Origin of the sequence: Acinetobacter sp. EKM10A, from assembly GCF_011075215.1 — a bacterium.
Lineage (GTDB): Bacteria > Pseudomonadota > Gammaproteobacteria > Pseudomonadales > Moraxellaceae > Acinetobacter > Acinetobacter baumannii.
Genome location: NZ_JAALLK010000012.1, coordinates 55,362 through 111,044, shown reverse-complemented (window position 1 = coordinate 111,044; position 55,683 = coordinate 55,362). Strand labels below are relative to the sequence as shown.

General features: G+C 42.0%; 49 protein-coding genes (1 of these 49 cut by a window edge). 5 read left to right on the top strand and 44 right to left on the bottom strand.

What is annotated here, in order from left to right:
• Positions 1 to 60: 60 nt before the first annotated feature.
• From G9371_RS14635 to G9371_RS14540, 20 genes are all read right to left on the bottom strand, one after another.
• The gene (locus G9371_RS14635) at positions 61 to 441 is read right to left on the bottom strand and encodes a hypothetical protein (RefSeq protein ID WP_000030999.1); all 381 of its coding nucleotides are present in this window, start codon (positions 439 to 441) and stop codon (positions 61 to 63) included.
• A gap of 73 nt (positions 442 to 514) precedes the next feature.
• Positions 515 to 1,117, bottom strand: coding sequence for a hypothetical protein (locus tag G9371_RS14630; RefSeq protein WP_000692605.1), 603 nt, complete (start codon positions 1,115 to 1,117; stop codon positions 515 to 517).
• 131 nt (positions 1,118 to 1,248) lie between these two features.
• Positions 1,249 to 2,085, bottom strand: coding sequence for a hypothetical protein (locus G9371_RS14625; RefSeq protein ID WP_029423761.1), 837 nt, complete (start codon positions 2,083 to 2,085; stop codon positions 1,249 to 1,251).
• Positions 2,086 to 2,177: 92 nt separating this feature from the next.
• The gene (locus G9371_RS14620) at positions 2,178 to 4,118 is read right to left on the bottom strand and encodes an AAA family ATPase (RefSeq protein ID WP_000698012.1); all 1,941 of its coding nucleotides are present in this window, start codon (positions 4,116 to 4,118) and stop codon (positions 2,178 to 2,180) included.
• Positions 4,118 to 5,233, bottom strand: coding sequence for a metallophosphoesterase (locus G9371_RS14615; protein ID WP_002017393.1), 1,116 nt, complete (start codon positions 5,231 to 5,233; stop codon positions 4,118 to 4,120). The genes G9371_RS14620 and G9371_RS14615 overlap by 1 nt, the downstream gene beginning before the upstream one ends.
• A gap of 342 nt (positions 5,234 to 5,575) precedes the next feature.
• Complete coding sequence (locus G9371_RS14610; RefSeq protein WP_000234226.1) at positions 5,576 to 5,956, bottom strand: hypothetical protein; 381 nt, start codon at positions 5,954 to 5,956, stop codon at positions 5,576 to 5,578.
• Positions 5,956 to 6,417 carry a hypothetical protein gene (locus G9371_RS14605; RefSeq protein WP_000095727.1) on the bottom strand — a complete coding sequence of 154 codons (462 nt, stop codon included), beginning with the start codon at positions 6,415 to 6,417 and terminating at the stop codon, positions 5,956 to 5,958. Before G9371_RS14605 ends, G9371_RS14610 begins: the two co-directional genes overlap by 1 nt.
• On the bottom strand, positions 6,414 to 6,773 hold the full coding sequence (locus G9371_RS14600; RefSeq protein ID WP_000680035.1) for a hypothetical protein: 360 nt from the start codon (positions 6,771 to 6,773) through the stop codon (positions 6,414 to 6,416). Before G9371_RS14600 ends, G9371_RS14605 begins: the two co-directional genes overlap by 4 nt.
• A gap of 87 nt (positions 6,774 to 6,860) precedes the next feature.
• The gene (locus G9371_RS14595; RefSeq protein ID WP_000433629.1) at positions 6,861 to 9,059 is read right to left on the bottom strand and encodes a recombinase RecA; all 2,199 of its coding nucleotides are present in this window, start codon (positions 9,057 to 9,059) and stop codon (positions 6,861 to 6,863) included.
• 2 nt (positions 9,060 to 9,061) lie between these two features.
• Positions 9,062 to 10,099 carry a 5'-3' exonuclease H3TH domain-containing protein gene (locus G9371_RS14590; RefSeq protein ID WP_000429229.1) on the bottom strand — a complete coding sequence of 346 codons (1,038 nt, stop codon included), beginning with the start codon at positions 10,097 to 10,099 and terminating at the stop codon, positions 9,062 to 9,064.
• 62 nt (positions 10,100 to 10,161) lie between these two features.
• Positions 10,162 to 11,022, bottom strand: coding sequence for a hypothetical protein (locus tag G9371_RS14585; protein ID WP_001099771.1), 861 nt, complete (start codon positions 11,020 to 11,022; stop codon positions 10,162 to 10,164).
• Positions 11,023 to 11,164: 142 nt separating this feature from the next.
• A complete protein-coding gene (locus G9371_RS14580; protein WP_000034357.1) occupies positions 11,165 to 12,253 on the bottom strand; it encodes a hypothetical protein in 1,089 nt (362 codons plus the stop codon).
• A gap of 89 nt (positions 12,254 to 12,342) precedes the next feature.
• Complete coding sequence (locus tag G9371_RS14575) at positions 12,343 to 13,608, bottom strand: uracil-DNA glycosylase family protein (protein WP_000695256.1); 1,266 nt, start codon at positions 13,606 to 13,608, stop codon at positions 12,343 to 12,345.
• On the bottom strand, positions 13,605 to 14,180 hold the full coding sequence (locus tag G9371_RS14570; RefSeq protein WP_000432853.1) for an NUMOD4 domain-containing protein: 576 nt from the start codon (positions 14,178 to 14,180) through the stop codon (positions 13,605 to 13,607). Before G9371_RS14570 ends, G9371_RS14575 begins: the two co-directional genes overlap by 4 nt.
• Before the next feature lie 48 nt (positions 14,181 to 14,228).
• Complete coding sequence (gene dnaE / locus G9371_RS14565; protein ID WP_000931856.1) at positions 14,229 to 16,586, bottom strand: DNA polymerase III subunit alpha; 2,358 nt, start codon at positions 16,584 to 16,586, stop codon at positions 14,229 to 14,231.
• Between the two features lie 45 nt (positions 16,587 to 16,631).
• Complete coding sequence (locus G9371_RS14560; RefSeq protein WP_000840050.1) at positions 16,632 to 17,312, bottom strand: hypothetical protein; 681 nt, start codon at positions 17,310 to 17,312, stop codon at positions 16,632 to 16,634.
• 50 nt (positions 17,313 to 17,362) lie between these two features.
• A complete protein-coding gene (locus tag G9371_RS14555) occupies positions 17,363 to 18,028 on the bottom strand; it encodes a sigma-70 family RNA polymerase sigma factor (RefSeq protein ID WP_029423762.1) in 666 nt (221 codons plus the stop codon).
• 24 nt (positions 18,029 to 18,052) lie between these two features.
• Entirely contained in the window at positions 18,053 to 19,297 is a 1,245-nt protein-coding gene (locus G9371_RS14550) for an AAA family ATPase (protein WP_000063932.1), read from the bottom strand.
• Between the two features lie 144 nt (positions 19,298 to 19,441).
• Positions 19,442 to 21,364, bottom strand: a complete 1,923-nt coding sequence (locus tag G9371_RS14545) for a cobaltochelatase CobT-related protein (protein ID WP_001005716.1) — start codon at positions 21,362 to 21,364, stop codon at positions 19,442 to 19,444.
• A 240-nt stretch (positions 21,365 to 21,604) separates the two neighbouring features.
• On the bottom strand, positions 21,605 to 21,799 hold the full coding sequence (locus G9371_RS14540) for a hypothetical protein (protein ID WP_000047261.1): 195 nt from the start codon (positions 21,797 to 21,799) through the stop codon (positions 21,605 to 21,607).
• A 421-nt stretch (positions 21,800 to 22,220) separates the two neighbouring features.
• Here G9371_RS14540 and G9371_RS14535 point away from each other — a divergent pair, with 421 nt between their 5' ends.
• Together G9371_RS14535 and G9371_RS14530 are read left to right on the top strand one after the other, a co-directional pair.
• Entirely contained in the window at positions 22,221 to 22,640 is a 420-nt protein-coding gene (locus G9371_RS14535; protein ID WP_000833465.1) for a helix-turn-helix domain-containing protein, read from the top strand.
• 339 nt (positions 22,641 to 22,979) lie between these two features.
• Entirely contained in the window at positions 22,980 to 23,564 is a 585-nt protein-coding gene (locus G9371_RS14530; RefSeq protein ID WP_000124734.1) for a tyrosine-type recombinase/integrase, read from the top strand.
• A 4-nt stretch (positions 23,565 to 23,568) separates the two neighbouring features.
• Here G9371_RS14530 and G9371_RS14525 read toward each other — a convergent pair whose 3' ends face one another.
• Positions 23,569 to 23,976, bottom strand: coding sequence for a hypothetical protein (locus G9371_RS14525; protein ID WP_001180910.1), 408 nt, complete (start codon positions 23,974 to 23,976; stop codon positions 23,569 to 23,571).
• A gap of 202 nt (positions 23,977 to 24,178) precedes the next feature.
• On the opposite strand from G9371_RS14525, the gene G9371_RS14520 reads away from it, so the two are divergent.
• Complete coding sequence (locus tag G9371_RS14520) at positions 24,179 to 24,856, top strand: AAA family ATPase (protein ID WP_000770709.1); 678 nt, start codon at positions 24,179 to 24,181, stop codon at positions 24,854 to 24,856.
• Entirely contained in the window at positions 24,853 to 25,281 is a 429-nt protein-coding gene (locus G9371_RS14515) for a hypothetical protein (protein ID WP_000016664.1), read from the top strand. Before G9371_RS14520 ends, G9371_RS14515 begins: the two co-directional genes overlap by 4 nt.
• Here G9371_RS14515 and G9371_RS14510 read toward each other — a convergent pair.
• The 14 genes from G9371_RS14510 to G9371_RS14445 all read right to left on the bottom strand — a co-directional run bounded on the left by G9371_RS14510 (position 25,269) and on the right by G9371_RS14445 (position 37,651).
• The gene (locus tag G9371_RS14510) at positions 25,269 to 25,889 is read right to left on the bottom strand and encodes a hypothetical protein (protein WP_000925127.1); all 621 of its coding nucleotides are present in this window, start codon (positions 25,887 to 25,889) and stop codon (positions 25,269 to 25,271) included. The two genes, G9371_RS14515 and G9371_RS14510, sit on opposite strands and share 13 nt — an antisense overlap.
• Before the next feature lie 72 nt (positions 25,890 to 25,961).
• Positions 25,962 to 26,534, bottom strand: a complete 573-nt coding sequence (locus G9371_RS14505; protein ID WP_000497826.1) for a guanylate kinase — start codon at positions 26,532 to 26,534, stop codon at positions 25,962 to 25,964.
• Between the two features lie 39 nt (positions 26,535 to 26,573).
• Positions 26,574 to 28,277, bottom strand: a complete 1,704-nt coding sequence (locus G9371_RS14500; protein WP_001083510.1) for a DNA ligase — start codon at positions 28,275 to 28,277, stop codon at positions 26,574 to 26,576.
• 12 nt (positions 28,278 to 28,289) lie between these two features.
• The gene (locus tag G9371_RS14495; protein WP_000063348.1) at positions 28,290 to 28,799 is read right to left on the bottom strand and encodes a hypothetical protein; all 510 of its coding nucleotides are present in this window, start codon (positions 28,797 to 28,799) and stop codon (positions 28,290 to 28,292) included.
• Positions 28,796 to 29,404, bottom strand: coding sequence for a hypothetical protein (locus G9371_RS14490; RefSeq protein WP_000256859.1), 609 nt, complete (start codon positions 29,402 to 29,404; stop codon positions 28,796 to 28,798). The genes G9371_RS14495 and G9371_RS14490 overlap by 4 nt, the downstream gene beginning before the upstream one ends.
• Entirely contained in the window at positions 29,398 to 29,889 is a 492-nt protein-coding gene (locus tag G9371_RS14485) for a hypothetical protein (RefSeq protein ID WP_001082443.1), read from the bottom strand. The genes G9371_RS14490 and G9371_RS14485 overlap by 7 nt, the downstream gene beginning before the upstream one ends.
• Positions 29,889 to 30,428 carry a hypothetical protein gene (locus G9371_RS14480; protein ID WP_225481293.1) on the bottom strand — a complete coding sequence of 180 codons (540 nt, stop codon included), beginning with the start codon at positions 30,426 to 30,428 and terminating at the stop codon, positions 29,889 to 29,891. Before G9371_RS14480 ends, G9371_RS14485 begins: the two co-directional genes overlap by 1 nt.
• A gap of 78 nt (positions 30,429 to 30,506) precedes the next feature.
• Positions 30,507 to 31,601 (bottom strand): DNA primase, encoded by a 1,095-nt coding sequence (locus G9371_RS14475; RefSeq protein WP_001283392.1) that lies wholly within the window; start codon positions 31,599 to 31,601, stop codon positions 30,507 to 30,509.
• Positions 31,602 to 31,688: 87 nt separating this feature from the next.
• Positions 31,689 to 33,092, bottom strand: coding sequence for a DnaB-like helicase C-terminal domain-containing protein (locus tag G9371_RS14470; RefSeq protein WP_000102028.1), 1,404 nt, complete (start codon positions 33,090 to 33,092; stop codon positions 31,689 to 31,691).
• A 36-nt stretch (positions 33,093 to 33,128) separates the two neighbouring features.
• Positions 33,129 to 33,560 (bottom strand): hypothetical protein, encoded by a 432-nt coding sequence (locus tag G9371_RS14465; RefSeq protein ID WP_000005905.1) that lies wholly within the window; start codon positions 33,558 to 33,560, stop codon positions 33,129 to 33,131.
• Between the two features lie 87 nt (positions 33,561 to 33,647).
• Complete coding sequence (locus G9371_RS14460; RefSeq protein ID WP_000084436.1) at positions 33,648 to 34,379, bottom strand: hypothetical protein; 732 nt, start codon at positions 34,377 to 34,379, stop codon at positions 33,648 to 33,650.
• Positions 34,380 to 34,495: 116 nt separating this feature from the next.
• Positions 34,496 to 35,617, bottom strand: coding sequence for a replication initiation protein RepM (gene repM, locus G9371_RS14455; RefSeq protein ID WP_000818857.1), 1,122 nt, complete (start codon positions 35,615 to 35,617; stop codon positions 34,496 to 34,498).
• A 1,003-nt stretch (positions 35,618 to 36,620) separates the two neighbouring features.
• On the bottom strand, positions 36,621 to 37,259 hold the full coding sequence (locus G9371_RS14450; protein WP_000097415.1) for a lysozyme: 639 nt from the start codon (positions 37,257 to 37,259) through the stop codon (positions 36,621 to 36,623).
• Positions 37,259 to 37,651 (bottom strand): hypothetical protein, encoded by a 393-nt coding sequence (locus G9371_RS14445; protein ID WP_000138816.1) that lies wholly within the window; start codon positions 37,649 to 37,651, stop codon positions 37,259 to 37,261. Before G9371_RS14445 ends, G9371_RS14450 begins: the two co-directional genes overlap by 1 nt.
• A 114-nt stretch (positions 37,652 to 37,765) precedes the next feature.
• On the opposite strand from G9371_RS14445, the gene G9371_RS14440 reads away from it, so the two are divergent.
• A complete protein-coding gene (locus G9371_RS14440) occupies positions 37,766 to 37,978 on the top strand; it encodes a hypothetical protein (RefSeq protein ID WP_223829155.1) in 213 nt (70 codons plus the stop codon).
• A 132-nt stretch (positions 37,979 to 38,110) separates the two neighbouring features.
• Here G9371_RS14440 and G9371_RS14435 read toward each other — a convergent pair whose 3' ends face one another.
• From G9371_RS14435 to G9371_RS14395, 9 genes are all read right to left on the bottom strand, one after another.
• Positions 38,111 to 38,362: a hypothetical protein gene (locus G9371_RS14435; RefSeq protein ID WP_000281052.1), complete on the bottom strand. Its 252-nt coding sequence runs from the start codon at positions 38,360 to 38,362 to the stop codon at positions 38,111 to 38,113.
• A 9-nt stretch (positions 38,363 to 38,371) separates the two neighbouring features.
• Positions 38,372 to 39,106: a hypothetical protein gene (locus G9371_RS14430; protein ID WP_001121317.1), complete on the bottom strand. Its 735-nt coding sequence runs from the start codon at positions 39,104 to 39,106 to the stop codon at positions 38,372 to 38,374.
• Positions 39,107 to 39,119: 13 nt separating this feature from the next.
• The gene (locus tag G9371_RS14425; RefSeq protein ID WP_001262280.1) at positions 39,120 to 39,434 is read right to left on the bottom strand and encodes a hypothetical protein; all 315 of its coding nucleotides are present in this window, start codon (positions 39,432 to 39,434) and stop codon (positions 39,120 to 39,122) included.
• On the bottom strand, positions 39,435 to 50,618 hold the full coding sequence (locus tag G9371_RS14420; protein WP_000992032.1) for a phage tail protein: 11,184 nt from the start codon (positions 50,616 to 50,618) through the stop codon (positions 39,435 to 39,437). It lies immediately after the preceding gene.
• Positions 50,619 to 50,641: 23 nt separating this feature from the next.
• A complete protein-coding gene (locus G9371_RS14415; protein WP_000959558.1) occupies positions 50,642 to 51,220 on the bottom strand; it encodes a tail assembly protein in 579 nt (192 codons plus the stop codon).
• Entirely contained in the window at positions 51,214 to 51,963 is a 750-nt protein-coding gene (locus G9371_RS14410; RefSeq protein WP_000567460.1) for a C40 family peptidase, read from the bottom strand. The genes G9371_RS14415 and G9371_RS14410 overlap by 7 nt, the downstream gene beginning before the upstream one ends.
• Positions 51,960 to 52,655, bottom strand: a complete 696-nt coding sequence (locus G9371_RS14405) for a phage minor tail protein L (protein WP_000504046.1) — start codon at positions 52,653 to 52,655, stop codon at positions 51,960 to 51,962. The genes G9371_RS14410 and G9371_RS14405 overlap by 4 nt, the downstream gene beginning before the upstream one ends.
• The gene (locus G9371_RS14400; RefSeq protein ID WP_000394499.1) at positions 52,655 to 52,981 is read right to left on the bottom strand and encodes a phage tail protein; all 327 of its coding nucleotides are present in this window, start codon (positions 52,979 to 52,981) and stop codon (positions 52,655 to 52,657) included. The genes G9371_RS14405 and G9371_RS14400 overlap by 1 nt, the downstream gene beginning before the upstream one ends.
• 72 nt (positions 52,982 to 53,053) lie before the next feature.
• Positions 53,054 to 55,683, bottom strand: partial view of a tail length tape measure protein gene (locus tag G9371_RS14395; protein WP_000896671.1) — the 3' portion only. The gene runs 2,959 nt beyond the window's last position; 2,630 of the gene's 5,589 nt are visible here — the last part of the coding sequence; its start codon lies off the right edge, out of view; it ends in the stop codon at positions 53,054 to 53,056.

Sequence of the window (55,683 nt, the reverse complement as noted above, 5' to 3'; positions counted from 1 at the left end):
AAAAGGTTCTGTCGCGCCATTTCGCTTGGTTACGTTCATATCGTTTCCTTAGTTAGTGAATTACCACTCAACGATGCCGTTTAGTGGGGTTTTTGGTTTAGAAGATTTCTCTTCTTTTGGTTCTAAATTCGTGTCTTGCTTTGCTTGTGGTTTTTTCGCAATGTCTGAGTGATCAGTGTATTCATTTGCATAAAACTTATTGATTACACGCTTCTTCATTGCGTCAGCCACCTTGTTGATCTCTGCTTCTATCCTCGCTTTCTCTGCGGCTTTTCTGATAGTTAGCAAAATATCTTCGCGCGATGAGTCTTTGAATTGTTCACGCTGTATTTCGGTATTAATTCGGCGAGCATGTTCAGCAACCTTGTTCCAGTTTATGCCCTGCATTGCTTCCTTCGTAGCTCTCGCCATCCCCTCTAAACTAGAAAAATCTTTGCTCATGTGAACCTCGAAAGATCATAAGCGCTTACTCATGCAATTATAGTAAGCGCTTACTAATAATTAAATGCAAAATTTAAATTTTTTCTGCACGAGTAGCTAAAAATGCATTCCGCATCATGCCAGCAGAAAATCTAAATTCATCGGTATTAATGCCAGCCTTGATCGCAAATGTCGCGTCAGCCAAATGCTCATTACTTTCTTTCAATACCATTTCCCCATTTCGCTTGTGCATTAGCCACTTGGCTTCTGGATGTTCTGTAAAGGCAGCTTCAATCATTTCGTGCTTGGTGGCTGTTTTAATGCCCGTACCGGCGAGTTTTACTTCAAACGGGGTTAATTGAATCATCGGCACTGGACAAGCTGACAAAATACCGATGCAAATTCCATAAGAAGACATGGCTCTTGCGGTTTGTGATCCAGTTGGTATCTCTACGAAAGCAAATGTCACCTTATGTTTGTTGATCATATGCATCATGCCGTCATGCAGGATTTTGGCACGTCTTAGATCATCCGAGTTCTTACGTACAGTCTTTTTGGTTTCCTTGCTGCTTTCGGTTTGGGCCAACATCATGTCCTTAATTTCGAAAGGATAGTCATCGTTTGAAATGTCGATTTCAGCAACGACTAATCCGAAGTTTCTTAAAGATGGATCGATTCCGATGGCTTTAATTTTCATACAAACTCCCAAGTCTGATATGTTCCGACGTTTTCGAATAAATTAATTAAATAAATAATTAAAATATTCTCGGTTAAAGATATTTATATATTCGTTAGTGACGGAATTACCCATGTCACCCAAGTTGCGGCTTACCATGATTCAATACCACGGTTTGCATACGCTCTTTTAAATTCCTCTCTGCGTTTTATCTCGGCGTATTTGTCCATGATCAGGTTAATTGACACGATGGCATTGACGAGATCATTGGAGTCCGTATCAATCTTCCGCAGAATTAGTTCCTGGTAATCTTCCGAATCTAGGATGTAATCATCTTCGGTTTCTCGATAGGAAAAGAACCGGACTAGGAATTCCAAGACTGCACGCTGAACGTTGGCTGAATTATTTGATTGTGTTTGCGGTAGCGGGTCTAAAAAATGATGGGTAATGTTCCTATCCGTTAAATCGAGTTGCACGGTAGCTGTTGGCGCATATACATTTGGTTCAGCTAAAAATCTGATGATTAACGCATTGTTGTCGGCATTGACCCGTAAATCCCACAACAGCATATTTTCCCCGCCTATTGCCGTCATGGGCACATGATCTTTGATATAAGCGCTGTGCGAATTAAGGACGCGCTCACCGTCAAAGATCATCGGTCGAGGAACTGAAAAAATCAGGTTATATGGATCCGTCTCTGCTGATAGGGCATCAGAAATGTAATGCATGAAATTACTGTGTCTGTTGCCCGTAGAGTCGATTTCGCGTGTAATTTTTACCTTGTCATAAATCTCTTTGATGTAATGTTCGGCTTGTTCAGCAAACTCGTTGAGGACGACAAAAATCTCGCCTTCCATTTCCTCCTTCAGCAAAGCGTCTTGTCTGATTTCTTCTTCGATGGAATCTTCCAGCATTTGCAAATCTTCATCTGAAAATTCACTCTCAAGCATTTGCTCGAATGCATCTAATTGCTCATCTTTTTGCGTCATGTTGCGCCTCTTGAATTAAATGACTCAAATGTACGTTTGACTATGAAAAGGCGCTAAAAACTACGTATTTGTAGCTTCTAGCGCTTTATGCCTTATGCTGCCTTGAGGTTGTCTCCTGAAACCGTTGAAGTACCTTCTTTCTTGGTCACTTCGATGACCAAATCTACCCAGTCCTTTAACCCGCTCTGATGAGAAATGATCAGCACTGTTCCGCGCTCACGAGCCTTTCTGTCCAGCACGACCATAAGTCGTTCTAATCCACTTTCATCGAGCGCATAATCAATTTCATCGGCAATCCATAGATTGATTGGCTTGGTTGCACGGCTCATCACTAAATCTTGAAGGGCAAGAGCTGTAGCCAGACGAACCTTACGTTTTTCTCCGCCTGATAATTTCTTGAATGAAGAACCGCCTGAATCATTTGCAACCGTGATGCTGAATTTCTCCTTCAGCTCACCTTTGGCCGTAGCAGATAGCGTTGACCAAGTTGCATGAATGTTGCCGTCAGACAATGCGCCCAAGTATTCGGATGTGCGGCTATTCAGGAATGGAGTGACGGTATCGAGAATGTGAGCGCGTACACCAGCAGGACCGAAAATATTCACCGCCATATTTGCAAGCTCAACTTTCTCAAGTGCTGAATCTGCGGCTTTCTGCTTGTCTTCTCTGGCTTTAAGGTATTTAACCTTTTTGTCATTCAAGTCTTTTAACTGAGCGACAAATGGACTGACTTCATTAAGCTTCTCGCGAGATTCCGCCTTGATGCGCGCCACAGCCTCTTCTGCGATTTTCTTGCGTTCTTCCGCTAATGACTGGGCTTGTGCATCCTGTTTTAGTTTTTCCAGTTTCGCTTGAAGAGTCGGTAACTGCTTTAACTGATCCTCAAGCTCTGAAATCTCAGCCTCAAGATTTTTCCTTTGTTCATCAATCTCCCTAGCTTTCAGGATGATTTCATTGTTTTGTTTAATTTTGCTTTTAACCAGTGTTTCGCGGGCCTGAATGGCGTCATGCAAATCTTCTGCACAATATTGCTTGCCACATTCATTGCACGGCGTTCCCACTAGTGATTGAGAGTTAGCAATTTCAGCTTTTAACTTTTCGATGTTCTGTTTTTCGACTTTGGCCAAATGGACGCGTGCATTGAAGTCCACGTAAATTTTGCGAAGCTCAAGGCTTTTGGCTGTGTGCTGTTTCTGGATTTCCTTTAACTGTTCAATTTGCTCGTTGATTTGTTCAATTTCTTTGGCAGGGGATTCTAGGTCGAGCTGAGCCTCACATTCACGAATGGTCGCAAGATGCGGTAAGCAAAGTTTAAGATGCTCTTTGGCTCGGTCTTTTTTGGTAATTTCAAAATCTAAAGACTGTTTCTCGACCGTAAGCAGAGATGCCTCAACATTGGCAATGTGAGCGTCAATCAAACTAACCTTATGCAGCGCTTCGCTATGCTCAAGCTTGGCTTCGTTCAAGTTTTTTCGAGCAATGGCATGAGCTGCTTCTAGCACTTCAATCCCAGCAGCTTCCTCGATTAACATTTTTAAGGTCTTATCTGTCATCGATGGAAGGTCAGGCATTCGTTCTTGCCCTGCATAGACGGCTGATGTGAATACGTCTGCTGAGCATCCGACAATGGCATTCACGAGAAGCTGAGTTTCCTTGTCGGTCCCTTTGGTCAGGTTGGTTTCAACGCCAGCTTTATCAACGCTTGAGACAATTAATGCATTCTTGAATTTTTTGCTTTTGCGATAACGAGTAATGTTGTAAAGCTTGCCATCATCTTCGATCTGTAAAGATACACAGCAGTCTTTTTTGGCTGTTTCATTTACAACGTCATCCCCTGTAACATCACGCGCCGTCGTACCGTATAACGCCCAGCAGATACCGTCGACCAGTGATGATTTACCAGCGCCATTTGAATTTGCTGATGTATCGTCATCATTCTTGCCTGTAATTAACAATAAACCGCGATCATCAAGCTCCAAACAAGCTTCTGAAAGGGTTAAGAAATTCTGGAAAGTGGCTTTTAGAATTTTCATTATTCAACGACCTCCATGCGTGCCTTTTCTAAGATTGAGAGACATAATTTGGAAAGGTCGTCTGCCTTGCTCCCAATACCCATTTTGTTCACGAAATCATTGATGGACACTTCGAGAGAAGCACCTGCCTTGATCGAACTCACTTCCTCGCGTTCAACTTCTACGATTTTCTTTTGGGACAGAATCACAACGCCTTTTGCATTGTTATCCATGAGAAATTGACGGATTGTTTCAATGTCAGATTGCTTTGCGCTTGAATTGACCGTACAGCGAACGTAGTTACCAGAAGCCTTGAGTGCCATATCGACTTCGCTCATGCTTCCATCAATCTCGACAAATTGCGGAGCATGAGAGCATCGCCAAGTAACCTTTGAATCGTTCACCAGTAGAAAACCGGCATCGGAATTAACATCCGACCAACTGTTGTGCGTAAGCGCCCCAACTGAGTAAACGCCGTTGCCAAAATCTTTGTGATGATGGTAGTGACCTGCAAATACTCGTTTAAAGCCTTGTGAACCTAACCATGTGGCACTTAAACCATGCGACGGAATGCCAGCAATTACACCATCTACAGGTGCGTGAATCATTAAGGTCCAATCGCTTACGGTTTCAATTGTTCGTAATGGTGAACGAGAAGGCATAGAGTTGATTTGAAGTTTTACTCTTTCAATTTCACTTTTTAGTTCGTTGACATCTTGGAACCACGGAATCATGGCAACGCGTTCATCTAAAAACAAAGACGTCTCGTTGATAATTTCGCAGCCAATGCCTTCTAAAGCTGTAACAGCCGAACCATTACGGTTGGCTTCGCGAAACTCTAAATCGTGGTTGCCTGCAAGAATGCGAACTTTGATTCCCAGCAGTTGTTGAATTACCTTGTAAGTGGCAATAGTGGGATTTAATACTGAAGGACTAATTGAACCGCGCACATGGAATAAATCTCCAGTGTGATACAGGTGCGTTCCACCCATTGCCTTGACTTCTTCTGCCGCTCGCATCGTTTCATTCAGAATGATTTGAAGGCGACTGTTTACATTTTCTGGTGTTGTTTCGCTAAATGCGGACCAGTTGTGGTTATGTGTGTCGGATATGACAGCGTATGGAAAATTGCTCATAAGATACCTTTAATAATAAGCGCTTATTAATAATTACGGACGAACCCCACGCATGATTTTACGAATGCCAGCCACCCAGTTTTTCTCCGCTCTCCAGCATGAAGGGGAGTGTGGTATTGGGTATGAGTAATGTGTATTCGGATCTACTATTACGTTATGGGGACTATTACGCTTTGGTCTTAATGTCCAGCCGTATTGATCTATGAGTTCGTTCGCTAATTTATTAATAACCTTGTTTTTAGACAATTGACGCATAGTAGCTCCAAAGAAGTAGATACTTAAAGATACTGTACGTCAATTGTAGATAAATAAGTAAGGGCTTACTAATAATCAATAGGATTTTTAGCGAATTTTGATTGATTTTGCAATATATTTTGTAGTGTGGGTTGAATTGAAAAGGAAGGCTTCAGTGCGAAGCGTCCGTTGAAATTCCCCTCTAAAGCTAGAAGGAGCGGAATGTTCACCGTACCAGTCTGCGGATCTGGCTATGTAATATAAAAACTTCTTGCCCATCCGATGTGTAACGCCAATATATTTACAGCCTCTGCGCTTTGCTTCCATTAGAGCCATAGAGGGCATTCGCCAAGAACTGTTTTTTATATCCAGCAGTTTCGTCTTCTCACCACGCGCCAAAAGCAAATACATCACGTATTTGCCATCGACGCTGTAAAACGTACCAATTCTTTTGCCATTCACTGTATGCGGTTGACGTTCAATGACCATTACCAAGACCCCAGCACATCCCCATAGAATTTTTGTCGTTCCTGAATACGAAGCTGTTCTTGCAGTTCCTTTTCTTGAGCCAATCTACGTTCAATCTCTACAGCCATTTTCTTTTCACGATCTTCTTGTTTCTTTTTAGCGTTATATTCATGTAATTCGAGTTTTAAGCGGTCTTTTTTGAATCGAATGTAATATCTCTTTAAGGAGTCGTAATTTGTATAGATGTACAGATCAAGACACATATGCACTTCTTTATGAAATGCATTTACAGCTTGATCTGTAGCTAAACCACATTTAATTCTATTCTTGATTGTATTATCTCGAAAACGTATTAATTCAATGATAGCGGTAGGGTGGTTTTCCTCCAGAATTTGCTCAATGGTTTTATCTTTAAAAAGAGGGTTCTCTTGGTATTTACCCGGAAGGAGTGAATTTAGTTTAAATATATTTTTGGAACTCATTCAATTTTCCTCAAATAAATAACAGTCGCTTTTTTACGTGGTGAGTTGAGGACTTGCGGTCCATACATCTTTTGCATGGTCTTGTATAAACGCTCTGCGCTGCGTCCGTCGTCTTGCCCTAACTCGTTATGATTGTTGTGTGCGTGGAGTAGCATCAGCTCTCCAATTTGACCGACAATCACATCCTCTACACATGCTTTGCTGAATATCAGTTTATCTTTTGATGATTGGATATAAACTTCATCGCCTTTGGCCAACCGTTTGGACCATGAAGTACCCAATCTGAAGGTGTTATAAAGTTCGTTATCTAATCCCACAAAAGGTGGTGCGAAATCTAATGCATATTCATGTTTCATGATGGCTAACTGCCTCTATACTTATAGGTTGAACCAAAAGTATAGAGGCGTATTTGTTAGCTGTTAATCAGTTAATTGCGGCAATTACTAACACGCATCGTCACTGTACAAAGCTTCCATTTCATCTTCATTGCTCATCAACGGTGTGACCTCAATGTCATCAGCGCTTGGTGAAATCTTAGGGATTAATGCGCGGAGCTGCTGCAATCCGGTTGGATCTGCTTTCAGTTTGTCGCAAAGCGATTTCAGGTGATATTTCTTACCGTCAGTCCATTCAATGTAAGCGCCCGACTGTTTCAAAATGCCTTTAGCTTTTAAGAACTCAACTAAGTTGTAGTGGCGGTCAAAGAACGCTACGCCATTCTTGTCAAACCACATACGCATAGTGGTTTCTTGGAACGGTTTTGTGAGTTTGGTTTTCACAATTTTAGTTGCAATATCCTGCCCCACAAACTGCTTTTTACCGTTGACCGTTTCCATTAACTTGGTACGGCCAAGAGCAATTCGTACTGATGCGTAATATTCAAAAGAAGAACCGCCTGGTGTGCAGTTATGCACCAAGAAACCGTTGTGCGTATTGCCTGCCAAGAAGTTGTGATTATCCTCAACGGTAATGTCATACATTACCGAGCCTTTATTTTTACTTCCCAAGCGCATTTCTGTCACTTCTGCATAATGCACAACTGATTCATCAACAGGAGCGTCTAATTCGAGCGCTACATAGCGTCCGCGATACTCAATCGGTAACTTGTACTGCATACAGTCTGGCACGTACTGAGCGATCAATTCAGCGATCTTGGCAGTACCTTTTACATCAAAGTCAATACGACCCTGACCGTAACGAATATCATAAGTTAAGCCAAATGATTGATACAGCGATTGACCGATTGCGTCTAATTCATCCTCACAGCCACGCAGTCGCTTAAAGGACAGGTTCAGTGTCTTGCTGCTCTCCTTGTAATTACCATCGTCCATCACTGCAATGGCTAATTGCATAGGTGTCCAGCCATCTTTGAACAGTGTGTGAGGACAGCGGCACAAGTCGTAAAACTTCATCAACTCATGGGTGTAACAGGACTCGTAGCGATGCCCTTTATTGCCCTTGCTAATAGTGATTTCGCGCTTGACGAAGTTTAGGTGGCGTGACAGCAGATCAACCTTCCACTGTGCGTATTCAGGGTTTTCATTGTCCTGAATGATCAGTGCGGCTGTCTGACGTTGCGACGACACGCGCGCCATGTGACTGTCAAAACCGATCAACCCCTTTAAGAACTCAAGCGCTGTTCCTGCAAAGGTGCGTTTGGTGCGAGTAATCACATAGTCGCCTACACGAACGTCGCTAAAATTAATCCAACCTTTGTCTTTCACTTGGACTTTGTGATCATTTGTGCCCGATACCGCAACCATGCCATTGCGCGTTTCAGGACATACAGCGCGGATGTGATACCACTCTTTGTCAGTTCCTTTGATTGAGCCATTGTTGTGCCAACCGATGATGCGTTTTGGCTCAAGCTGACCCGATACTTCATTCCAAGACCATACTTCCTTGCTGATTTTGCCATCAACAATTTGCTTCATGGTTGCGGACGTACCATCGACGAATGGCACCTGAACTTCCGCTCTCAGACAGGTTGGATCACCGAACATCACTCCAATTTTCGTACGCTGTTGGTTCAAATATAAGAACGTTGCATTGTACTTTTCAGCCGTCTGAGCAATTACTTTCAATGACGTACTGGAAGCACGAGCCAGAGCGGTGTTATCGCTCATATTGAATGTGTCGATTTCACGCTTTTTGCCCTTATTGTCATAGTAAACAGATTGAGGAATTGCCGATGCAACCGAGTCAAACACGCAAATGATTGGCGCATCGTCTGGAATTGTTGCTGAATTGCGGATCAACTCAACTGCACGCATTGCTAAAACATTGCCTTCTTCCCAAGTTTCAGGCTTTTTATAAATCCAGAATGGACGCTCCGTCTTTAAGCCTAGATTCTTCGCAAGGTTAATATCAAAGGAACGTTCCCAGTCAAAGAACATGGCAATACCGCCAGCTTCTTGGGCGCGAATCATTAAGTCAGTCGCCTCTGCGGTTTTACCTGATGACGGTGGACCATACATTTCAACAATGCGACCATAAGGAATACCGCCGTCATAGCGTCCAGAAATCGCAAAGTTTAACTCTGGATCGCCAGTATCAAGCCAGTTAGTCACTGTTTGCGTTTCTTCGTTGTCGCCAATTAATTTTTCTAAGTCGTCAGCTAATGCAGATAAATTTGGTTCCATAATCATTGTCCGTTATAAAAAGGTTTCATGAAATTCGGTACGTTTTTGAGAATCGAGCCAAAAGCTAACTCGCCGCATAACTCGGTAAAGTCATCCGGATTGATTTCGCCTTGGATGATTTCGAGGTGTTCTTTTTGAAGAGGGGCAGGACGTAGCAATTGCATAAGTTCTAGGTTTCTCAAGAACAGTCTGCGCCCTTGACCTACATATGCATCCATGTGTGCTTTCAGCGCTTTATTTCGCGCCTTTTCGTTTTGCTCATCCGTTAGTGAGCTGTCTTCCACATAGATGAATTGGCTTTCCCATTCCTCTTTTGTGTATGGGGAATTGCCTGCATAAAGTGATCGCAAAGCTTTTGAAGGTGGCTTTAATCCAGCGTCGCATAGTTTCCAGAACTCATTTACTGAACCGTATTCAGCAAGAATCTTGATTGCGGTCGCTTCACCAATTCCCCCAACACCGCTGATGCAGTCCGAAGAATCGCCTTGTAATGCTTTGCCTTGAAGAAATGCCACAGGTGATTTGAAGCCTGTTTTCTCATAAAAATTAGCCCAATGAATGAAACGGCTTTCATCACGAGGGTCACGCCACGAAACGTTTGGCTTAACTAGCTGTAACCAGTCACGGTCACCGGTAATCAATAAAATACGATTGTTGGGATCGCTTGCGAAACGTTGTACAAGAATGCCAGCAAGATCATCTGCTTCATGTATCGCGCTAGTCATTTGCTTAATGCCCAACGCTTTTAAAGCACGTTTAATAAAAGGGCACTGCGCTTTGTAAGCGTCATGCTCTTGTTGCATTCTTGGATCAGATTTGCGATTGCTCTTGTATGAAGGTTCACGCTCAAAACGCCATTCAGCACGACCGTCCCATAAAACAACCATGCCTGCATGCGGATAGCGTTGTCTTAACTCGCGCATTGTCTTGATAAAGCTAAACACCGCCTGAGTCTGCATTGAGCCTGAATAGAGCTTGATAGCGTGCTGCGCTGCGTAACCGATTGAATTGGCGTCAACGAGAATAATTAGATTTTCCACGTTAATCTCCCCAAAAAGAAAGCCGCAGCTATAGCGGCTTTCTTTCAAGTCATTGATTAGGATTAGCTTGCTTCTTGGTGCGCATCATCTAAGAGCGCTTCCAATTCATCACCCAAATCAATTTCAGTTACATCCAAAGATGAGGTGGTGACATCTTTGTATGAAACATCTGTCACATCACTAGCCAAGGCTGATGATGTGCCAATGGTTCGTTCAGCAGGGACGTGTGTCGGCTCTGCAGGGGCATAAAGTCCAGCAGCGCGTCTAATTGCACCCAACGCAAGGCGTTTTCTCTCTTCGTTTGCTTGTTTGACATAATCGTCAAGGTCAATCATACGTTTGAAAACTTCTGGATCAACGTGAACCTTTTTGGAACCCGGTAATACGTTGTATTTCGTATTAAGACCTGTACCTTCACGGTTGATGGTAACAACTTGATGATCCACAAAAATTGCTTCACCCCAATCGTCCATCATGTCCAGAATTGAGCTAAGTGTTAATTTGCCGACTTGAAGAGCTTTAGGCTGACCGTCATGCTTGCCTGAATCATCAACTTCAAGAACATTGAGCAAATACACAGTTGATGCTTTCGCGTCTTCCAATGTTTTGATCTGTTCGTCAGTTGCATTGGCACCAATTAAACGACCTGCTTCTGCAATGGCATCGCAGATAGGACAGTCTTCATCAAAAGTTTTAGACATACATACATGAACGGTCGTTTCTGGCTTTCCGTCCGTGACTTTTGAATAATCCTTAATGAAGTGCTGTGAGAAGGGTTTGTAGAACTCTTCGTTACGTTCTTGGTTCCAGTCTCCCAGTAAAACGTAATTGTTTTTACCCGGCTTTGGTTTGATGGTAGATTCACGGCTTTTGAGGGCGTCTTTGTTCTTCTTTGCGTTTGCTAAAAGTTTTGCTACGTTCATTGCTTAATGTCCTACTGTCAAAAGGTTTAAATGCTCAATTGCTAGAAGTTCATGCTTTGCACTCAAAATGCCTAATTACTTAGAACTAGAAAAATTTTGAGTGCATTTCATTATAGTAAGCGCTTACTAATAATTTCAGGAATTAAGAAAGATTTCGATTTTTTTTCATGGCATGTTGAGCGGCTTCTCTACCTTGGCTAAAGGTCTGGATATGCTGTTCCTGATATTCATTCATGCGGAGCTGGCCCTGACGTTCCTGACGGCTATAGGCACCCCGTTGAATCAGCATGTCGTTACGGTCGCGTAACGCATAGACGAATCCTTTATGAATATCGGCATACATTTCCGCTTCGATATACAGCTCCTTGGCTTTAATCCAGCGGGAATCTTTACGGACGGCGTTTTCTACCGCCTTTTCGGTGACCTTCTCACCGTTAGCCAAGAAGTGTTTGCGATAAGCCTCATAGAGCAGGGCTTCAAGACTTTCAAACTTCAACTTGACCTTTGCTGCCTGCGCTACAGCACGCGCTGCACGCTCATTCTGATACGCCGCAAGCGATGCTTGAGTTCTCATTGCTACATCAAGCGTGGCGTCTGTAAATTGAATGTCCCTGTTGAATGCTTCTACATCAGGGGCATATTTCAATGAGACGAAGCGCTCAATTTCTTTTTCAGATTTAACCTGTTTATCAGACTGTTTAGGCTCAAAGTTCGGAATGTCCTTCGATTGAAGTTCCACATCATTTGGCAGCTCTTCGCATACTGTGTCCACCGATTCTTCGACCGGCGGGAGGATAGGGCGTTCTTCCGGTTGTGGCATTGGGGTTTGCTCTGCTTCCACTTCCTTCAGCATGTCCTCAACTGATACTGAATCATTAACGATTTCGTGCGGTGTGGCTTCTGGCACTTTAGGCTCAAACGCTTCTTGCAGATCTAGTTCCTGTTCTGCATCAAGCTGTGCCTCTCGCTGCTGTTGATTGATCTGCTCCTGAATCTCTTCGGGTGTTACCTGCGCGGCTCCCTCAATGGATGCTTCAAGTTCAGCGGCAAGCAATTCTTCGTCTTCCAGCAGCTCTTCATCCAATTGAATATCGTCCGCGCTTACAGTTTCAGTCTTAGCCTTTTTCTTTTGCTCTTCCTCTTCAATCAAAAGGTTTTGTTCGTCCAGTTCTGCAAACAACTCGTTTAGCGTTTCGTCGTCGAAGTTATCAACAGTTTCAATTTTTGACATGTTTAATTACTCTCTTAAAAAGTTTATTTAGCGTAATAAGTTGCATTTGGATGTAAACGCAGAGCATAAACATCCAACTGATTAAGAAATTAAGAAATAATGTCAGCAACCTCCTTGAATGCTTTTACAAGTCCTTCCAGCTTTGTAGGGTCAAAATGGCATTGCTGTGGGTTAAGTCCGCAAACAATGGTTGCGTCTAATTTAGGGTTGTAGAAAGTCATGCCTACGAGATCGCTAGGGGATACCTTAACGTCAGGTAATAAGTAGCGAATTGACTGACTTCCAAGGGCAACAATGACTGGCGGTTTAAGAAGCTCGATTTCTTTGGCCAAATGAGGACTACATCCATTGATTTGACCTGTCGTTAAGAACTTGTCTTGTTTTTTGGCTTTGACGAGCGTTGTGTAATAACCGTCCGCAACAGCTAATTCATTTTCTTTAATTGCAGCTTTGACATATTGAGCAGATTCGCCTTCGAGTAGTTTTCCTTTCTTTTCTTCCTCCCAAGTTGGACAGTCCGAAACAACCATAAATCGTATCTTTTTACCCAAACGAATATCAGGATGAACCTGTCCAGCAAGGTCGCAACCGTTACATTGCTTGCAATCGCGCATATGCTCGACCAACGAAGCTCGCAGGAATGGCTCTGAGGTATCTGTGTATCTATCTGCTTTTACAGAATCAATAATTAATCCTGGTAATAGCCTCATTTGGTCCTTTCGTCGTGAGAGGTCTTTCGCTGAAGGCTCACTAGGTTCAATGCTTGCAAACGCCCCAATTGCTCTGAGATTTTCAACGATTGTTTTATTCACTTTCGAGTTTGGTTGAGATGCTGCTTTCTCGAACTCGTCAAAGCTATCAAAACGTTTTTTTGGTGGAACTGAACCATCAGGACCATAGACCGGTGTGGTTTCACCTGTCTTTCTCGACTTCTTGTAGCGAACGACTTTCCAAGCCCGATTCTTCTCTCTCAATTTCACAATCGCTTTGGCAATCGTTTCTGAAATACCTTTGACTGCATTGAAAGGCGCCAAGATTTCAGTATTGGATTTAATCTTATAACGATCGGCTGAATAATTAATATCAGGAGGAAGAATCTCAATGCCGCATTCACGCGCATCTTTCACAAGTCCAGTGAGCTTATCTTCTGTATCAACCACGCTAAGACTTGCGGCAAAGTATTCAGCAGGGTAATGAACGCGAATATATGCGCACCAAACCGAAATGATTGAATACTCCACAGAATGCGACTTGTTAAATTGGTAGTTGGCGTTTGCTTCTGTTTGTTCCCAAATACGCTCGGCAACTGATTCTTCTAAACCATCATTCAAAATATTTAATGATTTAATTTTCATTGGTTAGCGCCTCGATCTTTGAAAATTCTTTCTTGGATTGGTCCACCAACCCATTGCCAGTTCTTACCCAAAACAATGTGACTGACGGCATTGTTAGAAATGCCATATTCTTCCGCGAGCGCTTGTAATGTCACACCATTGTTCCGCTTCTCGCGAATTGCCACTACCTGCTCAGGTTTAAGTTTGTTTGTGTTTACTTTGGTTCCGCGAGCTGTAGTTCCATGTTTTTTCTTGTCTCTATGATTTGCCTTAACGGTATCCCATCGTAAATTAACCAATCTGTTGTCTGTCTTATCTCCATTACCGTGACACGCTTGCATTCCACTTGGTCTTTCTCCGACAAATGCTTCAAGCACCAACTTGTGAATCATTGGACAAATTTGCTTCTGTTTCTTACTTAAAAATACACACAGGTAGCCATCACGATGTTGTTTAGGTTTTAACACTTGCCCTTTTGCTAGACGTTGACCACCATGAGGAACAGCGACCATGCGGTCAAGCGACCGCACACGCCCTAAGTCTGAAACTTCATACAAGCCTTCGTAGTTCTTAATTGCTTTCCAGTTTTCCATTTAAACAACCTGTTTTTAATTCAATTTGATTAATATAAGTGATTGATTTTATGAATAAAAGTATTGAATTTCAGCGCTTTCAGCGAATGCTTCTTCTACCGTTCTCATCACGCCATCAGTGCATTTGAACTTCTCCATTCGATGCACTTTTAACTTTGTGCCATCTTCAAGTTCAACCTCTACAAACCCCGCTTTAGCACCATCAATAAACTTCGGTTTCAATTCAGCCATTTTCTTAAGGTCTTTTTTACCAATCGCTTTTCTGAGGTGATCTGATTCAGCCATTGAGAACCCTGCCAACTTACGAGCAAGCGCCATCGTTTGCTCTTGATACACAACAACGCCATAAGTGTCAGACAGAACAGGTTCAAGGACTTCATGTGCGTAGGTGACTTCTTTTAATCCTTTTCGTAAGTCCACATAGTCATCCAACATGCCTGAATCCATAGGGCCCGGTCTATACAAAGCGGTAACAGCACAAATGTCATCAAAGGTTACAGCGCCACCGTTTGAGATATTCTTCAATAGTTGTTGCATGCCGCTACTTTCTAGCTGAAACACACCTACAGTTTCACCGCGACCCAAAGCTTGCATGGTTTTTTCATCATCAAGTGGAATCTTTAATAGATCCAATTCAATACCATGTCGCTCTTTTACATAGTCACATGCAATGTTTAATACATCTAAGGTGGCAAGACCGAGCAAGTCCATCTTGATCAAGCCCCAATCCTCAACTACACGCTTGTCCCAATTGACGACTGGTGACTTTCCTCTAGTCTCGAGCACGGCTCGATTAACGATAGGTTCGCCTGCAACAACAATACCTGCCGCATGTTGGCCAAACGATTTCATTGTGCCTGCAAGCTTAGTTGCATGCTTCCAGATAACAGGATGTTCATTGCGGAACTTGTCTAGCTCAGGCACAGCGTCCGCAGAAGTATTCAGGTCAAGTGACGTTCCATGTTCTTTAAGCACAAGCTTGGTCGCACTTAATTGCATGTTGTTCAAACCGCTGATACGACCTGTATCACGTAGGGCTGAGGCTGAAGCTAGTGTTGAATAGTTCGAGATACCAGCGACATAATCTTCACCATATTTTTCAACAAGGTAATCAATCACCTTGTAGCGACCGCTTGAAGCGAAGTCCAGATCGGCATCAGGCAAGTCAAGACGTTCAGGATTGATGAAACGTTCGAAGATCAATCCAAAACGTATAGGATCAACGTCCGTGATCCCAAGCAGATAAGCGACTAATGAACCTCCAACAGAACCTCGCCCAGGGCCTACAATCACGCCGTTGTTTTTAGACCACATCACCAAGTCTTCAACGAGCAGGAAGTAGGACTCAAAGCCCATCTTTTTTAATATTGAAAGCTCATAGCCTAAGCGAGATTTATATACTGTATCTAATTCAGCTTTCGTTGGCTTATATCCAAGAATCTCTTTAGAAAAGCGTTTCTTCCAGCCTTCCAAGCATTTCGCGCATAGTGTTTTAAATTCGTCAGTGCTTAGCTTAGGTAGGGAAACTGGCTGCTTCTCAAAAATATATTGGCATTTGTCCACCAGCTCAGAAATATTCTTTAGACCTTCTTTCCAAGCTTCCGCTGAATTGACGCGCTCATATTTAGCCATACGCTGAATAGCAGCTTTTGTATGGTCTAAAATGAATTTTGGCTCTTTAAAACCAAAATCTTTTACGTATTGAATAGGACGATAGTGCAAATCAAGTTGGGTATTGGTTGCGATAGCGCTCAATACATCCAAAGTGTCCGCATCTTCATTCTCAAGATAGTTAAAAGGATAAGTGACAACGGTTTTAATTTTTTCGCGTTCATACGCCAAATAGCCTAAGTAGTTTAAGCGGTCGAACAATGGCGTATTGATCGGACTAAATTCAATATATAAATCATCACCAAATCTCGCTTTTAATACTTTTAAGATTCTTTCGTGATCAGGGTGACTAAACAGACCGTACATATCACCAGTCGTTACGACCACATCTTCCAATTTGCATAGAGCATCCAGATCAGTACGGCTGTGGTAGTAATATTGCTCTTTAGAGTTTGCGTCTGTAAGAAGTTTGAATAAGCCTTTAATGCCTTTTTCGCTTTTTACGTAGACTTTAGGGCAGAACATCAAGTTGCGTTTTTCAGCAATACCAGATGAGGCAGGGGGCTTACGATATTTAGAATCGTCATATACACGCAAACGACAACCAAACACCGGCTTGATATTGGCTTTGGTGGCTTTGTTCGAAAAATCTACCAATGCATGTAAGGACATGTCATCAACGATTGCGACCGATGAATAGCCTAAGCCTTTTGCAGCTTCGACAATTTTGTCTACCGTTAATAATGATTTTCCTATCGAAAAGTCAGATTGCACTGACATTGCGTGGTTTAACATAGAGAATCCTATACAACTAATCTCTTACAGCTATTAAATTAAAAATCATTTGGAAATTAACAATTTGGAAGACTCTTCTTTCGCAATCCCAAAACAGGTCAAAAGAACAAAAGCTAACGACACATGGCTTTGTGCAGTGTTTTCTTTCCAGTTGAGTTCTTCCATAAACGCTTTTTTTAGTTCACTGCGCGTATATCCACCCAAAAGAAGCTTTTCGACGGCAAGACTGAGCCAAACTGGAGTTTTTCCTTTCATGGCATTTTCGTTTTTGGCCAATCCATCCTTAATCTCGGTCACTAAACCGCTCTTAACTAAGGTCAATGCAAACGATTGAGCTTTTACAGGCAGCTTCACGATTAATTCCTGCTGTTCCGGTGTAGGCTCAAAAAAGACTTTCTCTACCTTGGTTGCTCGTTCAACGAGAGTCGGTTTCTTTGGTTGGATCCCACCCGAAGAAAGACTTTTGGCTGCATTCATTTCTTCACGTAAGGCTCTGCGTTTAGCTTCTTGCGCCATCCGAGCTTTTTCATGCTGTTTGAGTAAATCGTTTACATTAACAACCTGCTTGATCGCGTTAAGCGTTTCATATGATTTCTGCTCACAAGCCTCAAATGCCGGGCATCGTTGGCAATATTCGCTATCACGCGAAAAACATGAGATTGAACCAAAACAACCAAAAGCCTTTGCTTCAATAAAATCTATTCTTTCGTTTTCGTTTGATTTCATTTAAAACGCTCTCTTTTGCGCTATATACGCTTTTAAAGTGTTGAAATGATTTAGATAGCAACTCGCGTAACGGCTTCTTCAACTTCTTTCACAGCGTCACGAATGAATCGTTTTTCTTTGTTTGTTTCGGCTGTTTTCATGATGCAATTAGCCACAAAACTTAGATTCAATTTGCGACGTCTTGGTCCCCGCGATTCATTTTTCTCAGGCGTATTGAGGGAAAGCTGATATTTGGCTTCTTGTGCCAACAACTCTCTTTCAATGAAATCAGGCGGATTTAAGGTGAATTTGAGTAAAATTTTTGCGAACGGTGAAAGCTGCTGCATTTCTTCTGTAAGAGTCTGTATCAACTCATATGGGCCTAAAATATTTTGGCTCTGGTGATCAACAAAAACGTCATAATCACAGTCATCTTCACCATCACCCATACGATGCAAAATGTCGGACTCGTATTCCGTTCTGTTATCGCCCAAATGGTATTTTTTCAGTAATCTCGATACCATGTTGAGGCAAGCAGTAGTTAAATAAGTCGTTAATTTGCCTTTGCTTTCATCCCAAGTCTGAATCGATACCACGAAAACTTCACAGAAAATGGCATACAGCTCTTCAACGTCAATGCAATAGCCGACTGAGGTAAGTCGGCTAATATTCCGGTGTGCCAAATGACGAAGAAGCTTGTCATGATCTCTGAAAAGCTGATCTTGATTTCTTACCATAGCCCACCCCCAAAAGTGTCCGAATTAACCGAACACTCGTTGAGCCAAGTCTTCCGCAACTTGCTGATCGACTTGAGTGAGCTTGTTAGTAAACGCCAATTTGAGACCGTGCTTGTAATCGTTACGACGCAAGCCAATCATTGCTGCGTTGATTAATGAACGTGGTGAGATGGTGTCGCTGATCTTAGAGTTTGCATATTGCTCGCGTACCAAGTTTGCATAATCCACTAACTTGTCAGCATCCTCTGCGCATAAACCTACACGTTTCTGGATAATCAAGGACTCATCTTCTTTCTTCATGTAGCTCTTATAGATCACTGAGCCAAAACGGTCGTAGTTCGCTGAGTTCTGTAAGTTAGTACCCTGATAAAGACCAGTTTCATCACCTGAACCGTTCGTGTTACCTGTTGCAGCAAAACGGAAGTTTGGATGTGGTTTGATGACACGGTTAGCTGCATCTGCTTCTTTGATATATAAAGGTTTACCTTCTAGTACAGCTTGATATACAGATAAAACGTTTGGTTGCGCGAAATCATATTCGTCAGCCAAATACATCCAGCCATGCTTCATCGCTAAAGCTAATGGCCCAAGCTCAAAGATGGTTTCACCATTTTTAACCGTCCACATACCTACAATGTGAGATTCTTCTGTATTTGAAGTGTGCTGAATACGAACAAGAGGACGGCCAGTTCGAGCTGCGATCTGGTCAAACATTTCTGATTTACCAGCACCTTTGTGTCCCCACACGTAAGGGTTGATGTTTAGCTCCAATGCAATCATGACATCCTTCAGCTCGTTCACGTTCCATACATACGTATCATTAATTTCTGGAATCATTTCCGGGAAGGCAGAGTTCTCAATGCATGAGATTGGAATCGGTTTACCTGAACCACTAAGCGCGCTTTTACCTTTCAGATCAAAGATTTCATGAAATGGTTTAGACACCACAATATCGTTTGGTTTTGCCTCAATATTAGTAAGCGCTAACTTTACATTGTGGTTATTAGTAGACACTGTTGTTTCTTCCTTAGATGTTGAAGTATCTGTTGCTTTTTCTTGTTGCGCCTTTGCTAACTCTGCTTCTTTAGCTCTTTTCAGTTCAGCCTGTTCTTGCATCTTTTTCTGCGCTAAAGGCGACAATAAAGGGCTATCTGGATACTGTTTCTTGTACTCTTCATACGTAGTTTCAGGATGTTTTTCTTTTAAATGCTTAGCAATTACGTGAGTTTTTCCACCACAGATTTCACAGATAATAGGATCGTTAGACATTTATAAGCTCCAAAAACGGATTCGATAATTTATGAAAAAGTATCACTAACTGATATTGAAAGTTTATAAGATTGCATCATAAAAATAAAGTAAGTGCTTACTAATATTTTATAATACCCAAATGATGCAATCTCCACCCAAATTCTAAGCTAACAACATACTGCGTAAACGCGAGATTACAAGGCTAGGTAATTGCTCAACGTCATGAATCACCACATGTTTGTCATAGAATCTACGAACAGAATCATCTTCAATTCCAATACCAATGACGTCTACCTTGCTCTTCTCGATTTTCTTCACCACTTCTTTTAAATGATATTCCAGATCTCGACTGTTACCTCCACCCGCAGGTGAGCCATCAGATAGCACCATCATAATTTTACCTGCTTCCTTACGACCCATTAGACGACGTGCAGCAATTTCTACACATTCGCCATCAATGTTACTCGCCATTAAACCTGAGTGAGGAAGCCATCCAAATCGACGTTTTGTTTCAGTATTAATGCGCTCGTTGTAGCCTTTAATGACAGGCATATAAAGGTTTTCATAGCGTGAATAACTAACGCCATATTTTTTTTCTGCTTCACGAATTTGCTTTAAACGCTTGTGGTAAGTGGCTGAGTCTGTATGAGTAGTAAAGCAGATCACTTCATGAGGAATCTTGAGACGATCCAGAACGTTTGATAGTGCGTAACTCGCAGCAGCGGCAGTATGGATTTTAGAACCGCACATTGAACCTGACATATCGACGACCAAGCTCACAGCAACGTCTTTGGTTTTTGATTCAACGCGCTTACGAAAAATTCGACAATCACCAGTTGAAGCCAGTCGTGCTAAAGATGAACTGTTTAATTTTCCTTGTTTTAATCCATTTTCCCATACAGATTTACTTCGTGCCTGAATTGCCCGCTCCATATCTTTCTGCATAGGACCAACCATTGAAGCTACCTTGTCTTCAAGACGTTTAAACATCTTGTCATCGTAATGAAGTTTAGGAACTTCAAGCGGTTCAATGACATCACCTTCATTGGTAAATACTGCGTATTTAGATTTTTTAACGTCCGCTGCTGTGCGTTGTGCAATCTTCTTGCTTAGTTGCTCACTGTAGTTGTTTTCGGTGTCTTTTAACGAGTCCAGAATTGCGGCCACAAATTCACTACGAGGAGGGGCACTCTTCTTATCGTCACTTTCTAGTGAATGCTTAACTGCATTAGGCCGTTGTTTAGCTTTTCCACCACTACCGCCTTCGCCTTCTTCATCTTCGCCCTCATCGGCACCAACAGCTCCACCTAGAGAACCACCTTCATCATCATCTTCTTCATTCTCATCTTCGCTATTGCCTACACCAGCGCTTTTACCTGGCGATTTTGGCTCTGGTAAGCTGTCGCTATCTTCATCATGCTCGCTGTCAGGGAGTTCTGGCAATTCAGGCTCATCTTTCAGTACCTTATAGATACGCTGAGCCAAATCCATTGTGTCTTTTGTGGACTTTAATTTTTCAATCTCTGGCTTAAAAGGAGTAAGCATGTCCCACACAGGTTTAATATGCTTCATTTTGTCTTTTAAGTAATGTTCAAAGACTTCCTGACCACTTAACGCACGTAACATTGGCAACATTAAATGTTGCGTAATTTCTTCATCAGAAGCTTTTTCCTTTACAAGTTTTTGGTATTTATCGTCAATCAATTCATCAATGAAAAATTGGCTCGCATTTTTCATATTGATATTTGAACCGCGATATTTTTCAGCCATGCAACGTTCTACACGCGCTTCTTCTAACAATGAAGTTAAAGTCTTTACCTCTTCAGATCCTTTTAGCTTGAGAGAAAAATCGGTAAAAAGATACTTCGCTACCTCTTGATCAAGAAAACCTTGAACCGCATCAATCAGCGAATCTGGTGAATTGTCCGGAAGATATGGAAGGTTAATTCGCACAGGTTTGCCTGTCTTTGGATCCTTATGCACACCTGCCTCAATACCTTCTTGCGTTACTGCAATATCAGAGTTAGTCAGTGCTTGGGTAACGACGACAATTGCTTGTCTTAAAATATGTATGCGCTCATTCATTGAAAATTCTCAATCTAAAAAAATCATTATTGGAGGTCTATATACAGACTTGACAGTATATTAATAAGTGCTTACTAATATTAAAAAGCATTATAAAAATATTTATTGAAAAATAAAGAGTGAAATTGGGGAGATTTTGAGTTTTAATAGAGGGTTTATTTTGACCGTGGTCAGCATCAAACCTTGGACACTAACCACAGAGAAGGGTCAAGTGAGGGATTTTTAATTATTTAGGTAGACTCATAAGACTATATAGCTAAGTTTAATAAACAAATTTTCGCCAAGTGCATTGTTAATCACAAGAAAATCACCGCATTCCTCATTTTTTCCTTTAATTACATTAATTTGATTGCCCTCAAAGATCAGTTCAGAACCCTGCTCTGCCAAGAAATCTGCTACGGTTTCAGGTGTAATAACTTCAACACTTTTCGACATTTTTTACTCCTATACTCTAACTATCATACTTTTTTGACAAATAATTGGCTTGAATGAGGCTTATACTTCCTCTTGGTATCAGTCGATACGTTGTCATTATAGTATGATTGTCTGCATCAGCTAACAAATTGCCTGTACTTAAAATGAGCATCTACTCACCTATAGTCTGACCATTAGTTTAACCCAAAAATAAGAAAATATTAATCAATGCTTACTTACTAAATTTTTCCGTTAATTGTGACCGATGTCATGTTATCCAATCCTATACAAATCTGTACTTTTCTTGAACTTGGGTAAATCAGCACTTACTGATATAATTTACCTAAACCGCAAATATTTTAAGTCTATAATGTTGTATCGAGGATACATTCCGACATTATGACTTTATATCTATTAAGAATATTCTAAGGAAAACGTTACTATGAAATCAGCAGCTACTAACACCAAACGCAAACTAACTGTCGCCCAATATCTCGACGCTCAACTAAATGCATCGGATCTGAATCAGTCGCAATTGGCAGAGATCATGGGTATCAATCAAAACATGGTTAGCTTCATTGTTCGCGGTAAAAGCAAATTACCTCTTGAACGTGTGCGCGCTATGGCCGATGCTTTAAAAATCGATGCTAAAGACCTCTTCATGCGCTGCCTAGAGGAATACATGCCTCATCTGCTTGAAGAAATGGAAGCCATGATTGAGCAACCTCTTATTACTGATGCAGAATCGAATTTAATTAAACAAATTCGCGAAGCAAACGCTGGCCATAATTTTGAGTTTTTCAATAACCCAAGACAGAAAGAAGCCTTTGATGCTTTCCTAGAAACACTTAAAGCCAGCTAATCTGTTTTTATTCTTACTGCCCGATCAAGTTCGGGCTTTTTGCTATTCATACCCTTTAAATTACTGTTTTTAAATTTTTCTTTCATAGCTCCTCCTAAACTTGAAAACGTTACAAAATCAAGATTGGTATAGATTACCAATTTAAATCAAACTTTGAAATACCACTCTTAATAGAAAAGTACGTATACGACAGGATATGACGCCCTGCCTTTTTGCACCCCCAAAAAATATAATAAAATGTATCTTTTATTACATTTTTTATTTTTCGACATGTGGTAGACTGTTTTTATATCCTTTCCGTTTTTGGAAAAATGTAATAAAAAATTATTTGGTCGATTTATGGCAAGAACAACAACTGGAAAAGCCCCATATGTGTCAGAAGATGATCTTGAGATTACTTTGGCCACTCAAACGGGCGTAAATGCATTACGGAACAAATGTGTTTTGTATTTCTCACACTTCCTTGGGCTTCGCGCTAAAGAATTATCAATGTTAAAGGTCGGCGATGTTTACGATGTGAAGAAGGGTAAGCTGAAGGATATTATTCGATTGCTCGGTAATATTACTAAAGGCAACCGCTACCGAGAGGTATTCCTGGTCAATCCAATCGCTAGATCACTGGTAGAAGAATACATAACAAAAGAAAGACCAAAGGATCCAGACGCACCTTTATTTTTATCGCAGAAGGGCGGTCCATTCTCACCAAATAGCATGGTGACCATGATTAATAACTGTTATAAGAAGGCTGGTATTCAAGCAACCAGCCATTCCGGTCGACGTTCCTTTGCCACAAGGCTAATAAGAAAGGGCGGTGATATTTATTCAATTCAACAATTGATGGGGCATAGCTCAATCCTGACCACGCAAAAATATTTTGCATCGGATCCGGAATTGCTCCGCCAAGTTGCTGAAAAGTTAAATTAAAATTTCAAAAATCTAGTTTTGTGCAGCAGGCTTTGGATTTCAAAGTCTGCATATAGATAGTTGCAGTCTCACCATTATCTAGGTAATCATCCATTCGCTGCTCAAAATCTTTTTGGTTGTAGAATTTTAATTCATTAATATCAAAGCGGTTTTTATCAAATTCAACGGCAACGGCTTCGTTTTCATTCATGAGCTCCAGAACCTTATTTGCACCTTGAATGCCGCCAAGCATATCAATTTCGCTCTTGGCTAATTTAAATTCCTGATCATCCAACTCATCAGCAATCTTGTTTGCTTCTTCTAAAGTTTTCGCACTCGTAGCATCAAAGAACACAACTTCACCATTTGCATTCTGAATCCAAGTACCTATTTCAAAAGTTCCATCTTCTAATTGTCTGATTTGATTCTGCATTTTAAGCCTATGAATTTATATGTAAGCAATTAGAACTAATAAACATTTTGTTTTGGTTAAATACAATCTGATTTTTAAATTAATAATCTATATAGATTTCTATATAGATTTCTACATATCAATGAATACAAGTTTATACATTGTTATCTAGCGCATTTACTATTACACTACGATTTTCGCCAACGTTTATGTTGAGGATTTAATGAAATTATTGATCGCCAATTCAAAAGGTGGCGTCGGCAAAACAACTACGGCTACCAATTTGGCTGCATGGATTGCCAATAATGAAAAACAAGATGTAGCTCTTGTCGACCTTGACGCCAATAAAAATTCGGTTAAATGGGGGATTTATCGTCAAGCCCAAACTTTCTTAGAAAAGACCGGCTCAATCAAAACTTATCATTTGTTTGGTCAACCTGAAATTGACAAAGTCATTCCAAAAATTGAAAGTGAAACACCCAACGTAATTCTCGATTGCGGTGGTTATGACTCTTCTGGCTTCCGTGAAGCGCTGCTTTGCTCCGATGCCATTCTTATTCCAACTCGCCCTAACCAAGCTGACGTAGAATCAACTGGGGAAATTTTGGAATTAATTGAAGAAGCAAATAATATCCGTGTAAATGAAAGGGACCTCGATCCACTTCATGTCTACATCTATATCACTCAAGTCCCGACAAATGCACGTATCACAGCTTTAGACGATGCGCGTAATGCGTTTAAAGAAGTTGAAGATTTTGCAAAAGTTCTCGATTCAGTAAATTACGACCGTATTGCATATTCAAGAGCTTATGGCATGGGTCTTGGTGTTATTGAGTTAAATATTGGTGCCTCTAAGGCAGCAGAAGAAGTAAATGCATTGGCTGAGGAGTTGTTCAAATGAGTGGACGTGGTGGATTATCATTAGGCAAAGCTGCAAAAGTACAAGCTGAAAATTCAAATGCTTCTGATTTTACCAAGAGTGCTCCAGTACAAACTGCAACAGCAACGCCAGAAGCTAATGAAAAACCTGTAGATTTTGAAAAGCTTGATGAGCTATCAGGATTAAGCAAACCTAAAGAGAAAAAGGACCGTGAAGCGCCTTGGCGTCAGGGCATTAATATTGCTCCTGAAGACTTGAAATTAATTCAACGTCCTTTTAACAACAATATTAGCCAAGAAATGTACCTTCGTTTGAACTGGCTTAAATCTATCAGCTCCATTGGCATGGGTTCTAACAAGACCACTTTTACAACCATGCTCAATGAAGCTTTAGAAGAATATACGGCTCGTCGAATCAAAAAACTCGGCGACAATTACGACGTCTGACCAAGAAATTCAAACCATTCGTCGTAAATAATATTCTCGTATTTTAGGGCAAGCAGTTTGAAGTCAAAACCAAAGGCTTCAAACACAGCTTGCTCTAAATTTTTGAGCTTTTCATGCTCCTTTTCCTCATTTGATTCCCAAAATAAATAGTTTGTTTTGATACTCACAGGGCAATTTTTAATAATTTCTCTCGCTAGTTTTGAGTTTCTAGCCGCCACATTGGCTTGTCTAACTTCTAAGTTTGTCACTTCATCAAGGCTTAATCCTGATTCTAATGAGAACAACACAGCCTTTCTTTCAACTTCCTTCAGCTTCAATAAACCAGCAATTAGGTTGCTCACCGTAATGGAATGATCTTTTTTTGATTTAAATCGGGCAATTTTTACCGAGTTGATTTGGCGGTTATAAATAGCGTCATTAATCTGACTAACCGCGTATTCAATTTCCTTATCAATTTGACTTTCTTCATTTTTAAACTTGAATTTAGCAATTACGGCGTTTAATTGATAATTTGTAATTCTTTCAATGTGAGTGGTCCATAATTTCGTAGTTGCCAAATCGCTATTTTTAAGTGCAGGCAAAACACCAGGAACAGATTTTAGTAGCATAAAAAAACTCCGAAATTATTGAAATTATCGGAGCATTCTATTTTAGGAAATTTTAATTGTTCATCAAAATGCTTAGGCTATTTTATCTAAATGTCCTGCACGGCGCACATGATCTAAAATCGGCTCTAAGGCATCTTCAATTGTTTCATCATTCTGAATCAACATATCGTACTGGTTGATTTCGTTTATCCAATGAGATTCGACCTGAATCATGACCTCTAAACGTTCCGCAAGTTTCTGATCTGCTCGAACAATTAAACGTTGTAGACGGCTTTTAATATCAGCGTCGACAAAAACCCCAAGATATTTAATTTCATTTGCTTTCAGATAACGCTTAATCTTCTTATATCCATTTGGGTCGACAATAATTATGGCATTTCGATCATCTGGCAAGGTTTTGAAATTATCAATCGTTACGCCATATTCATAATTACCATGTTTATTTGTCTCAAGGAACTGATCAGCCTTTTTTAGTGCATCAAACTCTGTTTGAGTAATAAAGTGGTAGTGCAAACCATCAACCTCACCTTCCCGTTTCGGCCGTGATGTTGTGGTAACAATACGATTAAACCCATATTTCTCGGTCAGCGCGTCAGCAATGGCTGTTTTGCCGCTGCACGTTGTTCCAGATAACAATACAAACATCGTCATACCTCATAAGAAGAGGCGGTAGAACCGCCCCAATTAATCCCGATCAATACACTTCCAACCTTGGAAACTTCCGCTTGAATAAGGGATGCAATCTGTAAATGCATAGTAATCATATTGGAAACCAATCTTACGCGATTTCTTCTGTGTAGATGAAGAAGAAACAGGCATCGGTTTAGCAGGCGTTGTAACAGGCTTCACAGAACGAATCGTACTAGGTTTTGTCACGGTCTTAACTGGACTAGAACGAAAACTTGTAGTGGTCGGAGCGCGTGTGGACGAGCTGCTGTAAGACCGCGCAAAAGATGTCGAAGGACGAGCTGAGGATACAGACGCTGCTCTCGCTACCACCACCGCTTCACTTTCTGCCAGCTTCTTGGCAGCTTCGATAGCGTTTTTGAATTGCTCTTCAATACGTTTTAAATCATCAGCTTCCGTTTTATCGATTCGATAGCAGTCCTCAACCATACGCGGCAAATACAACGAGTAATTCTGGTTACTGTTGGATGGACGCATAATGGCATTTGAACGCACAGTGATTATTCGACCAATCCAGTCACTAGGGTTTGCATCCACCTCGTCGCGCATTTTTTCATTCTTGATGGCGACATCCACAATGACTTGACCACATGCAGATTTACAATGCAAAGCTCCAGCTCTCCCTTGGTTCTTTGAACCCACCTTACCCGGATTAATGCTCACGACCTCCAGCTCACAATCCGCATCAAGTTTTAATTTAACTTGGTGTTTACTTGTACCGTCTCTCCAGTGACCTTCTGGATGCTTGATTACCAGCCCCTCTTTGCCCTGCATAAGTACATTAAAGAAGTGATCGTAAGTCTCGCTCAATGAGTGGACAACATGCGTATCAATCAGCCGCACATACTTAGGCTTAAACTTGGCCAGCATCGATTTAATCAGTGCAATACGGCGTTTATATGCTGCTTCAAATTTTCCCTTTGACTTAACAGAGCTAAGCGGAATGAAGTCCCAAATCATATAGATCGGTTTTTCATTTTCAGCAAATGAGCCACCCTTTGTGACCGAATTCAAGATGCCATTTCCTACCTTGCGCGGCAGAACTACACCATCACGCTCGACAAGTAGTTCGCCATGATATTGGACATCTTTGATCAGCATATTCATTTCCGCAGTAAGGTCGGAAAAATGCTCCATAGGTAACGGCGTGCCCTGGCGTGAGGACAAGAAGAACTTCTCTTCTAAATTGGTCCCGTTGGCAAACATGCCATCAGCTTTTTCTTGCAAATAAATGCCATCTTTCCACGGCCATGCCTTCAGCTTTACTTCACTAGGCAATGAACAGCGTTGGTATGGAAATACAGGAATCAAATCAGGCACGACTTTGTTGATCGTTGCATCACTAAAACCTGCACGTAAATCTTTTCTTAAAATTCGAATTAAAAGCTCGCCTGACTTCTCTGATAATTGAGCCAGTTGGCTACGCAGCGCTTCGCGCGCTGCATTGCCTGTTAGTTCACGGTTATTAAGCTTAGATAGGAACTCAAGGGTATCAACCTCATCAAACATTAACTCCCCTGTTCCTGCATCTTCTGCTTTTGGCAAAATTCCAAAGACAATAAACGGGTCATATGCCAAACGCAGAACTTCTCTGAACAACCCCTTTTCTGCTTCAAAATCCATGAGTAAAGCTAGTTTTTCATTTTTTGAGCTTTCAGATGCAATTTGGTTTAAAGCCTCTAGTAACTGATCGCTATTCATTGCTACACCTTATTACTGCTTTGCAAATGAAGGAATAAATGAATCTTTAAATGGGGAATCGCCTTCTTTGGATTTCAGCATTTCGCTTTTAGCGTTTTTAATCACTTCTCTAACATGGGCTTGATGAGCTTTAAATACTTCTTCGCCGAAATGCTCTTTTGCAGCTTGCAGAAAGACCGCTAGCCAATGATTGGTAAAATCACGAAGCATGTGACCTAGATCAAGCAAATATTCATCTTCTGATTTTTGAGCCAATAATTGTGCATATTCCTGAATTGATTCTGTGCCGGTATTCACGACTAATGCTGCTTGAACCTGTGCAACCACCCCCATAATGGCTCTCATGTAAACTTCAAGCTGTTGTGGACCATTAACGTGAGCTTTTACAAACTCTTCGGTTAAATCCTGAATCTTGCGCATGTGATCAGGAAGCAAAGTCATGAAGCGTAATTCCTCAGCATCTACATTTGACTCTTTTAATGCCTTGATTAAAGCTTCTAATAAATCTTCTGCGTTGCTCATAATTTTTCCTGTGTGTTTGCTTTGAAACGGTTAGCAATTTCTAAAAGCGATAATCCGCTCTCGATACTTGGTACAGTTAAGCTCTCACTCTCGATATATAAGTTAGCGCTTACTTTATTTTCTTGTTGCGATTCTACATGATCATCTTTGGTATTCAAACTATTTTTCTTTAGTTTAGTATTGATTGCATCACTTAATGAATAATTACCCTTTGAATTAACTGGAATTTCTTTATCTAGTTTTTCACCATTAATATTAGTAAGTTCTAACTTATAATCAAATTTAGAAGAAATAGAAATTCCTTGTTTAGCCAGCCGCTTCCCAACTTGTTTTCGCATTTCTGAACGATCAATGTAATAGAGAGCCTTACCTGCCTCAATTTCACGTTCACGCATTTCGGCAGCTTCACAGTGATGTCTGTGGATAGCGACTACGCAAACTGCATCCACCTCGCGCTCATTTCCCTCCTGAACATTATGGATACGCTTTAGGCATGCAGCATAATTAGGACGGTTGCCAGTATGAGGGCAAAAATCGCAGTAATAGGCATTTGTTCCGCTTCTGGATAATTCCAAATCGAGTACAGGAAGAGTTTTAGTTACCATGATCCTTGAACTCCTTTATAGGCAGCATACTCATCTGTATCAAGAATTAATTCGCTCAGTTCGCTTCTGATAGGTCCAAAATAATTTTGAAAAATTGACTTGATCTCAGCTTCTCGCCCTTTGTCAAAAATATTGGATGCTTCGCGACCGAAAATTGATTGAGCATATTCAATTGGATTAATCGAATCCGAATTGGTAGACAATTCATCAACTAGATTACGTACAGCAGCCTTACTTAAATTCTTTACCCTTTCTGCTACTGTTGAGTAAGAAAGTCCTTCGTATTTTTCAAGAATTTCGACCGTTCGGTGATACCCGCCCTTGTTATCATGGTAATCAACAGCCTTGATCGCCAAGCCTAATACTTCATCTTGAGTATGCTTGTGGACAGCAAAATATTCTGTGAGCTCCAAAACCTTTTCATTCGTTGTGGTTTTTGTCACCATAAACCGACAGTGTGGAACCCCAATAATTACTCTGTTCATTACCAAGACCCCAAAACTTCACCATAAAATTCTTGTCGTTGTGCCATGAGCTGAGCTGCCTTACGCTCTTCCTCTTCTTGTTTTCGTTGCCGTTCTTCCTCTGATTCATAGTTGAATGTAAATTTGTACATGTCATCAACTGGAATCCCGAACGTTTGAGACAAGGTTTCCAAGTATTTTTCAAAACCCTTTTCGGTAATCGCTGATGCGAAAGGCGCTCTAATGGCATTAATCTGAGAGTCGAGAGTCAAGTAAGTAATAAAATCATGGAAATTATCAAATTCGTGCAAGATTTCGCTTTCACGTAAATCGCTATATTCACCTGCTTTACCTTTTACTTTTAGTGTTTTATTAAATTCGGTATCAAGAGTTGCACCATTACCTTCTTGATGGTGTTTGACTTGAGCGGTTTGATTTACCGCTGAGCCATAAATTTTGAATAATTGCGTGTTGCGTTTAGCTCCGTCCTGTACCGATAACAAGAACATCGAATAATATTTTGTCCCACTCGTATGCAATGAGTAGGCACTTCTGACCACAATTTTTAAACTCATAGTAAAAGCACCTTGAAAACTTCAACAATATTTTAAAAACAATGATTTGGAATCAAATACGATTCAGACTTTACCCATATACTTAATGCGTAAACTTACTGCGCTAATTGGCGTAATTGGTATCGCTTTTCGATACGCTGTGCGAACGATTTCAGGGTCGACTTCATTGGGGTCACATCCAGCAGGCAACGTGGCCAACCTTGCTTTTATGCCAAAGCTATTTATCTTTAAACATGCGTCGATCGCAGACAGAATTGCGGCAGGCTCTCCATCCCACATAATCGTCACGCACTCCAATCCCTCATCTTTAAGCTTTAGTAGTTCAGCCATTTGAGATTCATCACCACCTACCGAAAGATGCTTACCAAATGACGCGACAACTCCAACATTGCAAAGGAACTCGTCTTCCTTGAAGGCTTGATATATCGCCATAGCGTCAAAAGCACCCTCTCCCATGACGATTTCAACGTAACCTAGGGCATTATGGCCGTTATATAGGTAAGTGCCCGTAGACGCGAAACCAGGAGGAAATAGATACTTCTTTTCAGCCTTTCCTGTAATGTCCCGACCCTGAAAAGACACAAGCTTGCCTTCAAGGTCCCTGACAGGAATGATGATTCTCATGCTGTAGTTTTGGTATTGCTTTTCACCCGTTGGGCCTATGTATGCAAACCAACCCTTTTGACAGAATTTCAGTCCAAATTCACGACACGTATCGAGCGTTATATTTCGCTCTTTAAGGTACTTTAGGTTCTGACCCATGATCGGCAAGTCATAGGCTTTTGGAAGCTTTAGATCGCCAATTTTGGTTTGTGTGGGTTCACTTTTGCGCTTTGGCTGCCAGCCCTGCTCCTGAGCAATTGCTTTAACATGCTCGACTATCTCTTTATTGCTTAGGCTATTACCGCCTATACCAGCCTTAATAAACTTCCATTTCGAGAATTTGGTTTCGCAATCACCATGAAAGCAGTTACCCAAACCCGTATCCTGATTCAGATAGACTTTCCAGCTTGAGTTACCACATACCGGACATTCCTTAACATTCAACTGGATTCCGTTTTTTCCGCGAGTTACTTTGTATTCAAACCCTTCGCGGTTAAGCCAATACTCCATATCAATGCGGTCTAATATCTCCGCTAAACTTTCTTGATCGCTCATATTGCAAAATCGCATTAGATAAAATTAGCGCTTATTTATACTAGCACAAATTTATAAATAAGCGCTTACTATAATATTGGGTTAAATTTATTCGACGCTAATCACTTCTTCCAAGAACCTCATCATGGACACATTCTGCTTAATCACCACAGTAACCCCCATCTCTTGGTTTCGAGAAGCTGCAAAGTACAATCGAGCCTGACCTTTCGCTCTCTCTTCCTCTGTAATGTTGATGGAGATTGCAACGTCAGCGGTCCTGATTTTGTTAAAGTCCTCAGCTACGTGCTCTGCCTTGGCTACCGTTGACTTAAAGCCCTCACGGTTGGTCTGAGTAGCTGTCAGTAACGCCACATTCTCTTCAAAAGCAATCGCGCGTAAATCAACATAGACAACTCTTGAGTTCTCTTTTGGGTCATTTGTACGAATATCTGGACGCATCAAATCTGCATAGTCCACAATGATCATATCGAACTTGATTGGCGGTCTTATCGTTCCATCAGGGTTCCGCCCAGGATTCTTATACCTATCAATTAATGCTCTTAGCTGTGACGGAGAAAATGTACCGGAACCAAATTCATGAATAATAAATTTGCCCGCCGTCTTGGCTACCGTCTCGACCGCAGTTGCAACACTTGCAGCCTTCGACGCCAATTCTTTCATGATCACTTTTGAAATAGAGGCATCTAAACGGTCTGCAATAATGTCTTTACCAACTTCTAGCGTTACATATAGAACGTTGTATTTAGCAAAGCTTGCGATACGGCCAAAGTGAATAAGCGCTTGCGTCTTACCTGCTTTTGCACCGCCCATTAATAGAGACAGCTCCTTGCGTCCCCAACCTCTGTGATACAGCAGATCATCAAGTTCTTTACAGCCAGTAGTAATGCCTGTCGGAGGTACTTTGCCTGTCAGCTTCTCGATACGTGCCAGCTTACGATTCAACGCCTGAGCGAAGAAGTCATAACCAACACCCTCTTCATTCAATCCGACCGCAATAGCTTCCTTGATACGCGCTTCAATCTTGGCGTAATTCCCTGCCTCAAGATCAGGAACAGAATTAACAATCGCATTGGATACCGCCTGTTTTCGCGCGAACTCAACAACCTTTTCTTCAACGAAAGCCTTGTCAGTGACATAGATGCCAATTAATTTCTTCCTTGCTTCCACAATTGCCGCTAAAGTTTCTCGCTTATAAACTTTAGAAGCAGCTTTATCCTTGATAATTTGGACAACAGAAGCAGGATCAGGAGAACATCCATATTTATTGAAGTGTTGGAGCGCAATATCGACCAGACATGCTTCACCCTGATTTTCGAAAAATTCTGGCTTCAGAATATGGGCGGCTCTTCTAAGAAACTCATCGTCACGTAAAGTTAAAGCCGCAATTTTTGATTGAAACTCATCGTCGTAATCAAACTTTTCTTCGGTGAAGCCTTCGAGTTCTTTATCAACGACCTCTTCTTCATGAATTTCGGCCACAGCAGTAGACATATAAGATAATCCTTATAGAAAATAGATGGCTTACGTTTAAGATTTAGATTTCGACTTTCTCTCTAGCTCATCAACTAGGTCTTCAATCCCCTTAGTTGGTGAGAACTCGGAAATTTGGTGTTTGAAAAGAACACGCGCACGATAACGACCGTTTTTATCACCATTCAAATAACAACGAAGCGAGATCGTTTCTGCATCCGCAGCACGGATGTATCCACGCACAACTTCGCCGTCTGTTTTAATGACTACAATTTCCTGTTCTTGCTCTTGCAGCTTGCGAACAAACTTCATGTAGCCCATTTCTTCAATTTCGCATTCGTTCGCAGGCAGCCTACGCCCATACGTTTTACGCGGCTGAAATTGAAGTTTTTGCTTTTCTTCCGTATTTAAGTAAATAGACTCCTTTGAAATTGGAGCGCTATTGCCGAACTTGTTTTGTATCGCAAGTTCTTTCTGCCATTCGCTCATTAAAACCTCGAAACATTAGTAATTACTATAAAAACGATATTATCAAATTATAGTAAGCGCTTATTAATATTTTAAGAGAAAAAAGCATTAAATACTGGATTTAATAGCTTGGTTGATGATCGAAATGTCAAAAGACTCTAAAGCTTTTTCAATGCGAAGTGCATCATAGCGATAAATGCATGTCCCTAATGCATAATGCTGCACTTGACGCATCCGCACCTGCTTAACAATAAAATCTTCATAATCAACTTGCATTGGACTGTTATGAAAAAGTGTAGCGGTAAAATATGGACTTTTAGCGATCTGGAGCGAAGCTTGACAATAAGACTCCCACTCATGGAACACTTCAATTAACAGTTCTTCTTTTTTTAGTTGAGCAGGTCTAGGTGGCAAAGGTCTACCATTCGCAATCACCTTAAAGCATTTATCAAATGCGGTTTTTAAATAGAAGTCATAACGCATTCCCAAAGCATCAATTGCCTGTCTGAGTCGCCAAAATGACAAGGCCTCACGGCTGAGTAAGAAATCTCGCTCCTTAATGGGTTTAACGAATTCGGCCGCCTTATGATCAATAGCTTTTCTATAAAAGTTTCGATATTCATTTTTGAAAAGCCGAAAGAAGTAATAAGTGGCTTGCATGGGATGCATCAGCCTATAGTCAAACCACTTGGTTGTCATTAACTGCGTTTCTAGCTTCCGCTCTTTCTTGGGAATGTATTGAATGGTGAGAATTTCGTAATGTTCTAAATCAAGGTCATTGCCATAAAAGTGACCCGCCCAATCTAAATACTTGGGTATTTGTTTTTCAACTTGGGACATCCGATCGTTTCCGAATAATTAATATAAAAACTTAAATATTATAGAAAGTATTATTTAATTATTCGTTAGCACTTCAAAAACCCAAGTTTTCGGAAAAGACCCAAGTGCCGGAATGTTTAAGCCGGTCTTTTAGAGTTATAAAGTTCAATTAATGCGTGTTGTAGAGTTACGCCTTTAATCTGGGCATATTCGCGGACGTATTCCTTGGTTACGCCTTCATCCAGCTTTAATAGAGCCTCATACAATCGTTTTATGCCATTTAATTCAAATTCATCCTTTTCTTCTACTGGCTTTTCAATAGCAGACTTATAAACGCCAGATTCAACGATAAATTCTTTTAATGGGTTCTCTTTGTTAAGGTCCTCTTCGCTGAGATCACTACCCAAAAACTCTTGGGTCGATACTTTTGGAAGCCTAATGTTTTCTAAAGGAGTGCCTGTCTTTTTAGCTGAATCGGAAGAAGGCTTGCTGTCATGGATTTCTTTCGCTTCGCCTTCAATGAAGTTATCGGTTTTTAAACTTACTTCAAAATAAATGCCCGTGATATTACGTCCTGTCTTGATTTTCTTTTCAGTAATAAACAGGTCAGTAAAACTATTAATCTGATCAATTGCCGGCTTCAATACACGTTTATTGAAGTTGGTCATATCCGTACTTTCGGGATTTTTCTTGTCTCTATACTCATGAGGAAGAAGGCCCATCTTGGCACGGAAGTCCTCGAAGTCATAAACAGGAGTTTTACGTATATCCGAATTTTTCCAACTAGCGACCAACTCATACAGACGGATGCCATATTTACTGGTCACATCGCGTAAATTGTCGATGGCATATTTGGTAAAGGTTCCTTCTAGCTTGGTTACTAGAGGAATCACATCAGGAGCTAGGGTGATCGTTAATAATGCATCATCCTTAACGTATGAAACTCGTGATACCCAACGTGACCGAACCACCTCAATCTTGCCATTTCGCATTGTGGTGTAAGAAAAACGTCTTTCAAATAAGGTATCTTCGGCTTCCTTCAGTGTTTTATATGCCGCGCTCACTGTTGTATTAAATTTTTGGGCATATAAGGAAGCAGGAATCTCGATAATCGTTTCGGCAGTCAGATCTGCATTCTTGTTTCTGGAAACTAAAATGGCGAGTAGAATTATTCTTTGCTCAGCAGTGTCCAAAGCGTAGCTTGCATTAATCAATGCATTCGCTTTATAAACATCTGAATTCCTAATAAGTTCTGCCATATATTCCGTTCAGAAAGGTTTTATTGGTTTTCGTAAAAGGTACATGATTAGATAATGTTTGTAAATCTAGTTATCCAGCAGGAATTGAGCTGATTTATATTTAAGGATTTTGACCAAAACATGACAATGTAATGACATTACCGGAGTTTTTGTACCTTTATATGCATTCCTTCGGAATTTTTGTACCGTTATAGGGTTTTTAAACGGAGAAAATGTACCGTTATGACTCCCCTATCGGAGTTTTTGTACCGTTATCTTGATTTTGGCTATTTGCTTAGCGGAGAAAATGTACCTTTATAGGGGTGTGAACGGAGAAAATGTACCGAAATCCTTTTATGTATTCTTTAAGTTAATGGAAAAATGGCTTTAAAAGGTACTTATTCGGAGTTTTTGTACCTTTATAGGACTTTTAACGGAGAAAATGTACCGTTAAAAGCGATTTAACGGAATTTTTGTACCTTTTAAGCTATTGAAATTAAAGGCCAGAATTTTTGTACCGTTAAAAAGGAATATTTGTACCGTAATTAAAACTTTTTGTACCGTTAAAACGGAGTATTTGTACCGCTGAAACGGAGTTTTTGTACCTTAATAGGCTTTCAAAGCATTTATTAGCAATCGTTTCAGGCCCTCTAAAAGAAAAAAAGAAAAGATTTTAAATTCAAATAGGTTTTAAGTTATCCACAACGGAATTTTTGTACCGTTATTATCAGAACACTTGTAATTCAAAGCATAGAGCGTTTTTAAAAAAAAGAGTTCACAGAAAGAAGCGAAACATGTTTAAGTTTTAAATTCAAATTAATGTCTGTTTTGGAAATAAGAGAAAACAAGGATGATGCATGTTGTGAATAACATCAGGAATGTAACAAACGAAAGAAAAAAAGAAGCCATTATTAACGACTCATAGGCGCACACTGTAAACAAACAGTGACATGGATATTGTTTTGAATAGTAGAAGCTGTACATCCTGAAATCAGGATGCACAGCATGAATAGGGTTAAAAGTTTCATGCTAAAAATAATTTCTTTTCAGCAGAACGGCGATTAACCAAACCAGGAATCCGTTTACCGTTGTCAAAAACCCAACGATCAAACTGATTTGCAGCTCCAGTAAAATTGCCTTGGTTGAGTAAAACCAGCATTGTGCTTTTAACGAAAGCTGTCTCACCTACGTTGTAAACAAAAGAAGCCAGTGCATCGAATTGATTTTGCGACACCTTCACTTTCACACACTTATCAAGACATGCATCAACCCACTTACAATCGTTTTTGAGCCATTCTTCTGCTTGAGCGCGTGTGCAGGTATCACCCATTCTGACAGCCTTGCCATTTGGATATTTGATTGTTCCGAACCCGATAGTCGGTACACTGCCTGTATCCAGATATGCCGTATTCCTGAAACCTTCAAATCCACGAATAAGTTCATATCCTTTTTCGGAAATATCCCATTGCCCTGTAACGCCAGATTCAAGTTTGTAACCAATGAGTTTGGCAAAAGTTTCTAAACCCGCTTTTTCAATGATCTCATCACCAGCGGTTACTTGTTCTTGCGTTAACTTTCCTCCTGACATCGCCCGAAGCCAAGAATAAGTTTGTGCAATCTGGGCCATTTGCACTGATGCAAGCGTGGATACCATGCTACTCATTAATCTTTAAACTCCTTCAGGTCGTTTTTAATATCAGTTGCAACTTCGAAAATGTCGGAACCCTCCTTCTTTTCGATATAGTTGAAAATCCAACGGACAATAGCCCACCCCGGCAAGCCACATGTGAAGAAGAAACCGCCAAGAGCGATCATTCCCCATACGTCTGTTGCCCAAGCGTGAAGGTTAAATTTGATGATGATGAAAGAGCCGCCAGCCAAGCTTGAAATTACTGTGGTAATCAAGCCAACTCCCCACTCTCTCGGAGATCTCGGCATCCGCATCATGAGCACTACAGCCGCAACTGCCATCACACAGATTGCGACTACGATAGTCATGCCAAATGCCTTCCAAGCAGCGAATCCACCGATAGTAGTTGATACTGGTTCGGTCATGATTTTCTCGCCTTAGATTAGTTGAGAAAATATAACATTTTTACTATATTTTATAAATAAGCACTTACTAATAATTTATGAGTGTGTAAAAATTATCGTTGTTTAATTTTTAGGATGTTTACTATGGCATTAAAGCAGATCACGAAAGATGAAGCTAACCTTTTGAACGTTCTTTTAGGGCAAGTCAACTTGCTCGAAGGCCAAAATGGAAAGCCGGTTGAAAACTTGACCTTGATTTACGATCGGAAGACTCCTGGTCTAGCTTCGGTCGGACTGGTCTATGCAGATGAAACCACTACTACTGAAGAAAATGGCGGTACTGCGTAACCATTCGACTTCATTAAAAAGGCTTTCTTGAGAAGCCTTTTTTATTACTTAAATACAAAGTAAATCATAACAGAGCAGACTAGAATAACGGCACTTTAGCAAAGGTCCTTACTGGTACAAACTTCTGGTTTGTCAGCTAATTTCTTTACCATTCCATAAAATTTTCGGCATTTCGGGTCGGTTCAATTTAACTTCTTGCTTTACACATTTCATGATTACTTTGTCATAACCCTTTAGCTTTTCCATATGCGCTTCATTACTTGCCATTTCGACAGCTATTTCGGCCCTTTCAGCGGAACAGGCACTTTCTGTTTTAAATTCCCCAGCAATTACGCTATTAACTTCAGCCCCATTCAAAATCAAAGTAAGTATTAATAAATACATAACGACTCCTTAAGTTGGCATATAACCTACATAAATAGTTGTTACCCAAGATCTGGTATCTGTATCACCGATAGCAGGTTCACTTAATCTCAGTTGCAAATAGAGAGTTGTATCTTTAAAACAAGCTAGTAAGAAATTTTGTGTAGGAGGAAGTGGGTACAAATCACCCCCTTCGCCGTTGAACCAGAAGAAATTTATACCATCAACCCATATCCACATCTTGCCCGGAACACCGTTAGGTATAACGTTTGCTTTCCATTCATCAATTCCAACCATTTCTTCAAATGTTCCAATTTTAAGAATTCTTGGAGAATTCATGAAGGTCTGCAAATCCCATACAATTTCATTGTTAGCATTTCGTACTTCTAAATATGCGGATGAAGATGAGCTTATAGCTAAGGCTTCTGTATACTGACGGCAGTATATAGTCTGCCGTCCCTGATGAATGCCTTGATATAAACCTGGTTGGTATTGAGAATCTCTACCTGTGAATGTTTGCGGGTTAAAAATTACAGCATCGTCAGCATGCCACCAGTTTATTTGATCATCCCTTGCTAGTTTATATGGCGCTACGAACAGCGTTTCGTATTTTCCAGTAACAGGGTTACGAGCACCTGTTGCCCAATTAGAACTGGTCATATCTTGTGCAGTCCATACGATTTCACCAGCTTTTACTAAGACTTTGCTTTCACTGTTGAGAACAACTTCACCAGTATCGTCTTTAATTTCAATACCTATGGGCATAACTGCGTAGCTCCTAGTGATGAAATATTTTAAATGTGTTTGTTTCTGGAGGTAGGCCCCAATCATGCTTTGCATAAATTACAGGTGCTCCACCAGTAGTTTTTCCAAAGGTGATTTCTACATTAAAGATTATGTATCTACCATTGGTGTAGATGGCGTCAGTTGGAACAGCCCACCTAGGTCCATCATTAATTCCTGCAATGTTTTGCTTGCTGTAAGAACTTTGTTGAATCGTTACAGTAGTGACAAAAGTAATTACATGATCCGTTGTCGAATCATAAGCGATTGAGTTATCTGGATACCTTATTTCAAGTCTAGCGTTTGCCATTTACCAAATCCCTAATCTAATACGTGCCACGTTGTTATCGTCATAAACGGTAGTCAAACTACCTGTAATAACCATTCGCGCTCCATTAGGCTTCGTTGGATCCTTAAGTGTGGTTAAAGTTCCAAGATTTGCGCTAATTGCACTTAAACTTGAGGCATTGATTTTTTCCGCGTTGATATAGCCGATTGACGCATTGTCCAAATACAGTCCGGCAGGTACGACTGTTCCATTTGGCAACGTTGTGGCTGTCGGTTGATAAACAAATGCGTATTTAGGCGCTACAGAACCCGCTGCGGCATTAGATGGTGGAGCGATGGCGAACTTGTTAGCCTGAATAATGAAATCAACGGTTTTGCTATCGTTCTCAATCCCAACACCGCCAATTAAATTGCCGGATTGCAACTTCAAAGTTGCTCTTGATTTCAATCCATCAATTGATTGTTGCTGCGATTGAATTGACGCCGTATGTCCACCCACAGTTGTTTGCAGATTGGTAATACTTGTCGCCTGAGTTGAGACTTTTCCATCAATCGTTGATACCTTGGCATCAAGTGAAGATAGCGCTGAGGCCTCAGCTTTATTCGATAAGCCATCACTCAATGCTTTAATGTCCTGAGACCATGCGAACCACGAGTTGTAATCAGCACTTCTTCGTTCAGCAGTAAAAGCCGAAGAAGAACCTCGTGCAATTTGAATGATTGGGCCACCAGATGGGTCAATCCAATAAACGTATGTTTCAAGGGAGACATATGTACCCATGCCAGTCAAACCTAGCACAGAGGCTTGCTTGAACTCGCGAACGATACGCAATGGATAGTTTGACCAATACCACGATGGAGGCTGATTAGTAGATCGAGTATCGGATACTGCAACATCCTTTAATAAGCCATTCACAGATGCATTCAGCGAAGTAATACTTGAGCCTTGAGAGGTAATTGCACCTTCGGTTGTAGTTACGCGGTTGGCGAGGTTTGTTAGAGCCGAACTATCTGCTTTTGTTGCTAACGTGCCGTTAATATTGGTGATGCTATTGTTTAGCGAGGTAATACTACTGCTATGTGAAGCAATATCCTTACCTTGTTGAGTCACTGTGTTCGACAATGACGAAATGGCAGAAGCATTTGCATCCAGTTGAGTGGTTAAAGTTCGGGAGTCACCTAAACCTACAGGTACACCATTCACAAAACTAAGCGGGTATTCAATCCACTGATTAGGAACAGTCGAATCAAACATACCGAGAATACCATTGCCTGCATCTAGGTCTTTGCGTCCTACAAAAATAGGAAGAGCATTCCAGTTCCAAGATCTGAAATATGTGTCGCCAGCACCAGAAGCAAGTAAAAGCGCACGTAAATCAGTATTTGGGTTTGAATTTCCAACTGAGCCAATGTTATCTGTACCCACGATTGCAAAGTAAGTTCCCGATGCAAGCGCCTTGATAGCGGCATAGATGGCGTTACATGCAGATACGATGTCGCCATAGGTGTCATATTGCGTACAGCTTTCAACATCCCCATTTTTAAACACAATGAGATTTAAACCGCGCCCAAATCCATATAATCGCGTATTGTTTCCAGTGTAGACGCCAGCCGCCTTTGGCATGCCAACGGCAGAGCCGTTACGGAAAGTCACCAGCGAATATGACTTCGTGTTACCGATTTGATTAGTGAGCGAGGTAATGCTGCTGCTATTTGATGTAATAGTATTGCCTTGCTGACTTACTGTATTAGTAAGATTTGCGATAGCAGCGGCATTTGCATTGCTATCAGGGATATAATCATATGGGCTTGGAATCCAAGCATCAGTCGTGAGTACATCGCCTTTTACAAGCACCGCCCAATAAACCGTACCAACGCTACCCTTGTCGGCTGTCGGACGGTTGAGCATGTAGAAGTGGATAATTGGGCCAGAGGCAACTGCGCTGTTTTTAACAAAGGTAACTTTGCTGACAACCTTACCATTCGTATTTACTACGGCTTGCAGATGTTGTGAGCCACCACCTGCGTATACAGCAAGTGATGAGTTTGTATCGCCAGTCCCTCGTTTATGTTCAGCACACCAAATTAAAGTATATGTAGCCCCAACTTCCCAATCTTCACCGAGTTTGTATGTATGGTGTGGGTATGAGACACCATCATAAGTGCCAACTACATTGGATTTGATGAGAAGGTTTGTGCCCGCCTTTCCACTAACCGCTAGGGAATTAGTCAATGAGGTAATTGAATTACCTTGGCTTGTGATATTCCCCTCCGCAGTGGTTACTCGATTAGAGAGCGAATTTAAGGCTGTCGCATCTGCCTTCTGGGCGAGGGTGGCATTGATGTTTGTAACGCTATTGTTGAGCGTAACGATATTATTTGATGCCGAAGTTAAACGACCGTCGATGTTTGTAACTTTTGAAGTTAAATCAGTTACGGCGGACGAGGTTGCTTGCAAGTCGGTTGCTAACTTCTTATTACCTGTAATGTTACGTACTTGAATGTTCGTAACATGCCATTGCTGCCCCGCTGCTTCTGACGCAGCAATACTTACTTGAAGCCAAGGTCGAATATCAACCATGCCATTTGGCACAGTGAAATAACCTTCCACCATACCCCAAGCATTTTTGTCCGTAGACTTAATGGCAACGCTATACCAAGTGTAAGTGCCTGCGCTGTTCCGAGTATTGAAACCAAGCACGGCAGAAGCGGTTGCTGATGTATTTGGCGTCGCAAACCAAGCCGAAACATAGAACATGTCGCCAACATTACATTTGACGAAAGGACCGTAATAACTATCACGGTTATTCAGTCTTAATGCTTTTGCAGAAGGCGGGTTAGGCGCTGCGTCAGTCGCATCAACAATTACGCCAGATGTCCAATCGCTTTTCGGGTCTACGAAATCAGGATTAAGAACAAGATTCGATAAATCATTGTTAGTAATCTTGTTGGTTAAGGTGGTAATAGAATTACTGTGAGAAGTAATTGTATCGCCCTGTTGAGACACAGTATTTGTCAGATTACTAATTGCAGAAGCAGTGGCATTAAGCGTTGTTGAAATGTCTAATAAAGACGGCTCAATGATTGCAGAAATGCCATTAGATGCGAGGTCTGCCTCAGCCATGAAACTAGCTGACCAACCATCGGCCCAACTATCTGGTGGAGTTGTGTAGCCAATTTCAGCGTCGATATTGAATTTTGGATATTGCCAGTAAGCGCCTGGTGCCTGAGAAGTTAAAATAACGACTACTGTGCCATTTCGGACACCCATGCGAACTCGAATTGGCATGGTGCCCGAATTTACCACTCCATGTTGAAGCAGAGAGGTGCCCGAATATGCATAGCCCCCAATGTTCAGATTAATTTCATTCTTAGCGGCCAAGTAGTTATAGCCAGTAAGTGAAAGTCGGAACATTTTATTTGTGAAGGTAATTGGCGTTTGGATTACGATATTGCCAGTTAGATTTGCGCCGTTTTGCTGCCATACAAGAACGCCTCTAAATAACTTAGCTGCGCCAGTACCGCCCTGAATCTTAGGCAATGCAGCGTTCGCTGTATTGGTTGTAACCGTTAAGCTGTTACTTAAATTAGTAATCGCATTACTTTGATTGGTTAAACCATTTTCAGCAGCCGTCATTCTCGTTGAAAGACCGCTTAGAGCCGAGTTTGCCGCTGAGATATTCCCTTCTGCTGCACTCATACGAGAGTTAAGCGAAGTGATTGAATTTGTTGCTGTCGTTAAGCGTCCATCAACTTCTGATACTTTGGTATCAAGAGCGCTAATCGCTGATGCATTTGCATCATTGCCAACAATTGCCTCTGCATCTTCCAGAATTAGGTAATCAAGCTCAACAATGCCCGTTTGCGCCGAATAGTTTGCAATAAACATCGGCGTGATGAAGCCTGCTTGTTGTGAAACAGTACGTGGGCTTGTTTTTGAGCCTGAACCCGATGCTGCTCCTGCTGATCGACCTTTGATATACGCAACGATTTCTTGCCATTCATCGATCGCAGGTGCGTGCGCATTAACAACATAGTTAGAAGACCCCATATCGCCCGATAATGCGTTGGCTGTTGTTACGTATAGTGCCTTGTCTGGGGTTTTCTGAGAGACACCGAGGTAAATTGTGCCTGTTCCGGCACGACGGCGATACCGCGCACGAAGTCGATATGTCTTAGTTGCATCAAAAGGAATGAAGTTATTCGGATGCATCCAAACAATATCATTGCCAGCATTATTTCCAAGTTGAATAACACGACCCGCTTGGCCATCCGCTTGTGCAACAATTGAGTATTCGCCTGACGTATTAAAGAATGTCCAATCGCCCTGTGCATTACCCGCATTCATTGAAATGCTTGAAGTAGCGTTGCTTAAAGTTGAACTTAAAGCTGTAATGGCATTGGTATTTGACGTTACTTTGCCATCGACATTCGTAACTTTCGTGTCGAGGTTTTGAAGCGCAGAAGCATCAGCCTTTTTGTTTAAATTGCCTTCTGTGGTCGTCATGCGACTTTCGAGGCTAGTGACGCGTCCCGCAGTCGCGGCGTTTTGGCTAGTGGCTGTGTTGAATAAATCAGTCGCCTTGGCTTGCGTTGAAAGAATCATTCCGGTTGGGTCGCTACCTGCAATCCAAGCCGAAGGGGTTGTGTTGTTGCCAACTTGCCGTTCAAGCATCATTCTTTCGATATTGATAACTTGTCCCGCAGGTTTGCCTGTAGGGTTTCCGATTAACAGCATACATGCAGCGGCACCACCAGCGGGCACCGTGAACACCCCGCTATAGCGGGTTAATGTTGCGGTAATATTAAAGCGCAGGCGTGTACTATCTACATTGTAGAGTTGCCACTCAATAGCATGCGGTGGTGTCCCGCCAACAGTTTTGGCAACAAAACTAAAAATGTATGTACCTTCTGTTAGCCACTGTCGCGGAACTTGGCCGCCACCAATGTTGAAGTAAGTGCCGCTAGTGGTGTTGGCAGGCATCGTGAATTGGAACGCACGCACATTCACCGTATCTGGTGATTGAATAACTTCAAATGGAAGACCTGAAATCCAATTTGGCTTTTCGATTGGGTTGGAAATTTCAGGGCCGAGCAAGTTCACGCCTTGATTTGGAATTCCCTCAAAGCTGCTTTGCAACGCTGTTAATGCAGAAGAGTTAGATGTAACTTTGCCGTCGATTAGTGTTACTTTTGAATCAAGCGACTGTAATGCGCTCGCATCCGCTTTACTCGAAAGTGCGCCGTTGATGCTTGAAATGCTGTTATTTAGTTGAGTAATAGAATTACTATGGGAAGTAATGGTATTACCCTGCTGGCTGACAGTGTTTGACAGGGTGTTAATCGCATTCGCATTGGCTGCAATAGCATCGCTATAAGCTTTTGGAATGGTGTCGTTTACAGCCGTTACATCAAATACTTCGTATGAAGCAAGAATCACAAAGACTGGATTATCAACCGTTGGTACTGGCGGGTTAGTACCGGCAATTACGCGGAAATGACCTTGAATAGTAGAGCCACTTAAATCAGCCCCACCTTGTACGACAGAGTAGTACGTTTCAAATTTGCCAGTTCCTAGATCATTACCCAAGATTCGGATGTATCCACCCGTACCCGTAGCATTACCGATGGCTTGTAATTTTGTACCCACTGGCATCTTAATAATTTGTTTAATTAAGAAGGTTTTATTTGCAGTGAGTACAAGCGTAGGTGCAGTTGGATACCAACCACCACCCAACGCTTGAGTTGCTTTGATCAACATTTCATGGGTTGAGCCAGTTGGGTTGTCTGTTGACTTAGTTTGCTTAACCCATGAAGTTCCCGCAGGGAAACTGTATGCAGATAAACCACCAGCAGAGGTCGTTTTGAAAGTTGGATCGTCGCGTAGAGGCTTGCCAAGAGATAACAGTCGCGCCAGAACGTTTACGTCGTTCAAGTTACTGTTTGTTAGATCAAGGCTATTGCTAAGCGAAGTAATCTGCCCGCTTTGACTTGAAATCTTGCCCTCGGCTGTTTCCACTCGGCTAGTTAAGTTATTGACCGCGCTTGAATCGGCTTTGTTTGCCAGTGTTCCATTGATTGAGGTGACGCTATTTTGTAGCGATGCAATTGAATCACTTTGATTGGTGATCTTGCCCTCAGCGGTTGCCATGCGTGTCGAAAGTCCACCAACCGCAGTATTTGTGCTGTTGATATTTCCTTCGGCTGTAGACATGCGCGAATTTAGTGACGTAATCGAATCTGTAGCAGTGGTTAGCCGACCATCGATATTGTCAACTTTTGTTTGGGTCGTTTGAATTGCAGAAGCATTGGCGTCAATTGCAGCCTTTGTATCACGAGGGCTTGGACTCCAAGCGGTAGCCTTTGTGCCCGCTTCAATTTGTAATTTACGAATCGTCGGGATACGGCCAGTTCCATACGTTCCATAGAACTCAATTGTCGAAACAGTTGTACTTGCCGTATGCGCTTTTGGACTAACTGTTACTGAATATTTGGCAAATTGATTTACGATAATTGCATTAACGGAAGTAACGAATTGGTGAGCAGAACCATTTGACGAATAAACTTGAACCGGTCCAGCCACAGGAACGCTCATTTCAAACGAAATCGTGATTGGCTTCTCAAGGTTTTCGTCATAGAACGCTTTTAATTCGGCGCTACGTTCATACAGTAAATATTCGCGATTCGTTGCGGCAGTTGAAGTGCGAGGAGCTTCGGAGTTCGCAACAACGTTTACACCACCAATCGTCAATTGACTGTTGAACTTGTCGATTGCGCCAGAGGCGGCAGAATCAGCCTCAGTTTTTGTGTAGTAGTTGTTTAATGCAGATGCGTCTGCTTTGGTTGAAAGTCCTTTCTCAATGCTCGAAACACTACCTTGAAGAGATGTAACAGCGTTGGCATTACTTGTTACTCGGCCATCAATTTCTGAGACTTTTGAATCCAAAGAATTGAGAGCGCTTGAGTCAGCTTTGGTTGAAACGGCTTTGTTGGTAGATGCTAGATCGTTTTGAAGAGAGACAATTGACGACCCTTGTGATGAAATTTGCCCCTCAGCATTAGAAACGCGAGTTGTTAATGCATTTAAAGCTGTAGCATCCGCTTTGTTTGAAAGGGTTCCATTAATCGTATTAATGCTGTTGTTTAGTTGCGTGATCAAATTGCCTTGAGATGTAATTTTCCCCTCGTTGTTCGAAACGCGTGTAATTAGGTTGTTGATTGCTACAGCGTTTGTATCTAAGGCATTCTTAATCGCATTTAGATCAGCAGGACCCGCCGTCCACGTAGAAGCAGGCTTTTCGGAACCGACAGACTCTTCAAGCATCAACATATCGATGAGGTATTCGCCGGCAGAAGGCCCTGAAGGGTTACCTACGACATAGACGGTAGCGCCGATTGCATTTGCAGGTGAGTTGACTGGTCTAAATGAGTATCGTTGGCCGTTAGCGTTCGGAGCAATGTAAGAATCTGTTTGACCTTGTGGAAAAATGATTCCGGCATTTGTTGTGATGTTTCCAGTGCTAGGGTCACGAATAAACCACAGGATGTTGAAACGGAATGACGGAACGGCTGTTGATAAAGCCTTCAACCAAACGCTAAATGTATAAGCGCGCCCCGCTTCAACTTGCATCGCCATTTGTGATGGTGCTAGAGCGGCTTGAGCGGTGCCGAAATACACATAATGAGCCGCCGCCGTGAATGACACTTTGTAAGCCTTGCCGTTTCGACGTAACGCAGAGTCCACCAAAGCTACGGTACGACTCGCCCCACCAAGAGCTGGAAGTTCTTGCGGATCCGAGAAGGGAGCTACAATGTTATTAATGCCTTTTCCGCTGCTTAATTCTGATTTAAGAGCAGTAACGGAGTTTGCAACAGCATTAGCCTTGTCTACCGCTGAACTTGCGGTTTGTTGAGCTGTTGCCGCTGCATTAATCGCATCTGCTGTTTTGCCTTCGTTTGTGGTTAAACGAGAGTCAAGCGAAGAAATTTTTGATGTATTTGCGCTTGTATTTGTCGCGTTGGTATTAATTTGCGTTTGCAGACTAGACAAAGTGCCATTTGTGCTCGACTTATAGGTCTCAATATTGCTTAACAGCGCCGCATCTTCTGTCTTACGCTGAGATGTTTCAATTGTCAGGCCATCATTCAGTTTAGAAATTGCCACTGTGCGTGCATCAGTTTCATCAGCAATTTTCTTATTCAACTGATTTGTTGAGGTTGTTAAATCAGAAGCAACTTTTGATGCGGCTGCGGCTGCATCGTTTGCCGTAGTTTGAGCTTTTGATGCAGTAGAACTTGCCGTAGCTGCCGTTGTCGCTGCATTATCTGCGGCTGTTTTTGCTTGATTTGCAGCCGTTACCGCTTGGTCTGCTGCATTTTTGGCGTTAGCCGCTGTTGCACTTGCTTCACTAGCGATTTGTTGAGCCGATGACGCTTGTGTCTGGGCAGAGCTTGCTGCTTTTTGAGCTTCGGAAGCTGCTGTTTTGGCATCTGTCGCTGCTGTTTGTGCGTTTGTTGCTGCCGTTTGAGCGTTGTCAGCAACAATCTTTGCGGCTTCAGATACGGTTACTGAATTTTCAATCTTGCCCTGTAATTCAGTTGCAAGGTCGCTTTCTCCAATTTGACCAGAGATTAGATCAAGTACCTGATCTGGGTCATTTCCAGTCGTGCCTTTAACGAAGTTCGACCAATCACTTTCATTGCCAGACTTATCAACGGTTTTCGTTCTGTACCATTGATCAAGACCGCCCTGTAATCCCTGAATAGTCAAGGTGTTTGTAGGATATGAAACATTACCGAGCAATCTAGGGTTTGAACCATCAGCCCGATCACTCACTTCAATGACAACATGTGATAGGTCAGAGTTACCTGCCGGATAAACCCAATCGAGCTTCATGCCGAACAATAACGGCGTGGTTGTCAAAGAAAGGACATTAGTTGGCTTGCCAACTTTTCCTTTTACGTCGGTGCTTGTTGAATACTTCGGATAAGAACGTGCGCCAAAAAGGTTGTACGCAACAACGCGAGCTGTATAGGCTCCCGCGTATACATCCTCAACCTCAATACTTAATGAAGTGGTCTGTGGAAGCTTGACCCAGTTGCCATCATTGCGTTTCCATTCGACTTCATAACGCGCTGCATTTTTCGCTTCTTTCCAGCTAATAACGAGGCGAGTTTTTGCGACATTTTGAGTGGTAATAATTTCACTCTTAATCTCGACACTTGCAGGAGGTTCCTGATTGCGAGAGTTCAAGATTGAAGTCGGCGGAACATCAAGCATCAAATCATTTTCAATAGATTGATACTTGTTAGGATTGTGAGGAACGGCAGTAATGTTATAAGTGCCCTTTTCTTCACCTTGAGCAACGTTTACAACGCGAGCGATTACTGGTTGTAATTCTGCCGCTTTGATAATCCATAAAGCGTATTTGACAGGCATAACCGTCAAGGCTTCAGCCCATTCCACCACTGTTACTTCTTTGGTGTGTCCAGAAACGGTTACTGTCTTTTTGGTATGAGAAGCAATTACGCGCTCTGCTAATGACCCATCTTCTAAACGGATCACAAGCGTCAAATCAGTAAATTCCCCAAAATCAACCAGATCATCAAGAACTGCCTGTTTGGCTGTGCAATCTAGTAAACGTCCACCAAAACGTTTACCCGCGCGGTCACGGTCTTGAACGTAAATCAAATCACCCGGCAATAGGAGAGCTGCATCAATGCCGACATTGAATGTGATTGTTTCTGACTGTTGGTGCTCGCTGTATAGCAACCAACGGCCATAACGAGCAGCTTGACCGCGTGACGTACACCCGAATGCCATGACTTCTGTTTTGCGAATGCCATAGCGTTCAATGAGTTCAGGGTCTTCAACTACTTCTGGAACTTGTTTGTAGTCGTCATTCGGATCATTCCATGTAACTACCGCGACTGAATGACGGTCTTTATTCGAAGTTCCCTGATAAGAGAAATCGCCAACAATATTGGTATTGTTGAACAGCATTTGCGGAGTGCCTGGCGCATCGATGGTAAAGCCCACCATATGGCCTGCCCAATACGCCATGCCGTTAAATGCCGAGCAAATATCGACAATGAGGTCATACGCTTCAACACGAGTATTGATAACGCAGTTAATTGTGTATCGCGGTTCTTTGTTGCCAAAACCGTCGTCTACAAGCTGATCGCAATACTGACCAATTACATACAAACGGCTTTCGTCGATCATTTCAGGCGTAATGTATTCGCCTAGACCGTAACGTTTGCTAAGTAACAGGTCATACAGAATCCATGCAGGGTTACTTGATGACTCAAGCTTGAAAGTACCATCCCAAGGCCCTGTGTATGACCCGTCTTTATTGCGGTTTGACGGAACCTTGATTAATAGACCATCTACCAGATACTCACGTTTAGGAATTGAACTAAACGTTTCTGAACTGAATCGGGTAGCGACCAATGCAACGTTTGGATATGAAAACTTGGTTAATTCAACTTCCGAGTAACTCTCGAAGAATGTTGTGTTTTGAAGGTACGATGAATTTGAATCTGGGGTTGTTCTTGTGATCTGGAATGACCAAGCGGTAATTGGTGTACCGTCAGCTTTCTTTTTTGGAAGGTCGAAAGAGAAAGAACGCTGATAACGTGATGTTGTTTTACCAGTGATTTTTTTAGTTGCAAGGATTTCATAAGGGCCGTTGTTTACCGACAACTTGATTTGGAACTCTACGGAAGTGCCATAGGTATCGCCGGAGCTGCGATCGGTAGACAAAAGAGAGTTCACGGCCAAAATGATGCGAACGCGATCTGCATTCGGGTTTGAAACCGTAAATGCGCTAGGGATGCCGGATTTAAGCTGTACGTTTTTGTAAAAAGGAGTCTCTACCCCTTCGCCAAATCCTTCGATGTAGTCTTGTCGCTGTAAACCGACCCGTTCCGCCCAAGACACATTCGCGAAGTTCAGTTCACCGTTTGTATGACGTAAGCGTGTTCCATCAAAAAAGATTGATTTTTCTTTTTCGGTAAGACTGTCGCCGTCAACGTTATCGACCAGACCACCGATTTGACCTTCGCCAATTAGATCAATGATATTTACATACGCGCTAGATTGAAGGTTATCTGGATCTTCTCTCGGCACGGAAGGGCTTTTGCTGCCTCCAGAAGCCCCTGCAATTGGTAAAGGAAAACCAAATTTCTTAATTTTAGCGTTCATACATCATTCCCAAATTAACTTGCTTATTCGCCTTCAAACAACAACTGGTCAATCGACATAGCGACTGAAATAGGCGTTCCCTGAACTAGACATCTGCCGTAAATGAGCTGAATTGGTCCGCCCTGAACTTCGGTCTGTTCAGTGCCATTGAAGTAATGGGACGTTCTTCGTTGGGACTCGCCATTTTTCTTAGGTTTAGGCGCAAGTAATTGAGAGATACCGCCTGCGAGCATCCCGAATGCTGTTGGTAATAAAGCTGGATACCAAATACTGGCAACTAGAAGGACAACACCGACCACTGTTTGCAAGACACCATTACCACCTGCACCGACAACCACAGGTACAAAACGAATGGTTTTGAGTTCACCGTGAACCAAGCCAAAATCCTCATCAGATAATTGACGCTTGGTTCCATCTTGGAATTCGCATAAAACGCGGTAATGAGCGAATTTGGCTGCTTTTTCACGCAACCAGTTGACCAATGAACCAGAGGTATTTGCGTTGATAAGTCTTAAAGCGTGACTTGGACCTCGCGCGGCAACGCTCCACTTTTTGCCAAATTTCTTTCCAAGTTCTCCATGCAAATAAACATCGACTAACATTTACTTTTGTGCCTCATTTGCTTAACAGTGTGCTTAAGCCAGTAGGAGCCGTAGACATAGGCGTCGTAGCGAGATAAACGACCCTCGCAGTGATGAAGGATTTTTTCTGTACCGACATAAATGGCTGCGTGGTTCGGGTTGCCACTTCCGTCGGTTTGAATGAAGAGAATGTCGCCGTACTGAAGGGGCTGATTTGTCACATCGACAAGCCCTACTTCTTCGTACTTATTGATGAAGTAATTGGTTTCTTCATTGGTCCAGAACTTCTCTACACGCGGGTAGTCACGAAGTTCGATACCAAACTCACGTAGGTAAAAGTCGCGGCAAAGCGTCCAGCAATCGAAAGAGCCATATACATATGGACGACCTTCGTATGGGGCTTCATATCCGGTTGGTGAAAACTCTACGAGATCGTTAAAGTGGAATTCGTCCCCTTTCTTCTCGACCATTAGCATGTACCAAGGCAAGCCTGTCACTTCACAGCCGGCCAAATCAGATTCGGTTGGCTTCGGATTGCCATTGGTATGCGTATGCCATACACCAACAATTTCACCTTCCTGTTCTGCGCGAAGATACTCATCGGGATTAATAAGAAACTGAGTTTTCGGGAACGGCGAATCGTTACGACATTTTATAGTAAGCGCTAACTTATATTTATTGACAACAATAAAGCCACAAGCTTCATTTGGATAACAATCCATCGCATGTTGTTTAATTTCATTAAGTAGGCGTGTGTCGATCATACGCGCTGCACCCCTGGGAATGCGCCGTATGGAAGAACGGCATTTTCACCAAATCGGCAAGTACAAGAGCTAACCCGTTTCCCGCAGGCATCAAGATTCGGGTCATCTGTCGGCTTGTCATCCTTTGTGAAATAACCGCCTGTCCAACCGCAGTCTGGCGAACGGTACTGCCAGCGACATGCATTCTTGGTCACCTGACCGAAAGGTAGTTGAACGCCTTGGAAATCAAAGGCTGATGCCAATTCCCATTCAATTGAAACGCGGCTTTCATTAACCTTTCGATCAATAAACCAAATTTGATCTGGCAAATGTTGCGTTGGGTCGGCTTCGGGATTTCCATTAGGAAAGTTCACTTCGTCAAGGAAGCGGCCAAATGTACGTTTACGGATAACCTTGCATCCAATAAGGTTGTCCAGCTCCGCCGCAAGTGACGAAAATAAGCCACTTACGTTTGCCAGAATTAGCTTAGGCGTAGGCAAAGTGCCCTGACTGCTTACATCAAAGTCACTTGCTTCAATAGGCAAAGGGTCATAGCGTTCTCCCTGCCAGTAGATCGGTTGGTGAAACGCATTTACGCCAGAACAAAAACGAATAACATCGCCCCCAAATTTAGTTGTATCAATAACAAACAGTTCAACTTCTGCTGTTGGTGACAACGATTGAATTTCAGCTACAGCGATTTTCTCGCCCATTATTCATAAACCTCTTCAAGCACTGCGGTAATCTGAAAAACACCAAATTTGATTTGATTCATCTTCCATTCGCGGCAGACGAACTTGCCCTTTTTGCCTTGTGGGTCAATCCAATCAAACGCGGTTGTGCCATTGGCTTTGTTAAGAAACTCGTCAATTTCATTTGCCGTTTGCAGGTTGTTGGTAAAGGTGCAGTTCCATACCCGCAAACTTGGGTTAATAGAATTTGGAATACGGGCTTCGTAGCCATCATTAAACTTGACCGTAGAGACGGAAGGTTTTTTCGACTTTTCAGCGCCCAAATCGGGCTTCCAAATAAATTCCATAAGACTCAGAATGAAATTAAGCGCCCACCTAATTATAAGTAAGCGCTTACTAATATTAAAGGGGTAATTATATTATTTCTTATATAATCTTCCTCCCGGTCTGCTTTGTTTGTCCAAGGTGCTCATGACAATGGCTTCGACCTGCTTCGCCATTTGTTTATATTCTTGAGCATCACCGCCAGATGCGCTTGTAGAAGAGCTTCCATCGTTGTTTACGGTGATTTGGATTTGAACGTGATTTTGCATGTCGTTTGAAGCGTCACCCGCTCCCAACATGGAAACACCGAGTCTGCCCGATGAATCGCGAGTAAGCGGCATGATTGCTTCTGGCCCTGCTTCTCCCATCAGACCGTTTGCAAAACTTCCACCCTTGGCAAACATAAACGGTGTAGGTTCATTCACGATAGAGTTGGTAAAAATTCCACCCTTGGCGAACTGTGATGTACCACTCCAACCTACAGCGCTGTTGAAGCCACCGCCGACTTGATATGAAGCACCGCTACTAATGTCTCCAATACCTGCTCCTGCACCGCTGTAAGCTCCATAAGCGGCCATTCCGACTTGGAACAATGTACCTAACCAGTTACCGCCCGATGAGCCGCTGGAAGCTGTGCTTGATGCTAACAGGCTTGTTGCCCATTGGAACAAAGCATTAATTGCCTTGCTGATAGCATCTGACGCAAAAGTCCAAAGACCCTGTGATGCGCTGCTGACATTTTCCCATAATGAACTTAATCCTTGAGTCAGTGGATTTAAGGTAGCGCGTAGTTTGTCAAATAGCGGTATAGTGTCAGTAATTTCAGTATTGACCGCAGCACTTGTAGATTCGCCTGTATTTGGGTCAACAGCCGGAGCATAAGGACCTAAACCGCGCCATCTATTTAGCAAGTCTGATGCCCAGCCCATTCCGCCAGCAGCTTTACCGCTCAATAAGGATTTACCAAGATCAAAAATGGATTGGTTACCCATTACGTTGGTAATTAGCTTACTTGCTGAATCTTTTACAAAGACTTTTGCATAATCGGCAAAAATATCAGATCCAATTTGACGCCAGTCGAAGTCCTTGAAACTCATCCGTCCTGTAATGAGGTCGGCAACTGAGTCGATAGCACTTTCTGTCCACTTCTGGTTAATGCTTTCAATACCGACTTTCAGATCACGGTATTGGCGTAGCATCTGCTGTGTTGCGGATTCAGAGGCGCGAACACGCTTTTCATTTTCAAGCATTAAGCGCTTGGTGAATTCCTCTTCAGCCAGCTCTTTGGCTTTGATGAGTTCTGCATATTCCTTCTTGGCAGCCTCATCGTTTTCCATCATGGTTTTGGTAATCTGAATCCGCTTTTCTAGCGCCTTACGCTGCTCATTGATCTCCTTGGCAACTTCATCATACGCATAGTCGGCAGAAGATTGACGTCGATCAACTTCACTATCCATTAGGTCAATGGAGAGTTGTTTATTGATGTTTTTAGACTCATAAGCTTTGGATAAAGTGTCCTTGGCCACCTGATGGTTAAGCGCAAAGTCCTTGAAGTCGTTATAACCGCCTGCTTGAAGTGCCATTGGATTACGCACTTCATAACGGGCGAACTGACGTTCTAAAGCCATTAAGGCATCAGATTTCTTGGTGTCATTCTCGACAAATTGATCAAGGACGTTCTTAAAGTCCTCATCTGTTGAAGCCGATCTTTCAGCGGCAAACTGAATTGATGCCTTGTAGTCATCGGCCATCAACTTCTTCATTTGGGCGTTAAGGAACTCATTGACATGTTGACCTTTGTACATGCCGTCCCAGTCAATTTGATCCTTAGTCCAACCTGTATCAGGATTGTATGTACCCTTCGTGAATGGACGTGAGCGTGGGTCATTATTGTCATCCCATTTTCCGCTCATCCAACGCTCGATAAAGTCGTTCTTCGCTCTCTTGAGGTAGTCAACAGGCTGACCGAGAATTTCACTAATATCAGTCTCGCGGTCTTGAGCGCCCAACAAGGCTTTCTCAACATCAGCACGATATAGGTTGTTCCATTGGCGATCGTAACCTCGTCCAGTTTTCTCTTTAGGCGTTGAGCCTCCACCAGAACCAATTGCCGGTGCAGAATAATCGGCAAGATTTGACGGTGTAGGTAATACACTTCCTGTAGAGGTTGCAGACGAAGTTTTAGCGGCAGCAGCTTGCTTCTGCTTATTTTTGAGAAGCTTGGCGTTCTTTTCAATGTCCTTTTTAAGAACGACTTGTCCAGCGTATGGGCCTTTCTCGATATAAACCAGCCCGCCTAATTTCATGCCGCGTCTGTACCCGGCAAGCATATCGTCAATTTCTTTTAATTGCTGTTTGCCACCGTCAAGCGCATTCGTTAAGAAGCCTTTCCCCTTTTGTACAAGCTCCCGCTTCTCAAGCAATTTGGTGATTTTCTTGCCAAGTTCACGGGTTGCAGGTGTTGAGGTAAAGCCACCGCCCTCTTCAGCCGTTACACCTTTAACTGGGATTTTTAAAACTTCGCCTTTGTAGTTTGCCAAATCACGGAGATTACGGCGTGCGTTTTCTGTATCAATGCCTAACTGGATTAAAGCATTGTTCCAGATGGTATGTAGACCTTTTAACCCTGCGATCAGGTCATCCCGTAAGCCTTGCACTAACCGTTGGAAGGATGATCTTAACGGGGTTTCATTCTTGTTGACGCTATCAAGCCAAGAAATGAACA

Excerpts from the sequence above, each read along its gene's own strand:
- G9371_RS14550 (WP_000063932.1), bottom strand. The coding sequence starts at position 19,297 with ATGTCTAACGATCCTATTATCTGTGAAATCTGTGGTGGAAAAACTCAC.
- G9371_RS14535 (WP_000833465.1), top strand. The coding sequence starts at position 22,221 with ATGAAATCAGCAGCTACTAACACCAAACGCAAACTAACTGTCGCCCAA.
- G9371_RS14415 (WP_000959558.1), bottom strand. The coding sequence starts at position 51,220 with ATGTTAGTCGATGTTTATTTGCATGGAGAACTTGGAAAGAAATTTGGC.
- G9371_RS14495 (WP_000063348.1), bottom strand. The coding sequence starts at position 28,799 with ATGAGCAACGCAGAAGATTTATTAGAAGCTTTAATCAAGGCATTAAAA.
- G9371_RS14460 (WP_000084436.1), bottom strand. The coding sequence starts at position 34,379 with ATGTCCCAAGTTGAAAAACAAATACCCAAGTATTTAGATTGGGCGGGT.
- G9371_RS14610 (WP_000234226.1), bottom strand. The coding sequence starts at position 5,956 with ATGGTCATTGAACGTCAACCGCATACAGTGAATGGCAAAAGAATTGGT.
- G9371_RS14490 (WP_000256859.1), bottom strand. The coding sequence starts at position 29,404 with ATGGTAACTAAAACTCTTCCTGTACTCGATTTGGAATTATCCAGAAGC.
- G9371_RS14470 (WP_000102028.1), bottom strand. The coding sequence starts at position 33,092 with ATGTCTACTGCTGTGGCCGAAATTCATGAAGAAGAGGTCGTTGATAAA.
- G9371_RS14420 (WP_000992032.1), bottom strand. The coding sequence starts at position 50,618 with ATGAACGCTAAAATTAAGAAATTTGGTTTTCCTTTACCAATTGCAGGG.
- G9371_RS14540 (WP_000047261.1), bottom strand. The coding sequence starts at position 21,799 with ATGTCGAAAAGTGTTGAAGTTATTACACCTGAAACCGTAGCAGATTTC.
- G9371_RS14445 (WP_000138816.1), bottom strand. The coding sequence starts at position 37,651 with ATGACCGAACCAGTATCAACTACTATCGGTGGATTCGCTGCTTGGAAG.
- G9371_RS14620 (WP_000698012.1), bottom strand. The coding sequence starts at position 4,118 with ATGAAAATTCTAAAAGCCACTTTCCAGAATTTCTTAACCCTTTCAGAA.
- G9371_RS14625 (WP_029423761.1), bottom strand. The coding sequence starts at position 2,085 with ATGACGCAAAAAGATGAGCAATTAGATGCATTCGAGCAAATGCTTGAG.
- G9371_RS14475 (WP_001283392.1), bottom strand. The coding sequence starts at position 31,601 with ATGAGCGATCAAGAAAGTTTAGCGGAGATATTAGACCGCATTGATATG.
- G9371_RS14400 (WP_000394499.1), bottom strand. The coding sequence starts at position 52,981 with ATGGAATTTATTTGGAAGCCCGATTTGGGCGCTGAAAAGTCGAAAAAA.
- G9371_RS14510 (WP_000925127.1), bottom strand. The coding sequence starts at position 25,889 with ATGCTACTAAAATCTGTTCCTGGTGTTTTGCCTGCACTTAAAAATAGC.
- G9371_RS14605 (WP_000095727.1), bottom strand. The coding sequence starts at position 6,417 with ATGAGTTCCAAAAATATATTTAAACTAAATTCACTCCTTCCGGGTAAA.
- G9371_RS14560 (WP_000840050.1), bottom strand. The coding sequence starts at position 17,312 with ATGAAATCAAACGAAAACGAAAGAATAGATTTTATTGAAGCAAAGGCT.
- G9371_RS14555 (WP_029423762.1), bottom strand. The coding sequence starts at position 18,028 with ATGGTAAGAAATCAAGATCAGCTTTTCAGAGATCATGACAAGCTTCTT.
- G9371_RS14570 (WP_000432853.1), bottom strand. The coding sequence starts at position 14,180 with ATGGAAAACTGGAAAGCAATTAAGAACTACGAAGGCTTGTATGAAGTT.
- G9371_RS14630 (WP_000692605.1), bottom strand. The coding sequence starts at position 1,117 with ATGAAAATTAAAGCCATCGGAATCGATCCATCTTTAAGAAACTTCGGA.
- G9371_RS14525 (WP_001180910.1), bottom strand. The coding sequence starts at position 23,976 with ATGCAGAATCAAATCAGACAATTAGAAGATGGAACTTTTGAAATAGGT.
- G9371_RS14430 (WP_001121317.1), bottom strand. The coding sequence starts at position 39,106 with ATGCCCATAGGTATTGAAATTAAAGACGATACTGGTGAAGTTGTTCTC.
- G9371_RS14410 (WP_000567460.1), bottom strand. The coding sequence starts at position 51,963 with ATGATCGACACACGCCTACTTAATGAAATTAAACAACATGCGATGGAT.
- G9371_RS14580 (WP_000034357.1), bottom strand. The coding sequence starts at position 12,253 with ATGTCAAAAATTGAAACTGTTGATAACTTCGACGACGAAACGCTAAAC.
- G9371_RS14440 (WP_223829155.1), top strand. The coding sequence starts at position 37,766 with ATGTTTACTATGGCATTAAAGCAGATCACGAAAGATGAAGCTAACCTT.
- G9371_RS14500 (WP_001083510.1), bottom strand. The coding sequence starts at position 28,277 with ATGAATAGCGATCAGTTACTAGAGGCTTTAAACCAAATTGCATCTGAA.
- G9371_RS14575 (WP_000695256.1), bottom strand. The coding sequence starts at position 13,608 with ATGAAAATTAAATCATTAAATATTTTGAATGATGGTTTAGAAGAATCA.
- dnaE (WP_000931856.1), bottom strand. The coding sequence starts at position 16,586 with ATGTTAAACCACGCAATGTCAGTGCAATCTGACTTTTCGATAGGAAAA.
- G9371_RS14405 (WP_000504046.1), bottom strand. The coding sequence starts at position 52,655 with ATGGGCGAGAAAATCGCTGTAGCTGAAATTCAATCGTTGTCACCAACA.
- G9371_RS14505 (WP_000497826.1), bottom strand. The coding sequence starts at position 26,534 with ATGTTTGTATTGTTATCTGGAACAACGTGCAGCGGCAAAACAGCCATT.
- G9371_RS14595 (WP_000433629.1), bottom strand. The coding sequence starts at position 9,059 with ATGGAACCAAATTTATCTGCATTAGCTGACGACTTAGAAAAATTAATT.
- G9371_RS14585 (WP_001099771.1), bottom strand. The coding sequence starts at position 11,022 with ATGAACGTAGCAAAACTTTTAGCAAACGCAAAGAAGAACAAAGACGCC.
- G9371_RS14520 (WP_000770709.1), top strand. The coding sequence starts at position 24,179 with ATGAAATTATTGATCGCCAATTCAAAAGGTGGCGTCGGCAAAACAACT.
- repM (WP_000818857.1), bottom strand. The coding sequence starts at position 35,617 with ATGGCAGAACTTATTAGGAATTCAGATGTTTATAAAGCGAATGCATTG.
- G9371_RS14545 (WP_001005716.1), bottom strand. The coding sequence starts at position 21,364 with ATGAATGAGCGCATACATATTTTAAGACAAGCAATTGTCGTCGTTACC.
- G9371_RS14530 (WP_000124734.1), top strand. The coding sequence starts at position 22,980 with ATGGCAAGAACAACAACTGGAAAAGCCCCATATGTGTCAGAAGATGAT.
- G9371_RS14425 (WP_001262280.1), bottom strand. The coding sequence starts at position 39,434 with ATGGCAAACGCTAGACTTGAAATAAGGTATCCAGATAACTCAATCGCT.
- G9371_RS14450 (WP_000097415.1), bottom strand. The coding sequence starts at position 37,259 with ATGAGTAGCATGGTATCCACGCTTGCATCAGTGCAAATGGCCCAGATT.
- G9371_RS14485 (WP_001082443.1), bottom strand. The coding sequence starts at position 29,889 with ATGAACAGAGTAATTATTGGGGTTCCACACTGTCGGTTTATGGTGACA.
- G9371_RS14615 (WP_002017393.1), bottom strand. The coding sequence starts at position 5,233 with ATGAGCAATTTTCCATACGCTGTCATATCCGACACACATAACCACAAC.
- G9371_RS14435 (WP_000281052.1), bottom strand. The coding sequence starts at position 38,362 with ATGTATTTATTAATACTTACTTTGATTTTGAATGGGGCTGAAGTTAAT.
- G9371_RS14635 (WP_000030999.1), bottom strand. The coding sequence starts at position 441 with ATGAGCAAAGATTTTTCTAGTTTAGAGGGGATGGCGAGAGCTACGAAG.
- G9371_RS14600 (WP_000680035.1), bottom strand. The coding sequence starts at position 6,773 with ATGAAACATGAATATGCATTAGATTTCGCACCACCTTTTGTGGGATTA.
- G9371_RS14465 (WP_000005905.1), bottom strand. The coding sequence starts at position 33,560 with ATGAGCGAATGGCAGAAAGAACTTGCGATACAAAACAAGTTCGGCAAT.
- G9371_RS14515 (WP_000016664.1), top strand. The coding sequence starts at position 24,853 with ATGAGTGGACGTGGTGGATTATCATTAGGCAAAGCTGCAAAAGTACAA.